This is a genomic window from Bartonella sp. AA23NXGY (assembly GCF_042197165.1).
Classification (GTDB): domain Bacteria; phylum Pseudomonadota; class Alphaproteobacteria; order Rhizobiales; family Rhizobiaceae; genus Bartonella.
Map to the genome: position 1 here is coordinate 1 of NZ_JBHIRO010000010.1, position 57,671 is coordinate 57,671.

The 57,671-nt window shown below is 37.8% G+C and carries 45 protein-coding genes, 1 tRNA gene and 1 pseudogene (1 of these 47 running past the window's edge); 35 read left to right on the forward strand and 12 right to left on the reverse strand.

The window, feature by feature from the left end:
• The 13 genes and pseudogenes from ACFINY_RS06465 to ACFINY_RS06525 form a co-directional block, all read left to right on the forward strand.
• Positions 1 to 65 (forward strand): annotated as a pseudogene (locus tag ACFINY_RS06465) (elongation factor Tu); the annotation flags it as partial.
• Between the two features lie 47 nt (positions 66 to 112).
• Positions 113 to 188: transfer RNA gene (locus ACFINY_RS06470), tRNA-Trp, on the forward strand.
• 199 nt (positions 189 to 387) lie between these two features.
• A complete protein-coding gene (gene secE / locus ACFINY_RS06475) occupies positions 388 to 600 on the forward strand; it encodes a preprotein translocase subunit SecE (protein WP_273790652.1) in 213 nt (70 codons plus the stop codon).
• Between the two features lie 20 nt (positions 601 to 620).
• Positions 621 to 1,151 (forward strand): transcription termination/antitermination protein NusG, encoded by a 531-nt coding sequence (gene nusG / locus ACFINY_RS06480; RefSeq protein ID WP_273790740.1) that lies wholly within the window; start codon positions 621 to 623, stop codon positions 1,149 to 1,151.
• A 150-nt stretch (positions 1,152 to 1,301) separates the two neighbouring features.
• Positions 1,302 to 1,730: a 50S ribosomal protein L11 gene (gene rplK / locus ACFINY_RS06485; RefSeq protein WP_273723157.1), complete on the forward strand. Its 429-nt coding sequence runs from the start codon at positions 1,302 to 1,304 to the stop codon at positions 1,728 to 1,730.
• 4 nt (positions 1,731 to 1,734) lie between these two features.
• Positions 1,735 to 2,439: a 50S ribosomal protein L1 gene (gene rplA / locus ACFINY_RS06490; protein ID WP_375613460.1), complete on the forward strand. Its 705-nt coding sequence runs from the start codon at positions 1,735 to 1,737 to the stop codon at positions 2,437 to 2,439.
• A 355-nt stretch (positions 2,440 to 2,794) separates the two neighbouring features.
• Positions 2,795 to 3,313, forward strand: coding sequence for a 50S ribosomal protein L10 (rplJ, locus tag ACFINY_RS06495; protein WP_012755027.1), 519 nt, complete (start codon positions 2,795 to 2,797; stop codon positions 3,311 to 3,313).
• Positions 3,314 to 3,414: 101 nt separating this feature from the next.
• The gene (rplL, locus tag ACFINY_RS06500; protein ID WP_375668467.1) at positions 3,415 to 3,786 is read left to right on the forward strand and encodes a 50S ribosomal protein L7/L12; all 372 of its coding nucleotides are present in this window, start codon (positions 3,415 to 3,417) and stop codon (positions 3,784 to 3,786) included.
• A gap of 289 nt (positions 3,787 to 4,075) precedes the next feature.
• Positions 4,076 to 8,224, forward strand: coding sequence for a DNA-directed RNA polymerase subunit beta (gene rpoB / locus ACFINY_RS06505; RefSeq protein ID WP_375612113.1), 4,149 nt, complete (start codon positions 4,076 to 4,078; stop codon positions 8,222 to 8,224).
• Between the two features lie 172 nt (positions 8,225 to 8,396).
• Positions 8,397 to 12,608: a DNA-directed RNA polymerase subunit beta' gene (gene rpoC, locus ACFINY_RS06510; protein WP_375612114.1), complete on the forward strand. Its 4,212-nt coding sequence runs from the start codon at positions 8,397 to 8,399 to the stop codon at positions 12,606 to 12,608.
• Between the two features lie 714 nt (positions 12,609 to 13,322).
• Positions 13,323 to 13,496: a hypothetical protein gene (locus ACFINY_RS06515; protein WP_375612115.1), complete on the forward strand. Its 174-nt coding sequence runs from the start codon at positions 13,323 to 13,325 to the stop codon at positions 13,494 to 13,496.
• 236 nt (positions 13,497 to 13,732) lie between these two features.
• Positions 13,733 to 14,422: a nitroreductase gene (locus ACFINY_RS06520; protein WP_375612167.1), complete on the forward strand. Its 690-nt coding sequence runs from the start codon at positions 13,733 to 13,735 to the stop codon at positions 14,420 to 14,422.
• Between the two features lie 340 nt (positions 14,423 to 14,762).
• Positions 14,763 to 16,154, forward strand: a complete 1,392-nt coding sequence (locus ACFINY_RS06525) for an L-serine ammonia-lyase (RefSeq protein ID WP_375612116.1) — start codon at positions 14,763 to 14,765, stop codon at positions 16,152 to 16,154.
• A 1,832-nt stretch (positions 16,155 to 17,986) separates the two neighbouring features.
• On the opposite strand, the gene ACFINY_RS06530 is transcribed toward ACFINY_RS06525, so the two are convergent.
• Both ACFINY_RS06530 and ACFINY_RS06535 read right to left on the reverse strand, forming a co-directional pair.
• The gene (locus ACFINY_RS06530) at positions 17,987 to 18,265 is read right to left on the reverse strand and encodes a hypothetical protein (protein ID WP_375612117.1); all 279 of its coding nucleotides are present in this window, start codon (positions 18,263 to 18,265) and stop codon (positions 17,987 to 17,989) included.
• A 32-nt stretch (positions 18,266 to 18,297) separates the two neighbouring features.
• Positions 18,298 to 19,647: a D-alanyl-D-alanine carboxypeptidase gene (locus tag ACFINY_RS06535; RefSeq protein WP_375612118.1), complete on the reverse strand. Its 1,350-nt coding sequence runs from the start codon at positions 19,645 to 19,647 to the stop codon at positions 18,298 to 18,300.
• A 234-nt stretch (positions 19,648 to 19,881) separates the two neighbouring features.
• Here ACFINY_RS06535 and clpS point away from each other — a divergent pair, with 234 nt between their 5' ends.
• Both clpS and clpA read left to right on the forward strand, forming a co-directional pair.
• Positions 19,882 to 20,253, forward strand: a complete 372-nt coding sequence (gene clpS / locus ACFINY_RS06540) for an ATP-dependent Clp protease adapter ClpS (RefSeq protein ID WP_375612119.1) — start codon at positions 19,882 to 19,884, stop codon at positions 20,251 to 20,253.
• A 6-nt stretch (positions 20,254 to 20,259) separates the two neighbouring features.
• On the forward strand, positions 20,260 to 22,611 hold the full coding sequence (gene clpA, locus ACFINY_RS06545; protein WP_375612120.1) for an ATP-dependent Clp protease ATP-binding subunit ClpA: 2,352 nt from the start codon (positions 20,260 to 20,262) through the stop codon (positions 22,609 to 22,611).
• 7 nt (positions 22,612 to 22,618) lie between these two features.
• Here clpA and ACFINY_RS06550 read toward each other — a convergent pair whose 3' ends face one another.
• Both ACFINY_RS06550 and ACFINY_RS06555 read right to left on the reverse strand, forming a co-directional pair.
• Positions 22,619 to 23,041: an HIT family protein gene (locus ACFINY_RS06550; protein ID WP_375607220.1), complete on the reverse strand. Its 423-nt coding sequence runs from the start codon at positions 23,039 to 23,041 to the stop codon at positions 22,619 to 22,621.
• Between the two features lie 134 nt (positions 23,042 to 23,175).
• A complete protein-coding gene (locus ACFINY_RS06555) occupies positions 23,176 to 23,637 on the reverse strand; it encodes a RidA family protein (RefSeq protein WP_375607219.1) in 462 nt (153 codons plus the stop codon).
• 145 nt (positions 23,638 to 23,782) lie between these two features.
• Between ACFINY_RS06555 and ACFINY_RS06560 the strand changes: the two genes are divergently transcribed.
• From ACFINY_RS06560 to lpxB, 13 genes are all read left to right on the forward strand, one after another.
• On the forward strand, positions 23,783 to 24,619 hold the full coding sequence (locus tag ACFINY_RS06560) for a cell envelope integrity EipB family protein (RefSeq protein WP_375612121.1): 837 nt from the start codon (positions 23,783 to 23,785) through the stop codon (positions 24,617 to 24,619).
• Between the two features lie 167 nt (positions 24,620 to 24,786).
• Positions 24,787 to 25,566 (forward strand): 30S ribosomal protein S2, encoded by a 780-nt coding sequence (gene rpsB, locus ACFINY_RS06565; protein ID WP_273788135.1) that lies wholly within the window; start codon positions 24,787 to 24,789, stop codon positions 25,564 to 25,566.
• 102 nt (positions 25,567 to 25,668) lie between these two features.
• A complete protein-coding gene (gene tsf / locus ACFINY_RS06570; RefSeq protein ID WP_375612122.1) occupies positions 25,669 to 26,592 on the forward strand; it encodes a translation elongation factor Ts in 924 nt (307 codons plus the stop codon).
• 157 nt (positions 26,593 to 26,749) lie between these two features.
• Positions 26,750 to 27,469: a UMP kinase gene (pyrH, locus tag ACFINY_RS06575; RefSeq protein ID WP_375612123.1), complete on the forward strand. Its 720-nt coding sequence runs from the start codon at positions 26,750 to 26,752 to the stop codon at positions 27,467 to 27,469.
• A gap of 37 nt (positions 27,470 to 27,506) precedes the next feature.
• Positions 27,507 to 28,067: a ribosome recycling factor gene (gene frr, locus ACFINY_RS06580; protein ID WP_273790667.1), complete on the forward strand. Its 561-nt coding sequence runs from the start codon at positions 27,507 to 27,509 to the stop codon at positions 28,065 to 28,067.
• 731 nt (positions 28,068 to 28,798) lie between these two features.
• A complete protein-coding gene (locus tag ACFINY_RS06585) occupies positions 28,799 to 29,614 on the forward strand; it encodes a phosphatidate cytidylyltransferase (RefSeq protein WP_375612124.1) in 816 nt (271 codons plus the stop codon).
• Positions 29,615 to 29,629: 15 nt separating this feature from the next.
• Positions 29,630 to 30,778: an RIP metalloprotease gene (locus tag ACFINY_RS06590; protein ID WP_375612125.1), complete on the forward strand. Its 1,149-nt coding sequence runs from the start codon at positions 29,630 to 29,632 to the stop codon at positions 30,776 to 30,778.
• Positions 30,779 to 30,980: 202 nt separating this feature from the next.
• Positions 30,981 to 33,377, forward strand: a complete 2,397-nt coding sequence (gene bamA / locus ACFINY_RS06595) for an outer membrane protein assembly factor BamA (RefSeq protein ID WP_375612126.1) — start codon at positions 30,981 to 30,983, stop codon at positions 33,375 to 33,377.
• Between the two features lie 65 nt (positions 33,378 to 33,442).
• Complete coding sequence (lpxD, locus tag ACFINY_RS06600; protein ID WP_375612127.1) at positions 33,443 to 34,489, forward strand: UDP-3-O-(3-hydroxymyristoyl)glucosamine N-acyltransferase; 1,047 nt, start codon at positions 33,443 to 33,445, stop codon at positions 34,487 to 34,489.
• Position 34,490: 1 nt separating this feature from the next.
• Positions 34,491 to 34,958 carry a 3-hydroxyacyl-ACP dehydratase FabZ gene (fabZ, locus tag ACFINY_RS06605; protein WP_375612128.1) on the forward strand — a complete coding sequence of 156 codons (468 nt, stop codon included), beginning with the start codon at positions 34,491 to 34,493 and terminating at the stop codon, positions 34,956 to 34,958.
• Positions 34,959 to 34,982: 24 nt separating this feature from the next.
• Positions 34,983 to 35,807 (forward strand): acyl-ACP--UDP-N-acetylglucosamine O-acyltransferase, encoded by an 825-nt coding sequence (gene lpxA / locus ACFINY_RS06610; protein WP_375609506.1) that lies wholly within the window; start codon positions 34,983 to 34,985, stop codon positions 35,805 to 35,807.
• A gap of 2 nt (positions 35,808 to 35,809) precedes the next feature.
• On the forward strand, positions 35,810 to 36,682 hold the full coding sequence (locus ACFINY_RS06615) for an LpxI family protein (RefSeq protein ID WP_375612129.1): 873 nt from the start codon (positions 35,810 to 35,812) through the stop codon (positions 36,680 to 36,682).
• Complete coding sequence (gene lpxB / locus ACFINY_RS06620) at positions 36,675 to 37,871, forward strand: lipid-A-disaccharide synthase (protein WP_375612130.1); 1,197 nt, start codon at positions 36,675 to 36,677, stop codon at positions 37,869 to 37,871. The genes ACFINY_RS06615 and lpxB overlap by 8 nt, the downstream gene beginning before the upstream one ends.
• A 20-nt stretch (positions 37,872 to 37,891) precedes the next feature.
• Here lpxB and ACFINY_RS06625 read toward each other — a convergent pair whose 3' ends face one another.
• The 7 genes from ACFINY_RS06625 to gltX (ACFINY_RS06655) form a co-directional block, all read right to left on the reverse strand.
• Complete coding sequence (locus ACFINY_RS06625; RefSeq protein ID WP_375612131.1) at positions 37,892 to 38,665, reverse strand: amino acid ABC transporter ATP-binding protein; 774 nt, start codon at positions 38,663 to 38,665, stop codon at positions 37,892 to 37,894.
• A 79-nt stretch (positions 38,666 to 38,744) separates the two neighbouring features.
• Positions 38,745 to 39,452, reverse strand: a complete 708-nt coding sequence (locus ACFINY_RS06630; RefSeq protein WP_375612132.1) for an ABC transporter permease — start codon at positions 39,450 to 39,452, stop codon at positions 38,745 to 38,747.
• A complete protein-coding gene (locus ACFINY_RS06635; RefSeq protein ID WP_375612133.1) occupies positions 39,449 to 40,171 on the reverse strand; it encodes an ABC transporter permease in 723 nt (240 codons plus the stop codon). Before ACFINY_RS06635 ends, ACFINY_RS06630 begins: the two co-directional genes overlap by 4 nt.
• 79 nt (positions 40,172 to 40,250) lie before the next feature.
• On the reverse strand, positions 40,251 to 41,003 hold the full coding sequence (locus ACFINY_RS06640; protein WP_375612134.1) for a transporter substrate-binding domain-containing protein: 753 nt from the start codon (positions 41,001 to 41,003) through the stop codon (positions 40,251 to 40,253).
• A gap of 464 nt (positions 41,004 to 41,467) precedes the next feature.
• On the reverse strand, positions 41,468 to 42,220 hold the full coding sequence (locus ACFINY_RS06645) for a transporter substrate-binding domain-containing protein (RefSeq protein WP_375612135.1): 753 nt from the start codon (positions 42,218 to 42,220) through the stop codon (positions 41,468 to 41,470).
• Positions 42,221 to 42,927: 707 nt separating this feature from the next.
• A complete protein-coding gene (gene gltA, locus ACFINY_RS06650) occupies positions 42,928 to 44,223 on the reverse strand; it encodes a citrate synthase (protein WP_375612136.1) in 1,296 nt (431 codons plus the stop codon).
• A 261-nt stretch (positions 44,224 to 44,484) separates the two neighbouring features.
• Positions 44,485 to 45,915 carry a glutamate--tRNA ligase gene (gltX, locus tag ACFINY_RS06655; protein ID WP_375651193.1) on the reverse strand — a complete coding sequence of 477 codons (1,431 nt, stop codon included), beginning with the start codon at positions 45,913 to 45,915 and terminating at the stop codon, positions 44,485 to 44,487.
• 111 nt (positions 45,916 to 46,026) lie between these two features.
• Here gltX (ACFINY_RS06655) and ACFINY_RS06660 point away from each other — a divergent pair, with 111 nt between their 5' ends.
• The 7 genes from ACFINY_RS06660 (at position 46,027) to gltX (ACFINY_RS06690) (ending at position 56,356) form a co-directional block, all read left to right on the forward strand.
• Positions 46,027 to 48,285 carry a ComEC/Rec2 family competence protein gene (locus tag ACFINY_RS06660; RefSeq protein ID WP_375613477.1) on the forward strand — a complete coding sequence of 753 codons (2,259 nt, stop codon included), beginning with the start codon at positions 46,027 to 46,029 and terminating at the stop codon, positions 48,283 to 48,285.
• A 482-nt stretch (positions 48,286 to 48,767) separates the two neighbouring features.
• Positions 48,768 to 49,472: a ribose-5-phosphate isomerase RpiA gene (rpiA, locus tag ACFINY_RS06665; protein ID WP_375613478.1), complete on the forward strand. Its 705-nt coding sequence runs from the start codon at positions 48,768 to 48,770 to the stop codon at positions 49,470 to 49,472.
• A gap of 106 nt (positions 49,473 to 49,578) precedes the next feature.
• A complete protein-coding gene (locus ACFINY_RS06670; protein WP_375612140.1) occupies positions 49,579 to 50,148 on the forward strand; it encodes a DUF2059 domain-containing protein in 570 nt (189 codons plus the stop codon).
• 203 nt (positions 50,149 to 50,351) lie between these two features.
• Positions 50,352 to 51,743 (forward strand): glutathione-disulfide reductase, encoded by a 1,392-nt coding sequence (gor, locus tag ACFINY_RS06675; RefSeq protein ID WP_375700937.1) that lies wholly within the window; start codon positions 50,352 to 50,354, stop codon positions 51,741 to 51,743.
• Positions 51,744 to 51,811: 68 nt separating this feature from the next.
• Complete coding sequence (locus ACFINY_RS06680; RefSeq protein ID WP_375612142.1) at positions 51,812 to 53,191, forward strand: class II 3-deoxy-7-phosphoheptulonate synthase; 1,380 nt, start codon at positions 51,812 to 51,814, stop codon at positions 53,189 to 53,191.
• Positions 53,192 to 53,310: 119 nt separating this feature from the next.
• Positions 53,311 to 54,972 carry an NAD+ synthase gene (locus ACFINY_RS06685; RefSeq protein ID WP_375651191.1) on the forward strand — a complete coding sequence of 554 codons (1,662 nt, stop codon included), beginning with the start codon at positions 53,311 to 53,313 and terminating at the stop codon, positions 54,970 to 54,972.
• Between the two features lie 10 nt (positions 54,973 to 54,982).
• Entirely contained in the window at positions 54,983 to 56,356 is a 1,374-nt protein-coding gene (gltX, locus tag ACFINY_RS06690) for a glutamate--tRNA ligase (RefSeq protein WP_375700938.1), read from the forward strand.
• 59 nt (positions 56,357 to 56,415) lie between these two features.
• Here gltX (ACFINY_RS06690) and ACFINY_RS06695 read toward each other — a convergent pair whose 3' ends face one another.
• Positions 56,416 to 57,671, reverse strand: partial view of a DEAD/DEAH box helicase gene (locus tag ACFINY_RS06695; protein ID WP_375612144.1) — the 3' portion only. Its footprint extends 148 nt past the window's final position; 1,256 of the gene's 1,404 nt are visible here — the last part of the coding sequence; its start codon lies beyond the right edge, outside the window — the gene reads right to left on this strand; the stop codon is at positions 56,416 to 56,418.

Sequence of the window (57,671 nt, forward strand, 5' to 3'; positions counted from 1 at the left end):
GTTTTGCTATTCGTGAAGGTGGTCGTACTGTTGGTGCCGGTATCGTCTCTAAGATCATTGAATAAATAATGCTTGTTAAAGGGGTGTTAAAAGTGTTTTAGTTTTGAGAGTTAGGGGTATAGCTCAGTTGGTAGAGCGGCGGTCTCCAAAACCGCAGGTCGCGGGTTCAAGTCCTGCTGCCCCTGCCAAAGAGGGATTTTACATATAAGGGAGTGGATTTTGCTGCCTTTTTCGCTTTTTTTGATATGGGGCTTGTTTTTTTGTGTGTGAAACGGTATTGAATAGAAAGTAAGGAAATTGCATAAGTCTGAAAGTTGGCTTTTGCATTTTTTCCTGTTTATTTTGTTCTATAAAACACAATAGGACTAGAGAGAGTATAGTGTGACGATGGCATCTAAAACCAATCCGATTACCTTTTTGAAGCAGGTTTATGCAGAAACAATTAAAGTGAAATGGCCTACACGTCGTGAGACGGTTATTTCTACTATTATGGTTTTGTTGGTAACTGCATTGGCTTCAGCTTTCTTTTTTATTGTGGATCAGGTTATGCATTTTGGTGTTTGGCGGGTTATTGATCTTCTGAAATATCTTTTTAGTTGAGAATGTAAGGAAGTGTGACTGTGGCAGCTCGTTGGTATATTGTTCAGGCATATTCAAATTTTGAAAAGAAAGTAGCGGAAGCTATTGATAAGGAGGCAAAGCAAAAGGGACTTGATCATCTTTTTGAAAAGATTTTTGTTCCAACAGAGCGTGTTGTAGAGGTTCGTCGTGGACGCAAAGTTGATACTGAGCGAAAATTTTTTCCTGGTTATGTTCTTGTTCGTGCTGAGTTAACAGATGAAGTTTATCATCTTATTAAGAATACGCCTAAAGTGACAGGTTTTTTAGGGTCGGATGCGCGTCCTGTTCCTATTTCTGATCGAGAGGTTGAACAAATTCTCAAACAAGTTCAGGAAAGGGTTGAGTCTCCAAAGTCCTCTGTATTGTTTGAGGTTGGAGAGCAAGTTCGCGTTGCTGATGGTCCTTTTGTTTCGTTTAATGGAATTGTTCAAGAGGTTGAAGAAGAGCGCTCTCGTCTTAAGGTTGAAGTGCTTATTTTTGGGCGTCCTACGCCTGTTGATTTGGAATTTGGTCAGGTTGAAAAACTCTGATTAAACTTAGAGTAGTTTTAATTACTTTAAGGAAGGAGTGGGAGGTGATTTATAGCTTTTGTCGGCTTAATGATCCGAACCACGTGACTGCAAGCGGGTAACGGGCAAGATGAATTGTCAGTATACCAGTGAAATTAAAGGCAGATTGTTATGGCAAAAAAAAGTATAGGTCAGCTTAAGTTGCAGGTCCCTGCAGGAGCTGCTACTCCATCTCCACCAATTGGTCCAGCTCTTGGGCAGCGTGGTATTAATATCATGGAATTTTGTAAGGCGTTTAATGCAGCGACACAAGAAATGGAAAAGGGGGCACCGATTCCAGTTGTTATTACGTATTACCAAGATAAGTCTTTCACCTTTTCTCTCAAGACGCCTCCTGTATCATTCTTTTTAAAGAAGGAAGCAAACCTGAAATCTGGCTCAAAAGAGCCTGGTAAAGTGTCTGTAGGAAGCATTTCTCGCGATAAAATTCGTTCTATTGCGGAATCAAAGATGAAAGATCTTAATGCGAATGACATTGAGGCAGCAATGCGTATGGTTGAAGGTTCTGCTCGCTCGATGGGCTTGGAAGTGGTGGGCTAATATTATGGCAAAAGTAGCAAAAAGAATAAAAAATATCCGAAAAGATATTGATTTTAATGAACTCTACGCTTTAAAAGATGCCGTTTCAATGGTTAAGGAGCGTGCCGTTGCTAAGTTTGATGAAACAATCGAAATTTCAATGAACTTGGGTGTTGATCCTCGTCATGCTGATCAAATGGTTCGAGGCGTTGCTCATTTGCCTAATGGAACAGGGAGAAATATTCGTGTTGCCGTTTTTGCTCGTGGGGATAAGGCTGAGGAAGCTAAGGCGGCAGGAGCTGATATTGTGGGTGCCGAAGATTTATTTGAAAGCGTTAATAGAGGGACTATAGATTTTGATCGTTGTATTGCAACGCCAGACATGATGCCTCTTGTTGGTCGTCTTGGTAAGATTCTTGGTCCACGGAGTTTGATGCCGAATCCGAAAGTTGGTACTGTAACACTTGATGTTGCTGGTGCTGTCAAAGCTTCTAAAGGTGGTGCTGTTGAGTTTCGTGTAGAAAAAGCTGGTATTGTGCATGCTGGTATTGGTAAGGCTTCTTTTGGTGTTGAAAAAATCGTAGAAAATATAAAAGCCTTTGCAAGTGCAGTTATTAAAGCCAAGCCGCAAGGTGCAAAAGGTGAGTATATTAAGCGCGTTGCTGTTTCGTCGACTATGGGAATTGGTGTTAAAGTTGATCCAGCAACGGTTCGTTCAGAGCTAGTATAAGCTGATTTATAATTTTGTTTTGGGGTATGGGAATATCAAAATTGTATTTAAAATGCTGATTTTCATCAGCTCGCTATCTAAGCTTTATAGGGCTTAGGTTGTACCGGGAGAAATTCCGGAATATCCTGTCCGAGATTGTAGGTGATGCTTTTAAGTATCTTAATCAAAAAAAACCTGCATGAGACTGGGGTAAAAACTGAGAGTTAAAAGACTTAAAGGGTTTGAGCCAAGGTTGCCTTTGAACGCTATGCGTGAAAAAGGGGACAGGATCCTCATCGGTGACATGAAGTATTTTATGTTATCAAAGGTAACCAACAGGTTTGTTTTAAGCAAATCTGTTAAATGGAGAGAGACAGTGAATAGAGCGGAAAAACGCGAATTTGTTACATGGCTTAACGAGGCTTTTCGGAAGTCTGGTTCTGTTGTTGTTGCACATTATTCCGGTCTGACAGTTTCACAGATGAATGATCTGCGTTCGAAAATGGGTGAAGCTGGCGGTGCCGTTAAGGTCGCCAAAAACCGTCTTGCTAAAATCGCTCTTCAGGGCACGGAATCTGAATCGATAGTGGGTTTGTTTACTGGACAAACACTTATTGCTTATTCAGAAGATCCAATCACAGCACCGAAAGTTGCTGTTGATTTTGCGAAAAGCAATGACAAATTTGTCATACTTGGCGGTTCAATGGGTGCAACAAGTTTAACTGTAGATGCTGTGAAGTCATTGGCTTCATTGCCTTCATTAAACGAGTTGCGTGCAAAACTTGTGGGTATGATTTCTACCCCTGCGACCCGTATTGCACAGGTTGTTAATGCCCCTGCTGGTCAGGTTGCACGTGTCATTGGAGCATATGCTCAGGAGGATAAGGCGGCTTAAGGCTGTTTGTATTCACGTTTATGGAAGAGCTTTAATGCTTTTCTGTTTTTTTGAATAAGATTTAATAATGGTTCAAATCTTTTAATTGAAGGAATTTAAAAATGGCTGATCTAGAGAAGATCGTAGAAGACCTTTCTAATCTAACCCTTTTGGAAGCCGCTGAGCTTTCTAAGTTACTTGAAGAAAAGTGGGGAGTTTCGGCTGCTGCTCCTGTAGCTGTAGCTGCTGTTGCTGGTTCTGCTGCTCCAGCTGCTGAAGAAAAAACAGAATTTGATGTTATTCTTGTTGAAGGTGGCGCACAAAAAATTAATGTTATTAAGGAAGTTCGTGCTCTTACTGGACTTGGTCTTAAAGAAGCTAAAGATCTGGTTGAAGGTGCACCTAAGCCTATTAAAGAGGCTGCTTCTAAAGAAGAAGCAGAAAAAATTAAATCTCAACTTGAAGCTGCCGGTGCTAAGGTGGAACTTAAGTAAATTTAATTTTATCGGCGGGCATTTATGTTCGCCGATTTTCTTTCTCTTAATACAAAGAGGGAAAATAATGAGTAAAAAACTTTTCCCAATGGTTTCGTAACAGGAATGGGATAGGTTTGGATTACTTACCCCTTCATCATAGAGTCAAAGAGATAAATGGCTTATGTTGGTGGGGAAAGTTAATGATGCTCATTATTGAGTGTCAAGTGAACTGGTCTGCATATGCAGGTTAATGGTATAAGGCTTTCAAGGTTGGTCTACCTTGAAGAGTAAAGATCAAGGAGCGACGATGGCTCAGACTCACGCAATGATGTCTCAATTCAATGGTCGTAAGCGCGTACGGAAATTTTTTGGTAAGATTCCTGAAGTAGCAGAAATGCCGAATCTTATTGAGGTTCAAAAAGCCTCATACGATCAATTTCTCATGGTTGAGGAACCGAAAGGTGGGCGACCAGATGAAGGTTTGCAAGCTGTTTTTAAATCGGTTTTTCCTATTTCAGATTTTTCCGGTACAGCTATGCTTGAGTTTGTAGGTTATGAATTTGATTTACCAAAATTTGATGTTGAAGAGTGCCGTCAACGTGATTTAACTTATGCTGCCCCATTAAAGGTCATATTGCGTTTGATTGTTTTTGATGTTGATGAGGATACTGGCTCCAAAGATATCAAAGACATTAAAGAGCAAGGCGTTTATATGGGCGATATGCCTTTAATGACGACGAATGGTACCTTTATTGTTAATGGTACGGAGCGTGTTATTGTTTCTCAGATGCATCGTTCTCCTGGTGTCTTTTTTGACCATGATAAAGGAAAGTCCCATTCATCAGGAAAGCTTCTTTTTGCTGCTCGTGTTATTCCGTATCGTGGTTCTTGGCTTGATATTGAGTTTGATGCTAAGGACATCATTTATGCGCGTATTGATCGACGGCGCAAGATTCCTGTTACTAGTCTTTTGATGGCATTAGGTATGGATGCGTCGGATATTTTATCGACGTTTTATGATAAAGTGACTTATGAGCGTGATGGAGAAGGATGGCGAGTTCCTTATTCTGTGGATCGCTTTAAAGGAATGAAGCTCATTTCTGACCTTATAGATGCAGATAGTGGTGAAGTCGTTGCGGAGGCTGGTAAAAAATTAACAGTTCGTACTGCGAAGTCTTTGGTAGAAAAAGGACTTAAAGCGGTTAAAGTTAGTGAAGATGATTTATTAGGTTGTTATCTAGCTGAAGATATCGTCAATTACGAAACAGGTGAAATCTACCTTGAAGCTGGTGATGAAATTGACGAAAAAGTATTAAAAGTTCTGCTCGATGTTAGTGCTGATCAAGTCAATATTCTTGATATTGATCACATGAATATTGGCGCTTACATCCGCAATACTTTGAAGGTGGATAAAAATGAAAGTCGGCAGGATGCGTTATTTGATATTTACCGGGTGATGCGTCCAGGTGAACCTCCAACAATCGATACAGCAGAAGCAATGTTCCATTCATTGTTTTTTGATCCAGAGCGTTATGATCTTTCAGCTGTCGGGCGTGTTAAGATGAATTTACGTATGGATCTTGATTGTCCAGACACAGTTCGCATTTTACGCCAAGAGGATATTCTTGCTGTTGTTAAGATGTTGGTTGAATTGCGTGATGGACGTGGTGAAATTGATGATATTGATAATCTTGGCAACCGTCGCGTTCGTTCCGTCGGGGAGTTGATGGAAAATCAATATCGCATTGGTCTTCTTCGTATGGAACGTGCGATAAAAGAGCGTATGTCATCGGTTGAAATTGATACAGTTATGCCACAGGATTTGATCAATGCAAAGCCTGCGGCAGCAGCAGTCCGTGAATTTTTTGGGTCTTCACAATTGTCGCAGTTTATGGATCAAACCAATCCATTGTCAGAAATTACCCATAAGCGCCGTCTTTCTGCTCTTGGTCCAGGTGGTTTGACTCGTGAACGTGCGGGTTTTGAAGTCCGTGACGTACATCCTACGCATTATGGTCGTATTTGTCCGATTGAAACACCAGAAGGCCCCAATATTGGTCTGATTAACTCCTTAGCAACATTTGCGCGAGTTAACAAATATGGCTTTATTGAAAGCCCATATCGAAAAATTATTGATGGAAAAGTCACAAAAGAAGTTATTTATCTTTCAGCGATGGAAGAAGCAAAGCATTATGTCGCTCAGGCTAATTCTTCATTAGATAACGAAGGTCGTTTTATAGAAGAGTTTGTTGTTTGCCGTCATGCTGGTGAAGTTTTAATGGCGCCGCGTGATCATGTTGATTTGATGGATGTTTCACCAAAACAGTTGGTTTCAGTTGCAGCAGCGCTTATTCCTTTTTTGGAAAATGATGATGCGAATCGTGCGCTTATGGGATCGAACATGCAGCGTCAAGCAGTTCCTCTTGTACGCGCTGAAGCGCCATTTGTTGGGACGGGAATGGAATCTATTGTTGCGCGCGATTCAGGAGCTGCTGTGAGTGCAAAACGTAGTGGTGTTGTTGATCAAGTCGATGCTACCCGTATTGTTATACGTGCAACAGAAGATTTAGATCCTTCAAAATCAGGCGTTGATATTTACCGCTTACAGAAATTTCAGCGTTCTAATCAGTCCACTTGTATTAATCAGCGTCCTCTTGTACATGTCGGTGATAGGGTAGAGAAAGGTGATATCATTGCAGATGGTCCATCCACGGATCTTGGTGATTTGGCTCTTGGGCGGAATGTTCTCGTAGCCTTTATGCCTTGGAATGGATACAATTATGAAGATTCTATTTTGTTATCCGAGCGCATTGTTGCTGATGATGTGTTTACTTCAATTCATATTGAGGAATTTGAAGTTGCGGCACGCGATACAAAACTTGGACCTGAGGAAATTACGCGCGACATTCCTAATGTTGCGGAAGAAGCGTTAAGAAATCTTGATGAAGCTGGCATTATTTATATTGGTGCTGAAGTTCAACCAGGTGATATTTTAGTTGGAAAGATTACCCCGAAAGGTGAAAGTCCCATGACGCCGGAAGAAAAGCTTCTGCGTGCAATTTTTGGGGAAAAGGCATCCGATGTTCGTGATACTTCTATGCGTATGCCTCCTGGGACTTTTGGTACTGTTGTTGAAGTTCGCGTTTTTAATCGCCATGGTGTGGAAAAAGATGAACGTGCGATGGCAATTGAGCGTGAAGAAATTGAGCGTTTAGCAAAAGACCGTGATGATGAACAGTCTATTCTTGATCGCAATGTTTATGCGCGCCTCACCGATATGTTGACAGGTAAAGTTGCTGTAGAAGGTCCGAAAGGCTTTTCGGGTAGTAAAAAGCTTGATAGTACAGTAATGGGGCATTATCCACGATCCCAGTGGTGGCAATTTGCTGTTGAGGATGAAAAGCTTCAAAATGAAATTGAAGCTTTGCGCAAGCAATATGATGAATCAAAAGAAGCATTACAACGTCGCTTTATGGATAAGGTTGAAAAGGTCCAAAGAGGTGATGAAATGCCTCCTGGTGTCATGAAAATGGTGAAAGTTTTTGTGGCTGTGAAGCGTAAAATCCAACCAGGTGACAAGATGGCGGGGCGTCACGGGAATAAGGGTGTTGTTTCACGTATTCTTCCCGTAGAAGATATGCCATTTCTTGAAGATGGGACCCATGCTGATATCGTCTTGAATCCGCTTGGTGTGCCTAGTCGTATGAATGTTGGACAAATTCTTGAAACGCATCTTGGTTGGGCATGTGCGGGGATGGGCAAGAAGATTGGTGCTTTGTTAGAGTTATATCAAGAGACCGGGGATATATTGCCGTTGCGTCAGCGTATTGAAAATCTTATGCCTGATGATAATCATAATGAACCAGTTCGTCAGTATGATAATGAAAGCCTTTACAAATTGGCATTGCAGATGAAGAAAGGGGTTTCAATTGCAACGCCTGTTTTTGATGGAGCACATGAGTCTGATATTAACATGATGCTGGAAGACGCAGGCTTAGATAGTTCAGGGCAGGTTACGCTTTATGATGGTCGTACTGGGGAGCCTTTTGATCGCCCAGTAACGGTGGGATATATTTACATGTTGAAATTGCATCACCTTGTTGATGATAAGATTCATGCACGTTCTATTGGTCCCTATTCACTCGTTACGCAGCAGCCATTAGGAGGTAAGGCACAATTTGGTGGTCAGCGTTTTGGTGAAATGGAGGTTTGGGCACTTGAAGCTTATGGTGCTGCATACACTTTGCAGGAGATGCTAACAGTAAAATCAGATGATGTGGCTGGTCGAACAAAAGTCTATGAGGCAATTGTGCGTGGTGATGATACATTTGAGGCAGGTATACCCGAAAGCTTTAATGTGTTGGTAAAAGAAATGCGCTCACTTGCTCTTAATGTGGAGCTTGATGATGCGCGTGAACTTATTGCACAGCGGGCATTGTCTGATACGGCAGAATAATAATTCAAGGAGCGCACTAGAAAAAAGCTGCGCTCTTATTACTTTAAGAGGCTCAATAACCTTATTAAGGCTATACAGGTCATTTTTAAAAGTAAATGTCTTTTAAAGAAGATCTGTTATAAAATAAATGAGATATTACAACAGGTTCTAAGAATCTTTGAAGGAGAACAGCATGAACCACGAGGTCATGAATCTTTTCAATCCTCAAGCGCCAGCGCAGACATTTGACTCTATTCGTATTTCTATTGCGAGTCCTGAGAAAATTTTGTCCTGGTCGTATGGTGAGATTAAGAAGCCTGAGACGATTAATTATCGGACTTTTAAACCAGAGCGTGATGGTCTTTTTTGTGCACGTATATTTGGCCCTATTAAGGACTATGAATGTCTATGTGGCAAATATAAACGCATGAAGTATAAGGGCATTATTTGTGAAAAATGTGGTGTAGAGGTTACTCTTTCGCGCGTACGTCGTGAGCGTATGGGGCATATTGAACTTGCGGCACCCGTTGCGCATATATGGTTTCTTAAATCATTACCAGGTCGTATTTCTACACTTTTAGATTTAACTTTAAAAGATATTGAACGGGTTCTTTATTTTGAGAATTATATTGTAACCGAACCAGGGTTAACATCTCTTAAGCTCCATCAGCTTCTTTCTGAAGAAGAATATATGCTTGCTATTGATGAATTTGGAGAAGATCAGTTTACAGCTATGATTGGCGCTGAAGCTATTTACGAGCTTTTAGCTAGTATGGAGTTAGATAAAATCGCTAATGATTTGCGTCTTGAATTAGCTGAAACAACTTCAGAGTTAAAGCAGAAAAAATTGATTAAACGACTTAAAATCGTTGAAAATTTTCTTGAATCTGGAAATAAGCCAGAGTGGATGATTATGAAAACAATTCCGGTTATTCCACCGGATTTGCGTCCATTGGTTCCGCTTGATGGTGGGCGTTTTGCGACATCAGATCTGAATGATCTTTATCGGCGTGTTATTAATCGTAATAACCGCTTGAAGCGGCTGATTGAATTGCGAGCTCCTGGAATTATCGTACGCAATGAAAAGCGTATGGTACAAGAAGCTGTTGATGCATTGTTTGATAATGGACGGCGTGGGCGTGTGATTACTGGAGCCAATAAACGTCCTCTTAAGTCTTTATCAGATATGTTGAAGGGCAAGCAAGGACGTTTTCGTCAGAACTTACTTGGGAAGCGTGTTGATTACTCGGGGCGTTCTGTTATCGTGACGGGTCCTGAATTAAAATTGCATCAATGTGGTCTTCCCAAAAAAATGGCTCTTGAATTATTTAAGCCTTTTATTTATGCGCGGCTTGATGCAAAAGGCTATTCATCAACGGTAAAGCAGGCAAAGAAGCTTGTTGAAAAAGAACATCCAGAAGTTTGGGATATCTTGGATGAGGTTATTCGTGAACACCCTGTTTTACTCAACCGCGCGCCAACATTGCACCGTTTGGGGATTCAGGCTTTTGAACCTATCTTAATTGAAGGCAAAGCTATTCAACTTCATCCACTGGTGTGTACTGCTTTTAATGCAGATTTTGATGGTGATCAGATGGCGGTTCACGTGCCGCTTTCTCTTGAAGCACAGCTTGAAGCCCGTGTTTTGATGATGTCCACCAATAATATTCTTCATCCGGCAAATGGTGCTCCCATTATTGTTCCCTCACAGGATATGGTTCTTGGTCTTTATTATCTTTCAATTGTTTCTGAAAAAGAACCAGGTGAAGGAATGGCCTTTTCTGATATAGGTGAGCTTCATTATGCCTTGGAAAATAAGGTTATAACGCTTCATACGAAGATTAAAGGCCGTGTTAAGAATATGGGGAAGGATGGAAAAGAAGTCTCTAAACTTTATGATACGACACCTGGTCGTTTGATTATCGGTGAGCTTTTGCCAAAAAGTGCGGATATCTCATTTGATATTGTCAATCAAGAGATGACGAAAAAGAACATTTCTAAAATGATTGATCATGTTTATCGGCACTGTGGACAAAAAGAGACGGTTATTTTTTGTGACCGTATTATGCAGCTTGGCTTTTCTTATGCTTGTCGTGCAGGAATTTCATTCGGTAAGGACGATATGGTTATTCCTGATAGTAAGTCGCGTTTAGTCGCAGAAACAGAAGCTTTGGCTAAGGAGTACGAACAGCAATATAATGATGGTTTGATTACACAAGGTGAAAAATACAATAAGGTTGTAGATGCTTGGGGTAAATGTACAGATCGCGTCGCAGATGAAATGATGAAACGTATTCAAGCTGTGGATTTTGATCCTAAAACAGGTCGTCAACGGCCGATGAATTCTATCTATATGATGTCGCACTCTGGTGCTCGTGGTTCTGCTAACCAGATGAGACAATTGGCCGGTATGCGTGGATTAATGGCAAAACCATCGGGTGAAATTATTGAAACACCCATTATTTCAAATTTTAAAGAAGGTCTAACTGTTAATGAATACTTCAATTCCACGCATGGTGCACGTAAAGGACTTGCTGATACTGCGTTAAAGACGGCGAACTCTGGTTATTTAACACGGCGTCTTGTTGATGTTGCACAGGATGCTATTATTTCAGCAGTTGATTGTGGTACCGCAAAAGGGCTTACCATGCAGCCGATTGTTGATGCAGGACAAATTGTTGCCTCCCTTGGGCAAAGAATTCTTGGTCGTACAGCGCTTGTTGATATTCTACATCCTGTCTCTGGAGAGGTTATCCTTGAAGGTGGAGCAATGATTGAGGAAGCTGATGTCGCGAAGATTGAAGCAGCTGGGATTCAATCTGTTCAAATTCGTTCTGCATTAACATGTGAAACACGTCTTGGTGTTTGTGCAAAATGCTATGGTCGTGATTTGGCGCGTGGAACACCTGTTAATCAGGGAGAAGCGGTTGGTGTTATTGCTGCTCAATCCATTGGTGAGCCGGGAACACAGCTTACTATGCGTACTTTTCACTTAGGAGGAACTGCGCAGGTTGTTGATTCATCGTATTTAGAGGCATCTTATGAAGGTAAGGTGGAGATTCGTAATCGTAATGTAGTTCGTAACTCTGAAGGCCATTTGGTTGTTATGGGGCGTAATATGGCTATCCTTATCAAGGATGAGTTAGGAAAAGAGCGCGTTGTACATCGTGTTAGCTATGGTGCTCATATTTTTGTTGATGATGGTGATGTGGTTAAACGTGGCCAACGTATAGCAGAATGGGATCCTTATACACGTCCAATTTTAACGGAAGTTGAAGGCTATGTGGGTTTTGAAGATATGATTGATGGTTTATCTGTCACTGAAACAGCTGATGAATCTACGGGTATTACGAAGCGTTTGGTGATTGATTGGCGCGCTAATCCACGTGGTGCGGATCTTAAACCAGCTATTATTATTCACACGGATAAAGAAGGTGAATCCATTGCTAAATTGTATAAGGGAGGTGAAGCCCGTTATATGATGTCAGTGGAAACTATTCTTTCTGTTGAGCTTGGTGCTCATGTTAAGGCTGGTGATGTTATTGCTCGTTTGCCAATGGAAAGTGCCAAGACGAAAGATATTACGGGTGGTCTTCCTCGTGTGGCTGAGCTTTTTGAAGCGCGTCGTCCAAAGGATCATGCGATTATTGCTGAAGTTAGTGGTACAATTCGATTTGGCCGTGGTTATAAGAATAAACGTCGTATCATTATTGAACCAAATGATGAAACTCTTGAGGCAGTAGAATACTTGATTCCAAAAGGTAAGTTGTTCCACTTCCAAGAAGGCGATCAAATTGAAAAGGGAGATTATATCCTTGATGGTAATCCAGCACCTCATGACATCTTGGCGATTAAGGGGGTTGAAGCTTTGGCATCTTATCTTGTTAATGAGATTCAGGAGGTTTATCGTCTGCAGGGAGTTCTTATTAATGATAAGCACATTGAAGTGATTGTTCGTCAAATGTTGCAAAAAGTTGAAATTACTGAATCTGGAGATTCTGGTTATATTCCAGGTGATAATGTTGATCGTATTGAACTTGATGAAATCAATGATAATTTGATTGCAGAAGGGAAGAAACCTGCATCTGGTAATCCCATTCTTCTTGGAATTACAAAAGCTTCTCTTCAAACACCTTCTTTCATTTCGGCGGCATCGTTTCAGGAAACAACACGTGTTCTTACTGAAGCAGCAGTTTCTGGTAAAATTGATACTTTGCAAGGACTTAAAGAGAACGTTATTGTCGGTCGTCTTATTCCAGCAGGTACGGGTGGTACAATTTCTCAAATCCGTCGTATTGCTGCAGTTCGTGATGATTTGATTGTAGATGAGCAGCGTAAGTCTAGTAATAACGAAGTGGCTAAGGCTATGTTGACAAATATGACAACCGGGGCCGTTACTGAATAATTTAAATACAACACCACATAATATAAAAACGTCTGAATAGAAAGTTCAGACGTTTTTTATTTCGAAATGCAGAAGTTGTATATTTTCTTGAAAAATATCAAAAATTATAAGGCGATAGTTATTTTAAACATCTTTAGTAGCTTATTATTTTGTAATGATGCTTATCTTTTTTGTTACTTTATTTTAAAGTTTCTTAATTTCTAAAAGCAGTATAGAATTTTTCCAAAATATGTGAAACTCAAAAATCATATTCAAGGAAAAGAGTTGATTATCTACAAATCAAATAAGATTGATTTTGAACTTTAGGAAAATTTTTGATTGATATCTTCTATAAAAATTTAAAAGGACTTATGATGAAAGATCAAGAGTCTTTTCTATAATCTAAAAAATAATTGATTCTCTACTATACAATGTTTGTGAATGTATTTTCTTCTAAATTAGAATGCAGAAAAGTAGAGATTAAGGTGCTCACTAAGTTTTATAAAAAATAGACATATTTCTTATAACAATGTGATCTATGCAGACAGAATAATAAAATGTACGAATATTATTCAATTGGAAAATTAACACGTGAGTTTTCAATAATAGCTCGAACTTTGCTATGAAGAAGAGGGACTTCTTATCCCTTTTCGGTGTGGAAGTACACGGCTTTATACATAAACGGATCGTCATAAGTTAAAACAAATCCTGTATGCTAACAGAGTAAAATTTTCGTTGTCTGAAATATCTGATATGTTGACAATGGTTGGAAAACCACCTGATGATGAGAAAAAGCTTAAGAAATTAATTGCAGGAATTCATAAAAAACAAACTGATTTAAAGCAGATGCAGCATGATGTTGATGATCTTCTACAGGATTTAGAACGAATTGAAGAGAGTTTTTTTTGAGAGCTTAGCGGAGTTGGGGGGTAGTCATTGATTATAAATTTATTTTGTCTTCTTTTAGACTAATTTCTTTCTCTTAAAAGAGATAGATTATACCGTCTCTAAGGGGAATATTTACCACTGCGTGAAATGTGTAAGTCATTTAAAGAAATAGAGTGTTTGAAAAAGCTGCAAAGGTATTTTCGCAGTATATTATTCTTGATAAGAAAAAACTATTTTTCATAAAGAAAGTAAAAACAATGACAGTTTCTCCTATGAGTGTTTTTCAATCTATATTGTCACGAAAGTCAATTCGCGCTTTTACTGATCAGCCAGTTAGTTTGGAAACAATCAAAGAAATCTTAAAACTTGCAGCACGTGCACCATCTGGAACAAATATTCAGCCATGGCAAGTAATTGTGCTTACAGGAAGTGTATTACAGAAAGTAGGGCAAGAGCTTTCACAACTTGTGCTTTCAGGTGTAAAAGGAGAGCGTGAATATAGTTATTATCCACGTCAGTGGCGTGAGCCCTATATTTCAAGGCGTCGAAAAGTTGGTTTGGATCTTTATCAGAGTCTTGGAATTCAAAAAGGTGATGAAGAAAAAATACTTCATCAAAAGGCGCGAAATTTTTTATTTTTTGATGCACCTGTAGGACTCTTATTTACAATGGATCACGACATGGAAATGGGGAGTTGGCTTGATTTGGGTATGTTTATGCAGACCATTATGTTAGCTGCACGTGGATTTGGATTAGATACCTGTCCTCAAGCTGCTTTTGCTGATTATCATAAACAGATTCGTACGCTTTTATCTATTCCTTCTGATCGCCATATTATCTGTGGTATGGCACTTGGTTATCGCGATATGAGTGCTCCAGAAAACAATTTTGAGACAGAACGAGAATCGTTAGAAAAATTTGTACGTTTCATTGAAACATACCCATAAAATATTTTATACAATTAAGCATATGTTTTGAAGAACTTAGTGCATTATGAAAAATATTTCCGATAAGATTTCTCATCCTTATTGAATTTTAATATTGCATATTAACACTTATTTTACTACGTTTGGAACATTGGGAGTGGTGACTCTAGGGGCATTGTCCGTTTTAAAGGTTGGCTAATGGAAAACACTATAGAAAGAAAGTGTTGGGTGGTAGCAAGACGAGCGACATTCGTGTTTATTGTTGTCATTTTTTTAGTTTATCTCGCAATTTGATTTTAAACGGAAGAAACGTTATGAAAAAGCATATATGCTCAAGCTGTACTATAGTTTAAGGTGATACGTGTTTCTATCTGTTTTTGAACTTTTTAAAATTGGGATTGGTCCTTCTAGCTCACATACGATGGGACCAATGACTGCTGCTAATATGTTTTTGCAAAAGATAGGAGATTTTTCTCAGTCGTCTGATGTTCAAGTTTCTCGTATACGTGTTTATCTTTATGGTTCTTTAGCTTTCACGGGTATTGGTCATGCAACAGATAGAGCTATCATATTAGGACTTTTAGGAGAAAAAGCTTCTACTGTTGATCCTGATAGCATGGGGTTTTTGTTAGAAAAAGTTATACGTGAAAAAAAAGTGCAACCAGAAGGTCATCCCGCTTATCAGTTTGATGTGCAACGTGATCTTATTTTTGAACGAAAGCAAATCCTCCCTGGACATACAAATGGACTAGCCTTTGAAGGACTTGATACTGATGGGAATGTTCTGTTGCGGCAGATTTATTATTCTATCGGTGGTGGCTTTGTTGTGACTGAGGATGAATTAAGCCATATGAATGATAATATACAACCAGAAGCATTTGAGGTACCATATCCATTCGATTCTGCTTGTACAATGTTATCAATGGCAGAAAAATCAGGACTTTCAATTGCTGAAATGAAGCGCTTAAATGAAGAAACAAAGATAGAGCGTTTTTCTCTTGATGTAGGGCTTGATGAAATTTTTTCAGCGATGACAAATTGCATTGATAGAGGTCTTTCACAAGAAGGTGAGTTGCCTGGTGGATTGCGTGTTCTAAGGCGCGCTAAAAAGCTGCATGAAACGCTTTTGGAAAAACAAAAGAAAAATTACAATTATCCACTTTGGGCAAATGATTGGCTTTCGGTATATGCTATAGCAGTCAATGAGGAAAATGCAGCGGGTGGTCGTGTTGTTACAGCACCAACAAATGGAGCAGCCGGTGTCGTCCCAGCCGTTTTGCGTTATTATCTTCAGTTTAATGATGATTCAGATCGAGAGGGAATACATAATTTTCTATTAACGGCAGCAGCTATAGGCGGTGTTATCAAACATAATGCCTCTATTTCTGGTGCAGAAGTTGGGTGTCAAGGTGAAGTTGGAACGGCATCTTCAATGGCCGCAGCAGGGTTGACCGCAGCGTTAGGTGGAACACCAGCTCAAATTGAAAATGCGGCAGAAATTGCGCTTGAACATCACTTGGGAATGACATGTGATCCTGTTGCAGGTCTTGTACAAGTGCCTTGTATTGAGCGTAATGCAATGGGAGCTGTTAAGGCGGTAACGGCTTCTTCTCTTGCATTATATGGTAATGGAGATCATTTTGTTTCTCTTGATGCTTGTATAGAAACAATGCGCCAGACTGGTCATGATATGAGTGAACGCTATAAAGAGACAAGTAAAGGTGGTCTTGCAGTCAATGCGATATCTTGTTAAGAGCTGGAACATTTTTCAATCCATAACTGGACTTTTTGGAGAGAGATCGTATTTCCTAATAAAGCTTATGTTTTTTGTTCCTTATAAATCAAAATTCCACTTTAATGCAGCAGTAGTTTGAAATAAATCTGAGATGATTCAGTGTTTTCTTAACGAATAATAGCTTTTTCATGCAAGCTTGGAGGGGAGAGTGTTGTACATCTGTTTGATTTGTCTCTAAAGTGGGGAAAAAGTGTAATTTGGAAAAAATAAGAAAGCGTAAAGTAAAATTAGTGATCAATCTGCCATTATTTTTAGCTGGGTTTTATGGCTTTAAAAAGTTTCCATAGCCATATATCTTTTAAGTAATGGAAGATTATGCCTGAGTATCCAAGGAAAATTTGTTTTAAGTCTGAATAATTATGATGAAGAAAGTAGAATTTTAAAGGTTTTAATTTTTTAAAAGTGAAGTTTTTTTCTACCTAGTATGGTAAAAAATGCCTTGAAAAAAAAACACTAATTTACAATAATTAAGAGATATATTGGAAATATCTTTTTTATTTATAAATTTTGTACCGACAAAAAAATTAAAATAAATAATAACGTATACATTAAGAAATATTTATAAAAATTCTCATGAGAATAGAATGCACACAATAGAACATTGTTGTGTTACGCGTTCGTGAGTTCGTTTTAAAAAAATATCTCTCAGGCCTCCCCCCAAGCTCATTTCGCGATGGCACCTGTGAATGATATAACGGTAAATCCATTGAGCTGTCTCTATCTTTATGCTTAATAAAAAGAAGTACGCTGGCATGGTTACACACTTTACCAGAGCCCCCCTCTGTACAGGGGGACTAAAGCACTTGGCATTTGAAACGGTTCATTATAGGCATTTTTAGTCTTTTTGGGACAGTTTCACGCTACACACTAATCTCGCTCATAACATGCAAGAGACGGTTTTGATTGATTCAACATAAACAGATTTTAAATGAGAGAATCTTACGATATTCGAGATTCTCATCTAACAAACAAAATAATTAATTATCTTTATAAATCAGTATCTTGCATATGAATAATATAATGTAAGTTTTCCATGAATGGTATAAAATCTATAGAGTATTAGCATCTTTATTTATAAAGGGAGAAAACCAGCACTATCATCCTTTTTTTCAACTTTCAATATTACAAAAGATCCTAGTACTTGAAATGATTCATAAGGGATACTTTGATTCCTTTTGTAAATGCTTTATATGTCAATTTTGCTCGTGATGAGCAAGCGAGCGATTTTGACTGATTCAATATAAGAAGTAAAATAAGAGTATTTTACGAAAATCTCTTGTTCAATATGCAAAAAATAAATTATAATTATAAATTAAAATCTTATGGAAATCGTTATCATAATATTTAATCTGATAATTTATTTACGTTTTTTCATCGATAGTATTTGTATTTTCCAATTTTCTGTGCCTGTTGACATAAATACAAGTAAGAGAAGTGAGATTGTTTTTTTTTACAGCGTTTATGTTGTATAGGGAGCGTTATTAAGAGGGATTTTCTTTATTGAACTTTTACAATAATCCCACCAAATGATAAGCTTTCATCTAATGAAGCTATTCATTTTTTCCAGAAAGATATCAAGGATAATTTTTTATATTAAATCCAAAAGTGGAAAAATATTGGGTATTTTTATGTCCTTAACAATGTTTTATTGAAAGCTTGAAGATATTGGATAGTTGGAAAAGCTGTCAGAAAATTCAACAATTTAAGAAAAAAGTATGTTTATCAAAAGGTTTTCTGAGGCTGTAGATAATGGTTAATAATAAAATAATTTTTTAGAGAGGGCTGTAGAATTAAATATTTGTTGCTCCTAAACGGATTTTAATAGGCACATTACCAGTTTGGCTCGCAACGCGTAAATGAATGCGTACAGGAGGCATTATGAGACGACGGTTGCGCATTGTTTGGCAAATGAGAAGGTTAACAAGAGACTGTGTATCTAATGCAGTCGAATTATATTTTAAACCAGTAAGTTTTGCGGCAGCATCGTGAAGAGAACGCAATGAAAGGAGGGATGATTGCTTCAATAAAACTTCTTTTTTATGGAATGAAGCAAAAGCATTATCTGTCATAATACTATCCTTAACGCAGAATTCAAAAATTTTTAGTAGGCTACAGTATAGCAGTTAAAATTTGCTTTCTTTAATGTAGAGCAAGCATCAAATGCAGCTTTTTTTGATTGAAACCCTGTAAAGCGCGCTCGGTAATAACGCTGCCCATTTTTTTCAAACAGTTGCATATGTGAAGATGCGTTCTTTAAAGTGGAAAAAGCTGTATTTTTTGCTTTTAAAAGTAGAGTTTTTGCTTGTTCTTCACTAGGAAGAGAACCAATTTGGATAGCCCATCCGGCATTTTCGGACAAAGAGACTGTTACAATTTTATGAGTCTCAGCCGGTATAGTTTTTTGAGGATTCGGTATTGGTATAATTACCTTATTGACAGCCGTTATTGCGATATTGGAGTTTTTAGGTTGTTCTGCAAATGCTGTCAACATAGTCGAAATTTCATCGTCAAAATTACTTGAATCAGCTTTAATGGTCGGTATAGGAGTATTGGCCCCAGTGGGTAAGTGATAGCGTACAGAAGCTATTAAACGTTCACCACTTTTCATTTGGCTTGCTTTGGGCAAATATTGATTCAATAAGCTAGCCATATGCTCGTCACGTGCAGTAGATGATTTACCTCCCATAACAACAGCGACAATAGAGCGCCCCTCAAGACGCATCGAAGTTGCTAAATTAGAACCTGACATTTGTGTGTAGCCTGTTTTAATTCCATCGACACCTTTCATTATTTTAATAAGTTTATTGTGGCTGTTAATTTTATGTCCACGGAAATTAAAACTTTTTGTTTTGAACAATTTATATTGTTTGGGAAAATGTTTACGTAAAGCTAATGACAAAGTCGCTATATCTCGTGCTGTAGAATAATTGCGCACATCCGGAAGTCCTGAAGCATTTGCGAAATGTGTATGTTTCATGCCAAGTTTACGAGCTTTTACTGTCATCATTTGAGCGAATTTTTTTTCACTACCTCCAAGATATTCTGCAATGGCAGCAGCAACATCATTTGCGGACCTTGTAATGAGTGCTTTAGCTGCTGATTCTGCAGAAATTGTTTGGCCTGCTTTAAATCCAATTTTTGTCGGTGGACGCATTGCTGCATAATGTGAAACAGGAATTGGTGTATTTGGTGTCACACGACGCATCTGCATAGCTTCAAAGAGTAAGTACAATGTCATCATTTTTGTTAAAGAAGCAGGATAACGTTTCAGTGTTGCATTGGCTTGAAATAAAGTTTTTCCCGTAGTAGCATCTATAACAATAGCCGCATACTTATCAGGATAGGCCCCTTGAGGTGTGGCGGATGCCCAACAGTAAGAAAAAGCTAACATAACAAAAGAAATTGCTATTGTTTTACAGTAGCGCATAATTTTTTGATAATTAATATACACTTGCAGTATCCTATTTCTCCATTTATCCTCAAAAACTTCTATAAAGCTTCCTTTTCTGTAATTTATTGATGCAGTTTAGACGAATGGTATTACTAATTTGTTTACAGAAGTTATTTTATGAGTGAGTGATTGAAGTCTAACCATAGAGGAAAATTTTTTTCTAATACAAACAGGTATTGCAATAGTTATGAAAGAATTTAAAATTAATAAAAATGTACTGCATGGAAAACGATAATGGGACAGATGCTCATAATAAACTCTATAGCTCATATTATGCATAATGAAAAGGGCAAGAATTGGGATGAAGGTAGGCATGGTGCAGTTATAATGCCTAAGGCTAGAGAAAAACTCGAAAAACCTAAATTATGTCGAGTTTTTTTGCTTAATGATGATTACACACCTATGGATTTTGTTGTTTTCGTTTTGAAGAACTTTTTTAAAAAAAGTTTCGAAGAGGCAACGCGGATAATGTTAAATGTTCATCACAATGGGATAGGAGAATGTGGGACTTACACTTATGAAGTCGCTGAAATGAAAATATTACAAGTGAGGGAATGTGCGCGTCAAAATGAACATCCGTTACAATGTGTAATGGAATGGAAGTGAGGAGCTATGCCATCTTTTACACCTAGTCTTGAAGAGGTTTTGCATCGTGCATTAACAATTGCTACTCAAGCACGGCATGAATATGCAACACTAGAGCATCTTCTACTTGCGCTGTTAGATGATGCCGATGCAAATTCCGTTATTCAGGCTTGCCAAGTAGATGTAGAGGAATTGCGAGAGCGCTTAACCAATTATCTTCGCTCAGAGTTAGATGAACAGATTAGAGCTGATGAGGATACAAAGCCTACAGCTTTTTTCCAGCGTGTTATCCAACGTGCGGTGATTCATGCACAATCAGCTGGAAAAGATGAAGTATCGGGGGCAAATGTTCTTGTTGCAATTTTTTCTGAACGTGAAAGCCATGCAGCATATTTTCTTCAAGAGATGGGAATGACACGCTACGATGCTGTACGTTTTATTTCACAGGGTGTCACGCGTGATGATGGGTTATCCATGTTACTTGAAGGACTTGAAGAGCAATTAGATCAGCAGATTTCGGATAATGGTGAAAGAGGAACAAGTGCTTTAACGAATTATTGTGTTGATCTCAATTGTAAAGCACGTAATGGAAAAGTTGATTTATTAATTGGCCGTGAAATAGAAATTTCACGCATGATTCAGATTTTATGTCGAAGGTCGAAAAACAATCCGCTTTTGGTTGGTGATCCTGGAGTGGGAAAAACCGCTATAATTGAAGGATTGGCAAAGCGCATTGTTGATGGGCAAGTGCCTGAAGTTTTATCAAATGCAACAATATTTTCTCTTGATATGGGGGGACTTGTTGCAGGTACACGTTATCGCGGTGATTTTGAAGAACGCTTAAAGCAAGTTATTAAAGAGTTTGAGCTGTATCCAGATGCTATTTTATTTATTGATGAAATTCATACCTTAATTGGAGCAGGAGCGACATTAGGGGGAAATATGGATGCAGCAAATCTTTTGAAACCTGTGTTATCTTCTGGAACTATGCGATGTATTGGTTCGACGACTTACAGAGAATATCGCAAATTCTTTGAACAAGATCGTGCTTTAGAGCGTCGTTTTCAGAAGATTGATATTAATGAACCTTCTGTTACAGATGCGATTAAGATTTTGCAGGGGATGAAGCCTTACTTTGAAGATTTTCATCAGATTAAATATACAGATCAGGCGATGAAGGCATCTGTAGAATTATCTTCACGTTATATAATTGACCGTAGGTTACCTGACAAAGCAATTGATATTATTGATGAAAGTGGCGCAGCGCAAAAGCTTTTGCCACAAAAACAACGCAAGAAGAGTATAGGTGTTAAAGAAATTGAAGCGACTGTTGCCACAATTGCAAGAATTCCATCAAAAACAGTTTCTCGGAATGATCAGAAGATACTGAGTAAGCTTGAAAGAGAACTCAAACATGTTGTTTATGGTCAAGATCAGGCAATTTCCGTCTTAGTTTCATCCATAAAATTGGCGCGAGCAGGTTTACGCGAACCGGATAAACCAATAGGAAGTTATTTATTTTCAGGACCAACAGGTGTAGGAAAAACTGAAGTTGCAAAACAGCTTGCATCATCTTTAGGCATTGAATTATTGCGTTTTGATATGTCAGAATATATGGAACGGCATACGATAGCACGTTTAATCGGAGCACCTCCAGGTTATATAGGGTTTGATCAAGGAGGTCTCCTTACAGATGCCGTTGATCAGAAACCTCACGCAGTTCTATTGCTAGATGAGATTGAGAAAGCGCATCCAGAGTTATTTAATATTTTATTGCAGGTAATGGATTATGGTAGATTAACAGACCATAATGGTAAGAAAATTGATTTCCGCAATGTTATTTTGATTATGACGACTAATGCGGGTGCTTCAGATATGGCAAAATCAGCTATTGGATTTGGGAAAGTACATCGTGATGGTGAGGATATAGAAGCAATCAATCGGTTATTTACACCAGAATTTCGTAATCGGTTAGATGCAATTATTCCGTTTGCACCTTTATCTCATTTAATCATCAATCAGATAGTGCAAAAATTTATTTTTCAGCTTGAAGCACAATTAGCTGATCGGGGAATTTGTTTTGAATTAAGCCCTTCTGCAACTTTATGGCTTTCCAATAAAGGATATGATTCTCAGATGGGAGCACGCCCATTAGGGCGTGTTATACAAGAATATATTAAAAAGCCATTAGCTGATGAAATTTTATTTGGAAAGTTACGCAATGGTGGTACCGTTCGCGTATTGACACAAAAATCAAATGGTAAAAAAGAAAGCTTACAGTTAGAAATTTCATCTTCCGATATATCTGTAAGTTCAAAGAAAAGTAAAATGGAAAACTTTACAAAAAAACGTGTAGGAAAAAAAAGCACAACAACTTAAGAGTGTGTTATAAAGCTGCACGAATTTTTTTTGCATTCTCTTCAAGTATTTCTGGAGGCGTTACCATATCATTATGAGGGGTAAGCTCTATTCCCTCCATACGTGGTATAATATGAAAATGAAGGTGATAGACGGTTTGTTGACTAGCTGCTTCATTAAATTGCATGACAGTTATGCCATCTGCTTGAAAGGCTTTTTTGACAGCATTTGCAATTTTTTGAACAGCTTTAATAACAGGAAATAATGTTTCAGGATCTGCATCAAGTAAGTTTCTAGAGCCTTTTTTAGGAATGACCAGCGTATGACCTGGTGCCTGTGGCATGATATCCATAAATCCAATAACATCATCATCTTCGTAGACCCGAACAGAAGGGATTTCATTGCGAATCAATTTAGCAAAAATATTGTTATTGTCATAAGCTTGTTTCATACAAATATTTCCTTTTATCGTAAGTTTAAGATTCTAATTTAAAAACGAAAAAATGCAAGGTTTATCAGAGTGTAAGACAAAGAAGTATTTTGACTTCAGTTATATTTAGGATAATGCACTGTCTTAATGAAGGTTTAGATTTCTATGATGGCTTCAACTTCTACAGGAACATCCATAGGAAGAGAGGCAACACCAATAGCAGAACGGGCGTGTTTTCCAATTTCACCAAGGATATTGACGAATAAATTAGAAGCTCCATTGGCAACAAAAGGAATATCGGTAAAATGAGAATCTACAGCCACAAAAACAGTAATTTTGACCACACGTTTTATTTTATTTAAGTCACCCAGAGTTGCCTTGAGTTGCGCGAGAATATTGAGAGCGCAAGCTTCAGATGCTTTTTGGGCTTGTTCGGTATTCACAGTTGCACCAACTTTACCGATGGCTATTGGTTTTCCATTAATAAGAGGGAGTTGTCCAGAAATAAAGAGTTGATTGCCACTTTGTGAAGTGGTGATGTAATTGGCAAGGGGGGAGATTACTTCAGGAAGAGTGATTCCGAATTTTTCTAAGTTTTTTTCAATCATATTGGTCATAATTTTAACTCCATAGCTGCTCTATAATATATTCATTGCATAATCTATTTTTTGATTTAAGAAAATGTGTGGTTAATTGAGAAATTAACCTTTTTTGCCTTATTGTATGATGTTATGCAACGGGGATAAAGTTCGGAAGTTGGGAATGATTAGATCATTATTTATAATAATTTTATATATTGTTTTTTTATGTACTGCGAGAGCTGAAGAGCGCATTTTTATTGTGCCTCATCGAGCAATTTATGATTTTCATCTCGATAGTGTTTCTCATGAAATGACAATTTCTGCGATGTCAGGACGAATGGTTTACGAGCTTACTGGTTCGGCATGCCAAGGCTATAGCACACGTTTTCGTTTCATTAGCCGTGTTCACATTGAAGATATGCCAGTACGTTTGACGGATCAACAGACGACGAGTTATGAAACAGGAGACAGCCGTACATTTCGTTTTAATATTACAGATCAAGAGGGAGAAGAGGTTGTGCATCGTGCCGAGGGGGTTGCGGAGCGTACGCAAGATGGTATCACAGTTACCTTAAAAAAGCCAAAGGAAAAAGAGTATAAGCTTGCAATGGCTGAATTTCCAATGATGCAACTAAAAAATATTATCCGCCATGCAAAAGCAGGAGATCATTTTTACAATGTTACTGTATTTGATGGGACAAATAAAGCAGATAAAGTTATAAAAGAAAGTATCGTCATAGGGGAAAAGAAGACGCTTTTATCTGATAGCGAAACGGAAAAAGTAAGAAAATTGGATGAAGAAGAATATTGGCCTGTTACAATTTCTTATTTTGATGATGGAGAAAATAAAGATGGTTTGCCGGTTTATCGTAGCAGTTTTCTCTTACATGAGAATGGTGTCATGCGTGATCTTCATATAGATTATGGAACTTTTTCAGTGCGTGCAAAATTGAACAGTCTCGAATTCTTGGAACTTGGAAAAGATCTTAATCAATGCGAAAATGCAAATATTAAATGATTAAAGAAAATAACTTGAAAAAGAATCAAATATTAGTATGTTTGCGCTATTCCACACGCGGAGTCTGGGTGTTTGCAAATGATCTGTGAGAAACTTCTAGCAAGCATCCGCCGGTAGCAGGTCTTCCTGCTTTTTCCGCGGAGGTTGAACCGGAAAGGATAAGATTTATGGCACTACCCGATTTTACTATGCACCAGCTTTTAGAAGCCGGTGTGCATTTTGGTCACCAGACTCATCGCTGGAATCCCAAAATGACTCCCTATATTTATGGCCAGCGTAATAATATCCATATTATTGACCTTGCTCAGACCGTTCCACTTTTACACCAAGCACTTAAACTTGTTTCAGATACTGTAGCGCGTGGTGGTCGTATTCTCTTTGTTGGTACGAAACGGCAAGCATCTGACATTATCGCAGATGCGGCGAATCGTTCCGCTCAGTATTACGTTAATGCACGTTGGCTTGGCGGCATGCTCACAAACTGGAAAACGATTTCCAATTCGATCCATCGTTTGCGGAAGCTTGACAAAATTCTTGCTGCTGAAGCGCAAGGCTTTACTAAAAAGGAACGTTTAAATCTTGAACGTGATCGTGAAAAGCTTAATCGTGCGCTTGGTGGTATTAAAGATATGGGTTCTGTTCCAGATCTTATCTTTGTTATCGATACGAATAAAGAAAATATTGCACTCCAAGAAGCAAAGCGTTTAGGTATTCCAGTGATTGCTATTATTGATACCAATTGTGATCCCGATGACGTAACACATCCAATACCAGGTAATGACGATGCTTCACGTGCAATTTCTCTTTATTGCGATCTTTTTGCCCGTGCTGCTCTTGATGGTATTGCACGCCAGCAAGGAGCAATGGGTATCGATTTAGGAGCTCAAGTTGATGCACCTGTGGAGCCTATTTTGGAAGAAAATGCAGTTTCAGAAGTTTCTGAATAATATAAAATGCCTAATTAAGGTACTTTTATTGTCTAAAGAAGAAGTTATAGGCGTGCAGAGGGATTTTGCACGCTTTCACTGTTATAAAATAAAGAGGCAAATATGAGCATTACTGCTGCACAAGTAAAAGAACTTCGAGAACTATCTGGCGCTGGTATGATGGACTGTAAAGCCGCCCTAGCAGAGACCAATGGTGATATGGAAGCTGCTGTTGATTGGCTTCGTAAAAAAGGAATAGCTAAAGCAGATAAAAAGGCTGGTCGTACAGCAGCTGAGGGATTAATCGGAGTCGTATCAAAAGATTCACATGCAGTTTTGGTTGAGATTAATTCTGAAACAGATTTTGTTGCGCGCAATGATGGATTCCAAGACATCGTGCGTAAAGTAGCAACTGCTGCCTTAGATACGCTAGGGGATGTTGAATCTGTTTCTGTTTCTCTTTATCCAGGTTCTGAGAAGACTGTAGAGCTTACGATTAAAGATGCAATTGGTACAATTGGCGAAAATATGACATTTCGTCGTTCCGCTAAATTGTCTGTTGAGAATGGTGTTGTTGCGACTTATATACACAATAGTGTGGCTGATGGGCTTGGAAAACTTGGTGTTTTGGTTGCGATTGAAACAACAGGAAATAAAGAGGCTGCTCTTGCTTTTGGTCGGCAGGTCGCGATGCATATTGCGGCAACCAATCCATTAGCACTTACAGCACAAGATGTTGATGCTGCTGCTGTTGAGCGAGAAAAAGAAATTTTTTCAGATCAAGCACGTCAGTCTGGAAAACCTGAAAATATCATTGAAAAAATGGTAGAAGGACGTATGCGTAAGTTTTTTGAAGAGGTTGTTTTGCTTTCTCAAGCTTTTGTTATGAATCCTGATATAACTGTTGAGGCCGCTTTAAAGGATGCTGAGAAATCAATTGGTGCTCCAGCAAAAATTACAGGCTTTATTCGTTTTGCATTAGGTGAAGGTGTGGAAAAAGAGGAGTCTGATTTTGCTGCAGAGGTTGCTGCTGCTGTAAAAGGCTAGTTATTGCAAACTCTTGAACAGAGATTTAAAGTCATATCGTTGGTTGTAGAATCTCTGAGGGGAACAATGTAATTGTTGAGAGGGCGTCACGTGAAAAAAGTGGTGCCCTTCGTGATGTCAAAAGCAAAAAGTAAATAGGCTTTTGGGGAGATTATTAATGGCATTAGCACTTCCGTATAAACGTATTCTTTTAAAGGCTTCTGGTGAAGCTCTTATGGGAGGGCAGAATTTTGGCATTGATGTTTCTGTTGTAGACCGTATTGCCGCTGATATTGCAGAAGTGCGCACAATGGGGATAGAAGTTGCGGTTGTTATCGGTGGGGGAAATATTTTTCGTGGCGTTGCTGTTGCTTCGCATGGTGGGGACCGAGTGACAGGTGATCATATGGGAATGCTTGCAACTGCTATTAACTCTTTAGCATTGCGAACATCTTTGACAAAAATAGGGGTTGAAACTGTTGTACTCTCTGCGATTGCTATGCCACAAATTTGTGAAAGTTTCTCGCAACGTAAAGCAATAGCTTATATGAATCAGGGAAAAGTTGTTATTTTTGCAGGTGGTACAGGAAATCCATTTTTTACCACTGATTCTGCTGCTACTTTACGTGCAGCAGAAATTGGTGCAGATGTCCTTCTTAAAGGAACACAAGTTGATGGTATTTATTCAGCAGATCCAAAAATAGACCCTACGGCTAAGCGTTTTGACCAATTAACACATGTTGAAGTTTTGCAATGGGGATTATCTGTTATGGATTCAACGGCGGTCACTTTAGCACGTGAGAACAATGTACCGATTATTGTGTACTCCATTCATGAAAAAGGCGGTTTGGCTAAGGTCTTGAATGGAACAGGACGCTTTACAATAGTATCGGAATAAGGGTAAGCTTCAAAGGACAATTGAAGGAGACAGAAATATGAATGTTACATCGATTATGGATGATCTGAAACGTCGCATGGATGGTGCCATTACGGCTTTTAAACATGAATTAGGTGGTTTACGGACTGGACGTGCATCGGCCAGCTTATTAGAGCCGTTGACCGTTGAATCTTATGGTTCTGTTGTGCATATAAATCAGGTTGCTAATATTTCTGTTCCTGAACCTCGGATGCTTTCTGTTTCTGTATGGGATAAAACGATGGTCGGAGCTGTAGAGCGCGCTATTCGCGATTCTGGTCTTGGTTTAAATCCCATAACTGATGGTACGAATCTACGTATTCCTTTGCCTGAGTTGAATGAAGAGCGCCGTAAAGAACTTGTAAAAATTGCGCATCACTATGCAGAGCAAGCGCGTGTTGCTACACGTCATGTTCGTCGGGATGGTCTGGACAATTTGAAAAAGTTAGAAAAAGATGGTGAAATTGGACAAGATGAAGCCCATAGTTTGTCTGAAAAAGTTCAAAAACTCACAGATGAAACTATTGCTGATATTGATAAAATTTTAGCCGTAAAAGAATCTGAAATTATGCACGTTTAAGACGATTTTGTCACTAGAAAAAGGATGTTTACTCCCAGCCTGTAAATTGTTTCTAGGGAAATTGTAGGGAGTGGTGTGCTCTGTGGTAGCAAGGTGTGATGCAGGAAGGTATTCTATCATTTTGATATGGGAGAGACTGATTTGAAAGGGCAGATGTTTTTATTTTTTAGTCTGCGTGGTAAATCATGCCCTTTGCTGGGAGATACTATTTAACAGCATGGTGCGGTTTTTTAGTTGAGCACGTCTTTGTTAAAATGCATAATGAAAGCATTGTTAGAAATTATTCAAATATTCTAAGATGAAGGTTGGGGAAAGAATATAATGCAAAAAAACAAGCCTAACCGTTCTCTTATTTCTCATTATAAAACATGGTAAGTATAATCGATCAAGCAGATGTTATGTGGCGTAATTCGTTTTTTAATGACGAATAGTTGATAGAAAAGTGTTTTTATACGAAACCTATATTAGTTAATTTGTGTGGGGCAGAGGTAACTGCTTTTTCATTTTATATTTGAGAAAATATTAAAAAATATTTTATAATTTTGACGAAGATTTTTGAAGCTGTTTTCATTGATTATTAGTCTCATAAGCGCTATCTTAGTAGACTGAATTATTTATGATAAATTATAAGAGAAATTATACAGGTATGAGATAAAAATACTGCGTAGGGGAGTTTTTCTTGCGTTAATTTTAGAGCTTGTATTTTCTATTTTTATTGTTTGGATGTTGTTTTGTCTAATTTGGTTTATCGTATTCTGACAGCTTTTGTTTTTGGCATTATTGCGTTGTATCTAACATGGTTGGGAGGAAACTTCTTTTTTTTATTTGTATGGTGTATTGGCGGTTTTGTTCTTTATGAGTGGATGAGTATTACTAAAGAGAAATGGTGTATTTTACAAAAAATATTAGCAAGTATCTTTTATTTAATTTTTGGCTTTTTTTTAGTATTGAGTGTATCTGCTTCATTGATTTTTTGTGTTTTAATCATTTTAGCTACAGTGTTAGCTATTATATCTATAAAAAAGAGTGGTTGGGTTTTTTCTGGTTTTTTATATGCATCTTTTCCTGTTGTTGCTTTATGCTTTCTACGGGATCATGAAATGTTGGGGTTCCAAGTTGTTATTTTCTTATTTACGATAGTGTGGGGAACAGATATTGGTGGCTATTTTATCGGACGTGCATTAGGGGGGCCTAAATTAGCACCACAATTTTCTCCTAATAAAACATGGTCAGGAGCACTTGGTGGTACATTTGTCGGAGTTTTCGGTGGTATATGGGTCGCTTTTGGATTTTTTGATATAAATTTAGCCAGTTTTTTTGTGCCACTCCTTACACTTGTTTTGTCAATTGTTTCACAATTGAGTGATTTAGGGCAATCATGGCTCAAAAGACGGTTTTCTGTTAAAGATTCTAGTTCTTTATTGCCTGGACATGGTGGTTTTATGGATCGTATAGATGGATTGGTAGGGGCAGCTTTTCTTCTTTATTTAATTGGTTCATTTATGTCTGATATGGATGCGCCTTTTAATCTTTTTAGTATGATCTAATTGGGAGAAGATAGTTTGGAACTTTTAAATCATATCGTCACTATCGGTGATTTTCTTTTAAGAAGTTTGAGTATTCTTTTCATCATTATGATTATCATTTTTGTGCACGAATTTGGGCACTATCTCATTGGTCGGTGGTGTGGTATTAAGGCGTTAATTTTTTCGCTTGGATTTGGACCAGAAATAGCGAGTTATACAGATAAGCATGGCACGAAGTGGCGTTTAGCACTTATCCCCTTAGGAGGTTATGTAAAATTTGTTGGGGATGAGGAAAAAATCGATACGGAATCATCCCAATCATCTCTGATTGTTGATGGTTCATTTGTTAGTGCGCATGCTTGGAAAAAAGCAGCAACTGTTTTTGCCGGTCCTTTCTTTAATGCCCTTTTTACTGTTGTTATTCTAACATTTTTTTTCTTTATCTATGGTCGTGTAGCCATTGAGCCCGTTGTTGGTTCTTTGGTAAAAGATAGCCCTGCTCTTCAATCCGGTTTGGAATTAGGTGATCGTTTTGTTGAAATGGATGGACGACGGGTTGAAAGCTTTGAAGATTTGATGAATTATGTAGCTTTTCACGGAAGAGAACCCATAGAGTTTAAAATAGAACGCATGGGGCGAGTCTTTACAACGATGATTACCCCGAAAGTCGTTGAGCGAGATGATGGATTTGGTAATCGAACACGAAGTGCTATGATAGGTGTAGGTGTTCCTGTTGATTTAAATAATCCTGCACGTTTAGATCCAACTTATATAAAACATATTCGCTATGGTTTTGTAACAGCTGTAAGAAAAGCGTCAGACCGTACTGTGTTTATCGCCACTCAAACCGTTCTTTTTATGAGTCGTTTAATAGGAGGCAAAGAGGATCGTTGTCGGCTAAGTGGACCTTCTAAAACCGTTAAAATTGCTTGGAAAGTGAGCGAGACAGGTTTTATCTCTTTGTTGAATTTGGCAGCTTTTCTTTCAATAAGTGTTGGGCTTATTAACCTTTTTCCGATTCTACCGCTTGACGGTGGGCATCTTTTATTGCATGTCATTGAGGTCATTACTGGGAGGAAAATATCTGCTAAAATTCAGGGAATCGTTTTTCGTTTAGGTTTTTTCATTCTTCTCCTTTTTATGATCTTTGTCTTTTTTAATGATTATTTTTGTTGGTTTAGCTAATTAAATTATGGAAAACGCTTTATAAATTAAGTAATAATAGCAAAAACAAATTGAAGGTTGTTTACCATGTCTACAAAATGTTGTGGCGTTGTACATTATAATGAGTAATTAAGGAATGAAAAGTCTCGCTGTAAAAAGGTTGTTATGGCAGTTAGCTTTTAAGGCATCATGTCCAAGGAACGAGAGTAAGGTAAAAAAGCCAATGACTACGAATTCAAAGTTTTTAAATGCAGCATCTGTATTGGTGTTAAAGATGGGGATGATTGCCCCAGCAACGGTTTTTATGTCAATTGCTGCGGTCGGAGAAATACAAGCGTCTGTAGTCCGCTCTATTGAGGTTCGTGGGAATAAGTTTGTAAGTTCTCAGGCGATTCGAGACAATATGGGGATTAAGGTTGGGCAAGGTGTTTCCAGTGGTGATGTTGATAGTGCTGTGAAGAATCTTTTCGAATTGGGTTTATTTTATGATGTTAAAATAAATCCGGTGGGTGATAAATTGGTTGTATTCGTAAAAGAATATGAGGTTGTCAATCAAATATTGTTTCAAGGAAATAAATCTTTTAAAGACCCAGATCTTAAGCGGTTTATTTCTTTAAAACCGAATGAGCCTTTTAATTCTGCTAAGCTTTCTGCTGATATAAATACAATTCGTGAGGCTTATAAAACTCTTGGTCGTAATAATATCACTGTTAACGTTCAAACGATTAACCTTGGAAAAGGGCGGGTTAATGTGGTATTTAATGTCGTTGAAGGGAAAAAAACAAAGATTGGTGATATCACTTTTAAGGGAAATAATGTCTTTGGAAGTCGTCGTTTGCGTGATGTGATTTCAACAAAAACTTCAGGAATTTTTTCGAAGTTGTTGGGAGGTGATGTTTACAGTGAAGAGCGCCTCGCTGTTGATGAAGAAGCTTTACGTCGCTTTTATTATAACCGTGGTTATGCGGATTTTCGTGTAGTCTCTTCTAAAGCAACTTTTGATGCAGCAAGCAATACGTATAAAATTTCTTTCGTTCTTGATGAGGGTGCGCTCTATAAAATTAGCGATATTCAGGTTGAAAGTGATGTTGATGGAATTGACGTTCAATCTGTGAAAAGGATGCTTAAAACCCAGCCAGGTAATGTTTATAGTGCAGAAGATATTGAACAGTCTGTTGCAACTATTAATAACAAAGTTGCTGATTCGGGATATGCTTTTGCTAAAGTTGAACCGCGGGGAAATCGTAATTTAGCAAATCATACAATTTCAATTTTATATAATATTGAACGGGGTACACGTGCTTATATTCAACGTATTGATATACGTGGCAATGAGAAAACGCGTGATTACGTCATTCGCCGTGAGATTGATTTAAACGAAGGAGATGCTTACAATCAAACTTTATTACAGCGGGCAAAACGTCGTCTAGAAAGTTTAGGTTTCTTCAAAGCCGTTAATATTTCAATGGTTCCTACAGATCAATCTGACCAAGTTGTTTTGGTAATAGATGTCGTTGAAGCTTCAACAGGAGATCTCTCTCTTTCTGGAGGGTATACAACAGGGGGAACAAGTCCTGGTATGTCACTTGAAGTTTCTGTTACTGAACGTAATCTTGGGGGACGTGGTCAATATGTTCGTTTAGGATTAGGTGCGGGGCAAGAAAAATCTCGTAATTATAATTTATCATTTGTTGATCCTTATTTCTTAGGGTATCGTTTATCTGCTGGTGTTGATGTTTTTCGTAGTACTTATCGTGCTGATAAAGCCTATGATGTACGGCAGACAGGTGGATCGCTGCGGTTTTCGTTACCTATTAATAATCAATTATCTGCTAATGTAGCTTATTCTTATGTGCAGGAAGAATATGATTTTGGCGGAGAGTATGATTTTGACAAAGAGAGTGACATAATAGAATTATATGGGAAATATTCTGGTGCGATTGTTCAAGCTGCAAAACACAGCCCTTGGAAACGTTCATCAATTAGTTATGGTTTCACCTATAATACGATTGATGATATGAGATCCCCCCATGATGGGTGGTACGTGCATCTGCTTCAGGAATATGCAGGGCTTGGTGGGAGTGCAAAGTTCTTGAAGACCACGGGTAAGGCGATGATGTACAAGACTCTTTCTGACCAGAAGGATATCGTTGGTTTGCTTTCCTTTGGGGGTGGTTATATCCACGGAATGGGCCGAGATGGTGTTCGTATTTTCGATATGTTTAAAGTAAATTCTGATATGATTCGAGGGTTCAAATATAATGGAATAGGTCCGCGTCAGGTTTCCAGTAAGGGTGAGGTTTATTTCTTGGGGGGAACGACATATATGAATGCGACTGCTGAAGTACAGTTCCCTATCCCTGTCGTGCCTGAGGGATTTGGGTTGCGCGGTGCTTTATTTGCGGATATTGCCACGCTTTATGGCAATAATTATAAAGCCGTTTTTAAGGGTGAACCGTCTGTTACCAATACCAAAAGTGCTTGGCGTTCATCTGCAGGTGTGAGTTTGATGTGGGATTCTCCGTTTGGTCCTTTGCGTTTTGATTATGCTTGGCCAATAACGAAACAGGAAGGTGATCGTGTGCAACAATTGAACTTTGGTATTTCTACGAAGTTCTGATTTGAGCGATTTTAAGAAGGAAAAACTTGAAGAGAATAGCTTAAGCTGGGAGAGAAAGTGTTTTGATGGCGGATACATTTTTTTTTACGCCGTCCCGACGATTGACAGTTGCAAATGCTGCTGAGTTGACGGGTGCAAAGCTTCTTAATCCAGAGTTTTCTCATAAAGTTATCAATACTCTTTCTTCACTTGAGAGTGCTGTGGAAGGTTCGCTTGTTTTTGTAGAGCATCGGAAGTTTTCTGATGCTTTACTGGACAGTTCTGCTGTTGCTGTTTTGTGTACGAATGAGATTGTTTTTAAAGTTCCCGAAACTATGGCAATTTTGGTGACATCCACACCACAGCGTGACTTTGCTCAGATTGGTCGTATTTTGTTTCCAGATTCTGTCAAGCCAATGCCTTGGTTGGGGCAGAAGGGGATTTCATCGCATGCGCATATTCATCCAACGGCTAAGTTGGCACATGATGTGTGTATTGAAGCGGGAGCTGTTATTGGTAAAAATGTTGAGATTGGTGCAGGAACTCTTATTTCATCCACAGCTGTTATCGGTGAAAATTGCCGTATTGGATGTGACTGCTATATTGCTCCTAAGGTAACAGTTCAGTGTTCTATAATAGGTGATAAGGTTCAGCTTTATCCTGGTGTTTGCATTGGGCAAGATGGTTTTGGTTATGTTGGGGGCGTTTCTGGAATCGAGAAAATTCCACAGCTTGGTCGCGTTATTATTGAGGATGGTGTAGAAGTTGGTGCGAACACGACAATTGATCGTGGAACATTTCAAGATACTGTTATTGGTGAAGGAAGCAAGATTGATAATCTTGTACAAATTGCCCACAATGTCAAAATTGGACGCTATTGTCTTATTGCCGCTCAATGTGGCATTGCGGGAAGTACATCTATAGGGGATATGTCTCAGCTTGGCGGAAGTGTGGGAGTAGCGGATCACATCATAATAGGTAAATCTGTTCAGATTGCTGCTCGTAGTGGTGTTATGAATGACATTCCGGATGGCGAAAAATGGGGAGGTAGTCCAGCGCGACCATTTAAACAATGGTTTCGTGAAGTAGCGGCATTGCGCAGTATGGGAAAAGTTAAAAAGGAGAAACGCTGATATGATCAGCAGTGAAAAAACTAAAAACTTAGAGGCTGTCGATATTGAAAAACTATTATCAATATTACCGCACCGTTATCCATTTTTATTAATTGATCGTATCGTTGATATTGATGGTGAACAAGAAGCGATTGGTATTAAAAATATAACGATTAACGAGCCACATTTTATGGGACATTTTCCCTCAAAGCCTGTTATGCCTGGAGTTTTGATTTTAGAAGCTATGGCACAAACGGCAGGAGCAATAGCACTTTTAAATTTAGGCAATAAGCAAACAAATTTAGTTTACCTTATGACGGTTGATAATGCGAAATTTCGTAAGCCGGTTATGCCTGGTGATCAGCTAAAAATCCATGTTCAGCTTTTGAAAAAAAGATCTGGTATGAGACGTTTTTCATGTGTTGCAAAAGTAGAAGATGTTCGCGTCGCTGAAGCAGAAATTGCTGCGATGATTGTCGAAGAAGCATAAACGATATTTGATGGGAATTAAAAAATGTCCGGTACGAAAATCCATCCAACTGCTCTTGTGGAGAAGGGAGCGCAGCTTGGTGAGAATGTACGCGTTGGACCATTTTGCCATATTAGTTCAGAGGCTGTTATTGGTGATGAATGTAGTTTGACAAGTCATGTTGTAATAATGGGAAAGACAACGTTAGGAGCCAAGAGTAAAGTATTTTCTCATGCCGTTTTGGGGGCAGATCCGCAAAATAATAAACATAAAGGAGGGGCTACAACTCTTTTTATTGGTAAGAATTGTACGATTCGTGAAGGTGTAACAATGCATAGGGGTTCCGATTCGAGTGTAGGAATGACAGTTGTTGGTGATAATTGCCAATTTTTTTGTTATGCGCATATCGCTCACGATTGTTATGTAGGCAATCATGTAACATTTGCCAATAACGCAATGATTGCTGGTCATGTTACTATTGGTGATTATGTGATTATTGGTGGTGGTGCTGCTGTTCATCAATTTGTTCGTGTTGGACATCATGCATTTATCGGCGGCGTATCTGCACTGGTTGGTGATCTGATACCTTATGGAACAGCTGTTGGTGTGCAGGCAAAACTTGCTGGACTCAATATTATTGGCATGAAGCGTGCAGGACTTGAGCGTCAAGATATTCATGCACTCCGTCATGCGGTTGCTATGCTTTTTGATCATAGCAAACCATTTAAAGAGCGTGTCAGTGATGTTGCTTCTTTCTATTCTTCTTCTCAGTCTGTTTCTGAAGTTGTTAATTTTATTAAAGAAGAAGGAAAGCGTTTTTATTGTACACCAAAATTTGAAGGTGTTAGAATAAAAGAACATAAGGATTAAAAATGCCTATTTGGGGAGCCAGAAGTTTTCTTTCCGGCCGTACTGCTATTATAGCAGGAAATGGTGTTCTACCGATTACTGTTGCGCAGACTCTTGAGAAGAATGGAGAAAATCCTTTTCTTGTGCTTTTGCATGGTGAGGCAGATTCTGTTCTTTATCGCTATGAGCATTGCGAGCTATCAATTGTAGAGTTAGCACGACTCGTTAAAATTTTAAAAGAGGCTGGTGTATATAATGTTGTTTTGGCAGGTGGTGTAAAAAAGCGTCCACTTCTTAAACAATTGCGACTGGACTGGACAACATTTTTAGCTCTTCCTAAGTTAATCGGAGCTTTGAAGAGGGGAGACGATGCGTTATTAAAAGCTTTTATACGGGTTATTGAAGCACACGGTTTTTGTGTTATCGGTGCTCACGAAATAGTCCCAGATCTTTTAGCTCCCATAGAATTTAATTTAACAGTACGGCGCGCTACTCCAAAAGAGAAAAAAGATATTTTTTTAGCAGTAGAAGCAGCAAAGCTTTTAGGTCAATTAGATATCGGGCAAGCCGTTGTCGTTGTCCAAGGAAGGGTGGTTGCTCTAGAGGGCGCTGAGGGAACTGATAATATGTTGTGGCGTATTTGTGAAATGCGAGAAAGAGGGCAAATTCCCCTTAAAGGTGGCATTCTTGTAAAATGCGCAAAACCACAACAGGATAATCGCGTTGATTTGCCATCAATTGGGCCCGCGACAATAATGAATATTGCAAAGAGTGGTTTATCTGGTGTTGCGGTGGAGGCAAATAGAAGTCTAATATTATCAGTGAAAACAACAATAGAAAAAGCCAACAAATATTCTTTATTTATAGAGACATTTGAAAAGTTTGGTCATGAATAATTGTTTCTTAAAGATTGCAGTGGTTTCAGGTGAGGAATCTGGTGATTTACTTGGGGCCGATCTAATTTCTTGTTTATCACAACAGATAGGATGCAATATTCATTTGATTGGTGTTGGGGGGAGCCATTTAAAGGCATTAGGCTTAAAAAGCTTTTTTGATTCCCATGATATTGCTTTAATAGGTTTAAAGGAGGTGTTGAAAAAACTACCATTGTTGTTGCTACATATTCGCAATTTATCCAAATTTATTGCACAAGAACAACCTGATTGTTTAATTATTATTGATAGTCCTGATTTCACGCATCGTATTGCAAAAAAGGTACGTGCTTTAGCGCCTTCTATTCCTATCATTAAATATATTGCACCGACTGTTTGGGCATGGAGGCCAGAGCGTGCAAAAGCTATGTGTGGATTTGTTGATCATGTTTTAGCGGTTTTTCCTTTTGAAGAAAAGATTATGCAAGATTTGGGAGGCCCTGCCACGACTTATGTTGGACATCGTCTTTTGACATATCCTCCCCTTTTGAGAGTTCAGTCAGAAAAAAAAAGCCAATTAGAACAAAGAAATTTGATCGATACACAAACATTATCGCCTACATTAGTTATTTTGCCAGGATCACGCAATTCAGAAATTCGTTCCTTAATGCCTATTTTTCGAGAAACAGTAGAGATTCTTGTACAACGTATTCCTCATTTACGTATTATTTTACCAACCTTACCTCATTTGGTAGATAGAATCCGGGACTTTGTGCAGGGCTGGAAAAGCAAGATAGAAATTGTAGTTGGTGAAGATGAAAAATGGCGTGCTTTTGCACAAGCAAATGTTGCTCTTGCTGCACATGGAACTGTTTCACTTGAATTAGCCTTAGCAAAAGTTCCTATGGTTCTTTGCTATAAACTTGATTTCTTTTCTAAATTATTTATTTTTCCTAAAATGATGTTATGGAGTGCTGCTCTTCCAAATATTATTGCTGATAAGCCTATTGTTTCGGAATATTTGAATGAATTAATCCGTCCTGGCATGTTAGCAAGACAGGTAGAACAACTTTTGGCTAATCCTTTATTGCGACAGGCACAACTTGATTCCTTTGAGATGGTAGAACAGAAAATGAAAACTGAAGTACCATCGGGGGTTGTTGGCGCACAAACAATTATCACTCTTTTAAAAAGCAGGAATAAAATTGTATAAATAAAGCAATATTTTAATGATTAATATTTAATTTTAGCAAGAAAATTACAAGCACGTTGGCTTTTAGGATTGGTAAAAAATTCTTCAGAGGCTGCATCTTCAACAATTTTTCCATTTTCTAGAAAGAGTATTCTTTCTGAGACTTTACGTGCGAAGCCCATTTCATGGGTAACACAAAGCATTGTGATCCCTGTATCGGCTAATCGAGCCATCACTTCCAAAACTTCTCCCACACTTTCTGGATCAAGAGCAGAGGTTGGTTCATCAAAAAGCATGACTTCGGGTTCCATACAAAGTGCACGGGCAATCGCAACACGTTGTTGTTGCCCACCAGAAAGTTGTAAAGGATATTTTTCACAGTGTTTTTCAATACCAACATGCGTTAAGTAACGAATTGCCCGTTCTTGTGCTTGTTGTTTGGAAAGCCCTTGAACGGTCATAGGTGCTAAAATACAATTTTGTATAACGCTCATGTGGGGAAATAAATTAAAGTTCTGAAAGACCATTCCTATCTTACGAAGAACATTTTTTTGCTGTTGTATAGGTGCAGTATGGATATCAACGTTATGGATACAGATTGAACCTTTTTGTGCTTGTTCTAATTGATTAATACAACGAATTAACGTTGATTTTCCTGATCCGGATGGTCCACAAATAACGATATGTTCACCAGCTTGAACATTAAAGTTGATATCATGTAGGACCTGAAAGTTTCCATACCATTTATTTAGATTTTGGATAGAGATCACAGGGTTTTTACTGGGAGAGATCGATTTATTATTTTTCAAATTCATCTTATTTTATTCTTTCATTGATGAAGAACTTGATTAATTCAACATTTTGATTTGATACTGTTTTTTATGATCATTTTATTTACCGTAAATATCGAGTGAGGCGCTGCTCGATAAAAACAATAAAACGATGAATGAGTTCAACGATAAAGAGATAGATAAGAGCAGCCCAAACGTAAACTTGAAAATCGAAAGTCCGTGAATAAGCGAGTTTAGCAACCCCCATTAAATCATAAACAGTAATAAGTGAGGCAACAGCACTGGATTTAATCATTAAAATCAACTCATTTCCTAAGGGGCGTAATGCTACAATCATTGCTTGTGGAAGAATAACTCTAAAAAATGTGACAGAGTTGCTTAAACCTAAAGCTTTTGATGCTTCGCGTTGTCCAGTTGTTACGGATAGAAAACTTCCTTTAAAGATCTCAGATTGATAGGCAGCAGAATTGAGTGTAAAAATAAAAAGACAACAATACCACGCGTTTTGAAAAAACCACCATAGCCCCACTTGTTGCCAAAAACTGTTCATTGAACCAAGCCCATAATAAAAAAGAAAGAGTTGAGCTAATAAAGGAGAGCCACGGAAAAAATAGACATAAGCATTTGCAAAATATTGTAAAAATGTATTCTCTGATAGACGTGCAAAAGCGATAATCATACCAAGAAAAAGGCCTAGAGAACAAGAAATAGAAACAAGTTCAACAGTAACAATAAAGCCATTAATAAATTTGGGTCCATAATGACTTAAAAGATCAGGATTAAAAAGAAAATAAAGCCACTCAGGAATCATTGACTTAGCACCTTTTTATAGCCTATTTGAGTGTATGTTTCCAAATGGCGTAAGATTGCAGTAAAAACCGCTGAAAATAACAAATAGAGTAAGCATGCTACAAAATAAAATAGCATGGGTTTATTGGTAGCAGCGACAGCTAGATTCGTTTGTCTCATGAGGTCAACAAGCGCGATGGTAGAAACAAGGGATGTATCTTTCAGTAAAGTAAGCCAATTATTAGAAAGTCCTGGCAAGGCATTTCGGATGAGCTGAGGGAAGACAATACGAAAAAATGTGGTTGACCGTGAAAGTCCTAAAGCTTTAGCTGCTTCATATTGACCTTTATCAAAAATATTAAATGCTCCAAGCCAAACTTCACAAGAAAAAGCTGCAAGAACCATACTAAGGGCAAGAACACCAGCAACAAAAGCATTGATACTGAACATGATTTCAAAACTAAAATAGTCAAATAAATTTTGAATAAGGCTTTGTAATCCGTAGTAAACTAAAAACAAAGTTAAAAGCTCTGGTAGCCCACGAAATATCGTTGAAAAGAGGCGTGCCATAGCTTTGGCCATCTTAATATTGGATCGAATCATCACTGCATTGAGAAGCCCTAGAGGAAATCCTAGAAGTCCACAACATAATGCCAATGACAAAGTCATTCCTGCACTGGAAAGTATAACTGCTCCCCATCCACCATTGCTAAATGATAGCAATGCTAAATTTTCAATCATTCTTATATTCCTCATGAAAGAGTTAGATAATATTTTTTAGCAATAACCAACGGGTTTCATTAAAATATCATATTGATATTTAATAAACATCACTTGTAAAATATTTTCTCATAATCTTTTCATAAGTTCCATCCAAACGGATTTCTTTTATAGCTTCATTGAACTTATTTTTAAGATCATTATTATTTTGACGGACTGCAATTGCAACAGGAAATCTTGTTTCTTCTAGAGTTCCCAAGAGGAGACAACAATCTTTTCCTTCATTTTTAAGCCAATTTAATGCTTGTAATTTATCAACAATGATCACATCAAGTCGATGATTTAAAAGATCACGATTCACTTCTATTGTGGAAGGATAGAGTTTTATTTTCACCTCTTCAGAGGCAAAATGATCTTCTGCATAGAAAGCTTGTGTTGTATTTGATTGCACACCAAGATTTTTACCTCTAAAGTCTTTTGTCGAGATTTCTTTAATTCCCGAAGCTTTGGTAACAATAACAGCCAGTGCTGTATCGTAGTAAGGATCTGTAAAGTCAATTTTTTGTAAACGCTCTTGTGTGAGAGAGAGGGAAGCAATGATAGCATCATATTTTTTTGCAATAAGTCCAGGGATCATTCCCTCGAAGTCTTGTGTAACAATAGTACACTCAACATTCATTTTTTTACAAAGTGCATAAGATATATCAATATCAAGTCCCTGCAATTTATTATTTGAGTCAATATAACTGAAGGGAGGATAGGTGCCTTCACTCGCAATTTTTAATGTTTTCGCATCAGCCAATTGGGTGAATAGTGCGGCGCTTATTATAAGAGCTCCTGCTAATAGTTTCATGATGTTCTCCTATTGGATAAGCGGGCAATATGAAATCATTATGTTTTTATAATCTGTAAGCTTTTTGGGAGCAATTCAAAAATTTATTGATGTTTATTTTAGATCATTATGTTGGGCATTATTGATAAAAAAAGAATAAATATCTTATTGCTTGTATGATAGCTTAATTTTCACGAAATGATTGATTTGAATCATTTCATGAGTAAAAACTGAGGATTTTTCTTGAAAATAAGGCTATTAAATTTGAACATAAAAAAATTAGATTTTGATACGGTAAAAATACAACCTTATTGTTGTCATTAGATTCTACAAAATATTTAGATCTCAAGGAGCAATTAAAAGTTATTTTGATAAATGTAAATTTTCTTATAAAAATGCCGAATTTCCAATTATACCTGCATGTTCAATAAAGAGTTAAAGATACCCCTTAAATATACAGATTGAGTTTTAATTCATAGTACTATCTAATTGATATCGAAAGTAAAATATTTTCTCATAATTTTCTCATAGGTTCCATCGGCGCGGATTTCTTCTATTGCTTTATTAAAACTGTTTTTAAGATCATTATTATTTTGACGGAGTGCAATTGCAATAGGAAAATTTGTTTCTTCTAGAGTTCCCAAGAGGAGACAGCAGTCTTTTCCTTCATTTTCAAGCCAATTTAATGCTTTTAATTTATCAAAGATGATGATATCAAGCCGATGGCTTAAAAGATCACGATTAACTTCTGTTGCTGTAGGATAAAGTTTGATATTAACTCCTTCAGAGGCATAATGATCTTCCGCATATGCAGCTTGTGTTGTATTTGATTGTACACCAAGGTTTTTACCTCTAAAGGCTTGTGTTGAGATTTCTTTAATTTCCGAATTTTTGGTAACGATAACAGCGAGTGCTGTGTTGTAGTAAGGATCTGTAAAATCAATTTTTTGTAAGCGCTCTTTTGTAGGAGAAAGGGAAGAAACGATAGCATCATATTTTTTGGCAAGAAGACCGGGAATCATCCCCTCAAAGTCTTGTGTGACAATAGTACATTCAACATTCATTTTTTTACAAAGCGCATAAGATATATCAATATCAAACCCTTGCAGTTTGTTATTTGAGTCAATATAACTAAATGGCGGATAAGAAGCATCGCTTGCAATTTTCAGCGTTTGAGAATTGGCCGATAGGGTAAACAGTGTCGCGCTTATTATAAGAGCTCCTGCTAATAATTTCATTATGTTCTCCTATTAGATAAGCTGGCAAATATGAAACCATCATGAATTTTTATAATCTGTAAGCTCTTTTGGAGCAATGTAAAAAATTTATCTGTGTTCATTTTGCTATCATTATGCTGAATATCATTATCAAAAAAATAATTTCTTTTTATAAAGTATGGGAATAAAAAATATAGGAAAGAAAGTCACCTCTTATTGGTTATAGGGTGATTTTTAATAATTTTATTTAAAAATCAATAATTTATCTTTAAAAGAAAAACTATCAACTTAAATACAAAGAAAATTTCAGCTTTTAACAGGACAAAATGTAAAAGTGTTTTTATTCTAATTAGAGAAGCACTTAATGTAAGCTTTTTGCAATTTTATCTGAAGAAGATAGAAAGAAAAATTCTGACATTGCTAGATTTTAATATGTAATAAGGCTTTTAAACATGGGGGAATGATAGGGAATACATTTCCATTAAAGATAATGAGGATTATAAGGTAAAATTTTCAATTTCTTTTTGCTAAATGTTTGGCTAATTTGCAGAAGAGTATTCTCAATTTCTTTACAGAGCTAAAACTTAGAATTTTTTAGTAAATTTTTATGATGATGTTATCTCTGTAGAAAGAGTTTTAAAATCACGTTTTATAAAAATTTTTAAAGGATGTTTTTTGATTACTCTCAATAAAGCTTCAGTAAATTGAAGCTTTATTGATTTCTTTTTTTAATTTGCACGTTCATCTATAGGAACATAGTCACGCATAGCATAGCCTGTGTAGAGTTGTCGAGGACGACCAATTTTTTGTGCAGGGTCTTCAATCATTTCTTTCCATTGTGCCACCCACCCGACACTGCGCGCCAATGCAAAAAGGACAGTAAACATTTCAGTTGGAAAACCTAGAGCTTTTAATGTAATGCCGGAATAGAAATCAACATTGGGATAAAGCTTTTTCTCAATAAAATATTCATCACTTAAGGCAATTCTTTCAAGCTCTATTGCAATATCAAGAAGAGGGTCATCTTGAATGTTGAGTTCTTTTAAAACTTTATGACAGGTTTTTTGCATGATTTTTGCACGTGGATCATAATTTTTATAGACACGGTGCCCAAAGCCCATAAGGCGGAAAGGATCATTTTTATCTTTTGCACGTGCAATAAATTCAGGAATTCTTTTAATAGAACCTATTTCTTGTAGCATTTTTAGGCATGCTTCATTGGCACCACCATGTGCTGGTCCCCAAAGGCATGCAACACCTGCTGCAATACAGGCAAACGGATTAGCACCTGAGGATCCAGCAAGACGTACCGTAGATGTAGAAGCATTTTGTTCATGATCTGCATGAAGGGTAAATATTTGATCCATCGCCCGAGCAAGCACAGGGTTTGTTTTATATTCTTCACAAGGAACAGCAAAACACATATGGAGGAAATTTGCAGCATAACTAAGATCATTACGTGGATAAACAAATGCTTGTCCAATACTGTATTTATAGGCCATAGCAGCAAGCGTTGGAACTTTTGAGATAAGACGAACAGAAGCAATCATTCTCTGGTGAGGATCTGTAATATCAATAGAGTCGTGATAGAACGCAGACATAGCGCCAAGGCAGGCAACCATGACGGCCATAGGATGAGAATCACGACGGAAGCCATGGAAGAAGCGTGCAAATTGTTCGTGGACCATGGTATGCTGCATAATACATCGATCAAATTCATTTTTTTCTTGCTGTGTTGGGAGTTCACCATAAAGTAAAAGATAACAACTTTCGAGAAAGTCTCCTTTTTCAGCCAATTGATCAATAGGATAACCACGATAAAGCAATATGCCTTTATCACCATCGATATAAGTAATTTTTGATTCACAAGAAGCTGTTGAAGTAAAACCAGGATCATAAGTAAAAATATCGGTTTTTTTATAGAGAGAAGCAATTTCAATGACTTCAGGTCCACTCGTGCCTTTACGCAAGGGAAGCTCTACTTTTTTATCATTCACAATAATATATGCGTTATTCTCAGACATTCGGTATTCCTTTCAGATCCTTCACTTCTAAAAATTAAGACTCTGCTTCATCAGAGTGGGGGATGTATAACTGAAGCTTTTCTTACTTATTTAAGGGTAGATTGCCTCTAAAAGTGAGTACATGCAATCTAAAAATATTTCCTTATTGATCATTATTACTCAATAAGAAATGTATTTCAATGATATAACATAAAAAACTCTTTTAGGGCGCGTTGAGATATCTGTATAGATCCTTATTTGAGGAAATATACTCAGTGCACATCATGGGCATATTGTTGTGATAAGTTGGTCCTTGATGCGATGAAGGGATTCATTGCGTCCTAATAAAATAAGAATATCCAAAACACCTGGTGATGTTGCACATCCTGTAAGAGCTGCGCGAAGTGGTTGGGCGATAGATCCAAATTTGAGATTCTGTGTTTGGACAAAAGAGCGAAGTGTTTCATCTAGAGTTTTTGTATCCCAAGAGGGGCACGCTTTCAGAGCAAGATAAAGATCGTTTAAAATGGTTCGTCCATTTTTATCTAAGAGCTTTTGAGCTTTTTCATCAAGTTGTAAAGGTCGTTGCGTAAAAATGAAGGAGGCATTGTCAATCAGTTCGCACAGTGTTTTTGAACGTTCTTTCAAATGCGGGATTGCTTTTAAAAATTGAACACGGCGTTTTTCATCAAGTCTTTCAATAATTTGTGCTCCCCTATCGGTTTCTGGTAGAATATTAAGAGCGGCATCAAAAAGTTCTTGATCATTACTCATACGCATATAGTGTCCGTTGATGGAATCGAGCTTTTTGAGATCAAAACGAGCAGCACCTTTGTTAATATCCTCAATATCAAACCAAGAAATCATATCTTTAAGTGACATCAGTTCGTCATCACCATGACTCCAACCTAAACGGACAAGGTAATTGCGCAAAGCAGCAGGAAGATATCCCATTGTTCGGTAGGCATCAACACCGAGCGCACCATGTCGCTTTGATAATTTTGCACCGTTTTCACCATGGATAAGAGGAATATGGGCCATAACAGGAATGTCCCATCCCATTGCTTTAAAGATAATCGTTTGTCGGGCTGCGTTGGTAAGATGATCGTCACCACGTATAATATGTGTGATGCCCATATCATGATCATCAACGACAACAGCATGCATATAGGTAGGCGAACCATCAGAACGCAAAATAATGAAGTCATCGAGATCTTTATTAGGAAAACGGACATCACCTTGAACACGATCATGTACAATCGTTTCTCCATCTTGAGGGGCTTTGATGCGAATAACAGGCTTAACACCTTTAGGAGCTTCAGAACTATCACGGTCACGCCAACGTCCATCATAACGTGGTGGGCGCCCTTCTGAACGGGCTTTTTCACGCATTTCAGCTAACTCCTCAGGTGAAGCATAACAATAATATGCTTTGCCATTCTTGACCAACTGTTCAGCGATTTGGCGGTGACGTTCTGCTCGTTCGAATTGCGAAATAGGGGCGCCATCATAACTAAGACCCATCCAGTGCAAGCCATCTATAATGGCTTTTACAGCTGCTTCGGTTGAACGCTCTCGGTCTGTATCTTCAATTCGTAAAAGCATTTTTCCACCGGTATGTTTTGCATAAAGCCAATTAAAAAGAGCAGTACGAGCACCACCAATGTGAAGGAAGCCAGTGGGTGAAGGGGCAAAACGAGTAATAACAGACACGAATATTTTCCTTTAAACTAAGATATTACTTATGGAATTTTATAGAAAAGTCATGTTAGCATAAGTGATGGGGCGTGCAATAGCCGTATTGCGAGTTAAAGTGGGGGACTGATGTTTTATAAAAGTAAAGAGGGTTTATCCGAAAAATCTGTTACAGAAAGAAAAAAGCCATGTCAGATAGGGCAGAGTGTTTTTTCTAGGTATGATGATGCAAAGAACAGTAGCTATAATCAACAAAAACTTTTTTTATTGACACTCTTAAAAGAAGTAATCATTTTTTTTCGCAAATGGTTAGAAGATTGTATTAATAAAGAAGTTTCTTTTGGTATCCTTTTTTCGCTGATTTTAGTCTTTTTTGCCCTAGGAATCATTTTCTATTTTCATTTAGAGTGGGAACCAAGTTGGGGACAATTGGGGGCGTTGGTCAGTATTTTTCTGGGAATATTCTATGTAGCACGTTTTTATCGAAAAATATCGATTCCCGTGGGGTTTCTGTTTTGTATTATATTGGGTGCTTTAGCGGCAAAAATAGAAACGTGGCGTATTGCAACACCCATGCTAAGCAGTGACATTGTCACTACATTGACGGGAAGAATTGTTTCTATTGAGTCAGGTGCCAAAGGAGGATTTCGTTTAGTTTTGGATATTTTGAATACAGAAAATCCCGTATTACGCCATAGTCTTCATCGTGTTCGTTTATCGGCAAGATATTTGCCATCTGGCTTAGCGATTGGTGATGGATTGCATGGAAAAGTTAAGATTCGTGCATTCTCTGGGCCGGTGCGTCCAGGAGGCTACGATTTTAGTTTTCATAATTATTTTAAAAGAATTGGAGCACAAGGCGTTTATTTAGGAAAACCAAGAAAAATATCCGTTTCGCAGCCTGATGGAATATTCGCTATCATTCTACAGAAAATTGAAAATTTACGCACGAAGATGACACAAAGAATCCGTATAGCCCTTGAAGGAGAAAAGGGGAGTGTTGCAGCTGCCCTCATAACAGGGCAGCGTGCTGGTATTTCAAATGAGACAAATGAAGCATTACGTACAGCTGGATTAGCTCATATTTTATCAATATCAGGTTTACATATGGCGTTGTTAAGCGGCATAGTTCTTTTGAGTATCCGTAGTTTTTTAGCATTTTTTCCAGTTTTTTCTTCCTATTATTCCAGTAAAAAATTTGCTGCTATCGTTGCTTTTATGATAACAGCTTTTTATTTGTTATTGTCGGGCTTAGCAATATCAGCGCAAAGAAGTTTTGTGATGATTGCTGTTATGTTGGTTGCTATATTGTGTAATCGCTCTGCTATAACAATGCGTAATTTTTCCATTGCAGGGTTGATAACTCTGGCGATGACACCCCATGAAATATTAGGTCCTAGCTTTCAAATGTCCTTTTCTGCGACTGCTGCTTTGATCGCTTTTTTTGATTGGTGGAGTGGAAGATCATTTTTTCGTAAAAGAAAAACAACTCCCTCTTATGTTGGAGGGGGAGTGATAAATTTTGTTTTCTTATCGATTCTTTCAACATGTGCTTCTTCCTTTGTTGCAGGGAGTGCAAGTGGAATTTATGCTGCTTATCATTTTTCTAATATGGCATCTTTGAGCATTATCAGTAATGCCTTTGCTTTGCCTGTCATCTCAATTTTTGTCATTCCCTTTGGATTAATCGCAGTTCTTGCAATGTTAGGAGGATTCGAATGGCTTCCTCTTCAAATTATGGGTTTTGGAGTTGATCTTGTAATAAAGATTGCACATGCTATCAAGGCTATTTCTCCTGATTTGAATCCTGGTTTTATGCCGTTATCAGCGTTAGTTTTATTGAGCATAGGCTTGGTTGGACTGACTTTTTGCAAAACACCCATCCGGCTCTTTTTTAGTTTGTTTATTTTGGCAGGTGTTTCTATTTGTGTATTGCATTCACCTGTACAACTGATTATAGCAGATAATATGCGCCTCGTGGGCGTTATTCATGATAAAAAATTATATATTGATCGTTACCATATTTCTAAGTTCACGACATCCATATGGAAAAAGTCATTTCGTGTGAATGAAACGATTAAACCAACAAAATATGGTCCTTCGTTACACGGACAATTTATTTGTGATTATCATGTATGTACATCTTTATTGGATAATGGATTAAAAGTGATCGTTTTACAGAGAGAAACAGATCAATGTGTAGAGGCAGATATTCTCATTCAGACATTTGTGATGCATAATCCAACTTGTTACAAGAAGGCAAAAATAGTATTTATACCTCAACAATTGTTATCACGAGGAAGCGTTATGATGACCAAAGGTGGAGATATTATTTGGTCTTCGCTAGGGTTTCATAGACCATGGAATATGCACAGACAGCATTCATAAAAACATATAATCAGTCATATTTTGCTTCACATTTGGATAATGACAAAACAAAAAATAACAGAAGACTTTTCTCATAATATTTTACGGTATTTAAATTCGTAAGTTTATCAACGTCATTGAAACGAGATAATAATCTACAGTTTTCTAGAAATAGATGATTTTTTATATCTGATCATTTTAATTTTTTCAAAAAAATTGATATGTGCATCTTTGTGCATCCTATTGATAGCACAAAATAAATCAAAAATTCTTATTGAATGAGAAAAATGCTAACAAATATTCTCAAAGAAATAAAAAAGATAATTGTTGATTATTCTATTTTATTCTTATCATATATTTCTATAACGAGTAACATCTCTTCAAGCAAGAGATGATGGTCAATTTAAATAGATTGCGTCAAGAGGTTATCTTTTATTATCATTATTATCTGTGGTAATAGGGGTGATAAATGCTGCTTATACGGATAGAAGGCAAAGTCATTCATGAATGTTCAGCAGTTAAAAAAAATGGCAGCTATTAAAGCGCTTGAGTTTGTTGAAGATGGTATGCGGCTTGGTATCGGATCTGGTTCGACAGTCAATGAATTTATTCATCTTCTAGGTGAGCGTGTTGCGGATGGTTTGCGGGTGACTGGTGTTGCTACTTCAAAATATTCTGAACAACTCTGTCATAAGTTTGGAGTGCCTGTTAGCACTTTAGAACAAATACCTGAGCTGGATCTTGATATTGACGGAGCAGATGAAATTGGTCCTGAGATGATGCTCATTAAAGGGGGAGGGGGAGCATTGTTGTATGAAAAAATTGTAGCGTCGGCATCTCGTGCAATGCTTGTCATTGCGGATGAAACAAAGGTGGTAAAAAGACTTGGTGCTTTTGCACTACCAATTGAAGTTAATCCATTTGGTATCCACACAACATGCAGAGCCATTGAAAAAGTCGCTGATGATTTAGGGCTTTCTGGAAAAATTGCATTGCGAATGAATGGAAAAAATCCTTTTGAAACAGATGGTGGCCATTTTATTCTTGATGCATTTTGGGGCTGCATTTTGCAACCAAAACCATTATCAGATGCACTTCTTGCTATTCCTGGTGTTGTTGAGCATGGCCTTTTTTTGGGGTTGGCTTCACGTGCAATTGTCGCTATGGCTGATGGTCAAATAAAAGTTTTAGAACCGTTTGATTTTTAGAAAAGGCATTTACATGATGATATGTTAGCACAGTAAAAAAGGGTCTTAAAGATTTTAGGTAGAATAACGAATTAAAATTATAATTAGCGATCGGGGTAATCATTAAATGAAAATAATATTTTCTTTTCAGCGTTTTGTCGTATATTTTAGTGCAATTGCTATTTTTGTTGTGAATGTTGGCATGGCTTATGCACAAGGTGTGAGTGATCAACATTTAGATTCAGCGCGAAAGGCAATCAGAGCTATTCATGCAACGGATCAATTTGATAGCTTTTTACCAAATGCGGTCCATGATTTCAAAAATGAACTGATTAGCGATGATCCGAATTTGGCAACAGCTATTTCTGATATTGTTGATAAGCAGGCGCTTGCTTTAATTAAAAGGCGCTCTGATCTAGAAAAAGAGATTGCTCATGTATATGCAAAATATTTTACTCAAAAAGAGCTTGATGCGATAACAACATTTTATAATTCTGATACCGGTAAAAAGTTTTTGACAGAAGTCCCCAATATTGCACGTGATTCTTATTCAGCATTTGATATATGGCGTACTGCTCTTATGCGGGATCTTGTAGAAAATGTGAAAAAAGAGATGTCTGAAACACTTAATTTGAATAATTCTACTATGCCTACAAATATGCCTATAAAATCAGAATCTTCAGAAAATAAAAAATAGCTTGATCGATATCATGACAACAATGGGCAATTTCTGATTTTTTTAATAGCGGCGGTTTTCCCGCCGTTTTAAATATTTTAATGAGAATAAGTCTTTTTAGAATACTGCTTTATAAAAAAGGCTTCTTCAAAAGAAAAAAAGACTTTCATTTGATAATAAAAGATCTTAGCCTACTCTTGCAGATGTATAAGAAGGAATAATTCGTGGGCTCTTTTGACTTTGATTTATTTGTTATTGGAAGTGGTTCTGGTGGAGTGCGTGCAGCACGGCTTGCTGGAGGTCTTGGCAAGCGGGTCGCTATAGCAGAGGAATATCGTATAGGGGGCACTTGTGTTATTCGTGGTTGCGTTCCCAAAAAACTTTATGTTTATGCATCACAATATGTAAAAGAATTTAAGAAAAGTGTTGGTTTTGGGTGGGAATATGCGGATCCAATTTTTAGCTGGGAAAAGTTGGTTGCAGCTAAAAATAAAGAAATATCAAGGTTAGAAGGGTTGTATCGTAAGGGATTAGAAAATAACAATGTGCATATTTATGAAAGTCGTGCTACTTTTATAGATGATCACACATTAGAGCTTTCTGCCACGGGTGAGCGGGTAAGTGCAGAAAAAATTTTGATTGCAACAGGGGCAAAATTTGCACCAAATACGTCCATAGAAGGCGGTGAATTTTGCCTTACTTCTAATGAGATTTTTGACCTTAATCAACTCCCAAAATCAATAGTGATTGTTGGTGGAGGGTATATTGGTGTTGAATTTGCTAATATTTTTCATGAATTAGGTGTAAAAACAACACTCCTTCATCGTGGTGATTTAATCCTTCGTAATTTTGATCATGATTTGCGGCAATTGCTCAGCGATGCAATGATTGAAAAAGGGATTTCTATTCTCTATGGCATAACAATTTCTAAAGTGCAGGCTGCAGAAAATTGTTATGAAGTTGTTTTATCAAATGGGAAAATAATCAGAGCCGATCAGATTATGTTGGCTACGGGGCGTGTACCAAATACAACGGGTTTAAGACTTGAGCGGGCAGGTGTTAAGGTGAATGAATTTGGTGCAGTTGTTGTTGATGAGAAAATGACAACAAATATCCCCCATATTTGGGCTGTTGGTGATGTAACAGGTCATATTCAATTAACACCCGTTGCGATTCATGATGCAATGTGTTTTGTTAAGACAGCATTTGAAAATATTCCAACAACACCTGATTATGATTTAATTACAACAGCAGTTTTTTCACAGCCAGAGATTGGAACGGTTGGTCTTTCAGAAGAGGAGGCGGTAAAGCGTTATAAGCGTCTTGAAATTTATCGTACAGTTTTTCGTCCTATGCGTAATATTCTTTCTGGTAGTTCAGAGAAAATGCTTATGAAACTCATTGTTGATGGTGAAAGCCGTATTGTTGTGGGCGCTCATATTTTAGGGGAAAATGCTGGTGAGATGGCTCAGCTTATAGGGATATCTCTCAAGGGTAAGCTGACGAAGGATATCTTTGATGAGACGATGGCAGTGCATCCAACGATGGCAGAAGAATTAGTAACGATGTATAAACCAAGTTATATATATGAAAATGGGAAGAAAATAGAAAGTTAAACAGCATATATTGCGGTAAAAAGCTTTTGATATGCTAATCTGTAAGATTAATCTTTAGAGAGAGTGTAATGATAAAAGAATGGGCGCCTGACACTTGGAGAACAAGGCCAATTAAACAAGTTCCGACTTATCCGGATAAGTCTATGTTAGAAGATGTTGAGCGAAAACTGAGAAGGTATCCTCCTTTAGTTTTTGCCGGTGAAGCACGTGATTTAAAAAATGAATTAGCAGCCGTTGCGAAAGGCCAAGCTTTTTTATTGCAAGGTGGTGATTGTGCCGAAAGCTTTGCAGAACATGAAGCTGATAATATTCGTGATTTTTTTCGTGTATTTTTGCAAATGGCGATTGTTTTGACCTTTGGTAGTTCTAAACCGGTTGTTAAAATTGGTCGTATTGCTGGTCAATTTGCAAAGCCTCGCTCTTCTGATATTGAAAGAAAAGAGGGAGTTGAATTTCCTGCTTATCGTGGGGATATTATTAATGGCATTGAATTTGAAGCCGGTTCTCGTATTCCAGATCCGCAACGGATGTCTATGGCTTATCGCCAATCTGCGGCAACACTTAATCTATTGCGTGCTTTTTCACAAGGTGGCTATGCTAATTTAGAAAATGTTCACACATGGATGTTGAGTTTTGTTTCTAACAGTCCGCAGGGAGAACGTTATGAATTATTGGCAGAGCGTATTTCTGAAGCAATTGATTTTATGCGTTCTATAGGGATTACATCCAAAACACATTCTTCATTGCGTGAAACATCTTTTTATACCAGTCATGAAGCACTGTTGCTTGGTTATGAAGAGGCTTTGACTCGGATTGATTCAACTTCAGGAAATTGGTATGCAACATCTGGTCATATGTTATGGATTGGTGACCGTACGCGTCAGATTGACCATGCTCACGTTGAATATTGTCGCGGCATTAAGAATCCTATAGGATTAAAATGTGGTCCTTCCATTGAACCTGATGAGCTTTTAAAATTAATTGATATTTTAAATCCTGAAAACGAGTTGGGGCGGCTTACTCTCATTACGCGCTTTGGTTATGATAAAGTTGAAAGTTATCTGCCTAAACTCATCCGTGCTGTTGAACGCGAGAAGCGTGCGGTTATATGGTCATGTGATCCAATGCATGGCAATACAATTACTGCCAATGGTTATAAGACGCGTCCTTTTGATTATGTTTTAAAAGAAGTAGAGAATTTTTTTGCAGTGCATCGTGGAGAAGGAACTTATCCAGGAGGCATTCATATTGAGATGACAGGTCGTGATGTTACTGAATGTACAGGAGGGGCGCACGCCATTTCTGTGGACGATTTATCTGATCGTTATCATACGCAATGTGATCCACGGTTAAATGCAGATCAAGCGTTAGAATTGGCTTTTCTTGTTGCTGAACTCCTTAAAAAAAATCGCGTGACTGAATCGTTAGCAATTGCTGCTGGGGGGTAGGCAAAAATTTGCCTAATATTTTTAGGTCATTATGGCAGAAAAGAATTTTAAAAAATGATGTTTCCGATGATGAAGAATAAAGTTGTGGTTGCTAAACTGATGAAATGATACAAAGGCTTATGAAAAATGATTTTCGGGTATCAATTGCCCAATTAAATCCTATTGTCGGTGATATTGAGGGGAATTTTTCTTTAGCTGTCATGGCGCATCAAAAGGCCAAAGAAGAGGGGGCTGATCTTGTTTTATTCACGGAACTTTTTATAAGTGCTTATCCGCCGGAAGATCTTGTTCTAAAACCTGCTTTTACAAAAACATGTGAAGAGACTGTTGAGAAATTAGCAAAGATAACCGTAGGCGGACCAGGAATTGTCATTGGTCTTCCATTAAGGCGCAATGGTAATATTTACAACGCTGTCATGGTTCTTGATGAAGGGAGAGTCATTGCCGAATGTTTGAAGTTTGATTTACCTAATTATGCTGAATTTGATGAAAAGCGTTTATTTTCTTCAGGTCCACGTCCTCAGCCTATTGTCTATCATGGAATTAAATTAGGAATAGTCATTTGTGAGGATCTTTGGAATGATTCCTCTCTTAGTACAGAGCTTAAAGATAAAGGAGCGGAAATTATTCTTGTCCTTAACGGATCTCCTTATTATCGTAATAAAACATTAAAACGTATAGACGTTGTTCATACACAGGCTCTACAATCTGGAGTGCCAATTATCTACGCTAATCAAGTAGGTGGTCAAGATGAGCTCGTTTTTGATGGTGGGTCTTTTGCCTTGAATGGACAAGGCAAAAAGATATTTCAAATGAAACACTTTGATAGCCATATTGCTTTAAGCCATTGGCAAAAAACAACGACGGGATGGCACTGTATTTCAGGTCCTAATGAAAGTCTTCTCAATGGATTAGCGGCTGATTATCAAGCTTGTGTTTTGGGGTTGAAAGATTACGTTAATAAAAACGGCTTTAAGGATGTTATTCTTGGTCTTTCAGGAGGAATTGATTCAGCCCTGTGTACGGCAATGGCGGTGGATGCTCTTGGTGCTGAGAGGGTTCGCACCATTATGATGCCCTATCATTATACTTCGCAAGAATCATTAAAAGATGCCAAAGAATGTGCTGATCTTTTGGGATGTCGTTATGAAATCATACCGATTGCACAACCTGTTGAGGCTTTTTTAAAGACAATGGCATCTGTTTTTTCAGGGTTACCCTCTGACGTCACAGAGGAAAATCTTCAAAGTCGTATACGCGGTACACTTTTAATGGCGCTTTCAAATAAATTCGGCTCAATGGTGGTAACGACAGGCAATAAGTCAGAAATGGCTGTGGGATATGCAACACTGTATGGGGATATGAATGGCGGGTTTAATCCTCTTAAAGATATTTATAAAATGCAGGTTTATGCATTAGCGGAGTGGCGCAATAAAAATCACTTGCACAATTTGAGAGGACCAGAAGGAATGATCATTCCATCCAATATTATAGAAAAAGCACCCTCTGCAGAGCTGCGGGAAAATCAAAAAGATGAAGATTCTCTTCCGCCTTATCCTATTTTAGATGATATATTACAATATCTTGTAGAAAATGACATGAGTATTTGTGATATTGTTAAACGTGGACATTCACGAGAAACTGTTGCGAAAGTTGAACAGCTTCTTTATGGTGCCGAATATAAAAGGCGTCAATCTGCGCTTGGTGTAAAAATCAGTTACAAAAATTTCGGACGCGATCGTCGCTATCCTATAGTCAATCATTTTCGCGATAAAAATTGAGTATTATTTTATGGTTAAAGTTCGTTTTGCTCCCTCTCCAACAGGTTATATTCATATTGGCAATATCCGTATTGCGCTTTTCAACTGGCTTTATGCGCAAGCGTATAAGGGAGAATTTATTTTACGCTATGATGATACAGATATTGAACGTTCTAAACAAGAATATATCGATGCTATTGCTGTTGACCTTGAATGGCTTGGTATTCAACCAGATGCAATTTATTACCAATCCAAGCGATTTAATCGATATGATGAAGTGGCAGAAATTCTCAAACAACGTGGCCTTCTTTATCCTTGTTATGAGACAACAGAGGAATTAGAGCGGCATCGTAAAATCCAGCTTTCACGCAAATTGCCTCCTGTTTATGACCGTGCAGCATTGAAGTTGACAACAGAAGAGAGAAAAAACTTTGAATCACAAGGTCGTAAACCCCATTGGCGTTTTCTTCTTCCTAATTTTGAAAGTGATCCTTTACACACAAAGCGAACAGAAGTTTGCTGGAATGATGCAATAAAGGGAAAGCAGACGATTGATTTAGCTTCTCTTTCAGATCCTGTTCTTATTCGTGAAGATGGAACCTATCTTTATACATTGCCGTCTATTGTTGATGATGTAGATATGGCTATTACGCATATTATTCGTGGGGATGATCATATTACAAATACAGGCGCTCAAATTGCTCTTTTTAAAGCTCTTAATGCAGAATTACCGGTTTTTGCTCATACCAATTTATTGGCGACAGTTTTAGGAAAAGGATTTTCAAAACGTAATAATGATCTTTCTATTCGTTCTCTACGGGAAGAAGGATTTGAATCTATAGCTGTTCAATGCCTTGCCGTTTTGATTGGGACATCGCAAAATGTGCATCCCTATCCCAATCAAGCTGCGCTTTTAGAGCATTTTAATCTCCAAGATACGTCAAGATCCGTTGCAAAATTTGATATTGCTGATCTTCTTGCTTTGAATAGTCATCTTGTCCATGAGTTAACCTATGAGGAAGTAAAAATGCGCCTTAAAAAACTTTCTATTGAGGGAGATAAGGCGGAATATTTCTGGAACGCGATAAGAAGCAATATTAATAAAGTCAATGATGCTGTTTTTTGGTGGAAAATCATTCATGATGAACAGAATTTTGATACAGTAGCACTAGAGGATCGTGCTTTTGTGCACCAATCACTCGATTTCTTACCTGAAGGTGCTTTGAATGAGGAAAGTTGGAAAATTTGGACAACAGCATTAAAAGAAAAAACAGGTCGAAAAGGAAAAGCTTTATTTATGCCATTACGTCAGGCACTTACGGGCATGGATCATGGACCTGAAATGGGAAAAATTTTGCAGCTTTTAGGGCGTGAAAAGGTAACGGAAAGGCTCTCTAGGAAATAAGAGCGGATTTTTTAAAAGTATTTCGTTCATTTCACTCTAAAAGAGAGTAGAGAACGGGTTTATTTACACGTTTTTATAAGCATGAAAGCAGGAATATCATCACCAAATCCAATAGGTGTGTAATTCTTATTTTTTCGTGAGCGTTGTTGCTCAGATGGCTTCTCCTTATTATTTGCATTTTTGATATATTCTGTTTTATTCTCTTCTACAGATTTTTTAGTGTGAGCAACAGTCTCTTTTGGAGTAGTTTTCTTTGATGGTTTTGAAGATTTTTTCTTTACAACAATATCTTCTGTTTGATCATCGGCTATTAAAGTTGAGAGATCTCCATTGAGCCATTCAATTTTTTCATTACTCATTTCCTCGATGGCATTGATATATTTTTGATCAGCTTTTGTAACGATTGTAAAGGCTTTTCCGCTACGATTTGCACGCCCTGTACGACCAATTCGATGGATATAGTCTTCAGCATGTGTAGGAACATCATAGTTAAATACATGACTTACAGCTGGAATATCGAGTCCACGGGCAGCAACATCAGAAGCAACAAGAAGTGTAAGTTTATTATTTTTAAAATCAGCTAGGGTGTTCATGCGCGAATATTGGTCCATATCTCCATGAAGTGCCCCTACATTAAAGTTATGTTTGATGAGCGATCTAAAAAGTTCAGAAATATCTCTCTTTCGATTACAGAAAATGATTGCATTTTGAAGCTCTGCACCTTCATTTTGGATAAGCTCTCGTAAAACCGCTCTTTTATCCCATGATTTATTTCCAGATTTGACAAGCCGTTGTGTAATTGTGGTAGCTGTTGAGGAAGCTTTTGTAACTTCAACAGATACGGGAGAATGTAAAAATTGTTTCGTTAGTTTTGTAATTTCTGGCGCCATTGTTGCAGAAAAGAACAAAGTTTGACGCGTAAAAGGGGTTAGCTTACAGATACGTTCAATATCAGGAATAAAGCCCATATCCAACATGCGATCAGCTTCATCAATCACAAGGATTTCAACGCCCATCAGGAGCAGTTTACCGCGCTCGCAATGATCAAGAAGGCGCCCTGGTGTTGCTATAAGAACATCAGCTCCCCGTTCAAGTTTGCGATCTTGGAGTTCAAAAGAAACTCCACCAATCAAAAGAGCAACATTTAAACGATGATTTATTCCGTATTTATCAAAATTTTCTTCAACTTGAGCTGCAATTTCTCTTGTTGGTTCTAAGATGAGTGTACGGGGCATTCGTGCTCTTGCACGACCTTTTTCAAGGAGAGTGAGCATAGGCAATACGAAAGAGGCGGTTTTACCTGTTCCCGTTTGGG

Excerpts from the sequence above, each read along its gene's own strand:
- pyrH (WP_375612123.1), top strand. The coding sequence starts at position 26,750 with ATGGCATTAGCACTTCCGTATAAACGTATTCTTTTAAAGGCTTCTGGT.
- ACFINY_RS06640 (WP_375612134.1), bottom strand. The coding sequence starts at position 41,003 with ATGAAACTATTAGCAGGAGCTCTTATAATAAGCGCCGCACTATTCACC.
- bamA (WP_375612126.1), top strand. The coding sequence starts at position 30,981 with ATGACTACGAATTCAAAGTTTTTAAATGCAGCATCTGTATTGGTGTTA.
- ACFINY_RS06630 (WP_375612132.1), bottom strand. The coding sequence starts at position 39,452 with ATGATTCCTGAGTGGCTTTATTTTCTTTTTAATCCTGATCTTTTAAGT.
- rpoB (WP_375612113.1), top strand. The coding sequence starts at position 4,076 with ATGGCTCAGACTCACGCAATGATGTCTCAATTCAATGGTCGTAAGCGC.
- lpxA (WP_375609506.1), top strand. The coding sequence starts at position 34,983 with ATGTCCGGTACGAAAATCCATCCAACTGCTCTTGTGGAGAAGGGAGCG.
- ACFINY_RS06645 (WP_375612135.1), bottom strand. The coding sequence starts at position 42,220 with ATGAAATTATTAGCAGGAGCTCTTATAATAAGCGCGACACTGTTTACC.
- ACFINY_RS06660 (WP_375613477.1), top strand. The coding sequence starts at position 46,027 with ATGTTTTATAAAAGTAAAGAGGGTTTATCCGAAAAATCTGTTACAGAA.
- rpiA (WP_375613478.1), top strand. The coding sequence starts at position 48,768 with ATGAATGTTCAGCAGTTAAAAAAAATGGCAGCTATTAAAGCGCTTGAG.
- clpA (WP_375612120.1), top strand. The coding sequence starts at position 20,260 with ATGCCATCTTTTACACCTAGTCTTGAAGAGGTTTTGCATCGTGCATTA.
- ACFINY_RS06625 (WP_375612131.1), bottom strand. The coding sequence starts at position 38,665 with ATGAATTTGAAAAATAATAAATCGATCTCTCCCAGTAAAAACCCTGTG.
- ACFINY_RS06670 (WP_375612140.1), top strand. The coding sequence starts at position 49,579 with ATGAAAATAATATTTTCTTTTCAGCGTTTTGTCGTATATTTTAGTGCA.
- rplA (WP_375613460.1), top strand. The coding sequence starts at position 1,735 with ATGGCAAAAGTAGCAAAAAGAATAAAAAATATCCGAAAAGATATTGAT.
- ACFINY_RS06685 (WP_375651191.1), top strand. The coding sequence starts at position 53,311 with ATGAAAAATGATTTTCGGGTATCAATTGCCCAATTAAATCCTATTGTC.
- ACFINY_RS06550 (WP_375607220.1), bottom strand. The coding sequence starts at position 23,041 with ATGAAACAAGCTTATGACAATAACAATATTTTTGCTAAATTGATTCGC.
- fabZ (WP_375612128.1), top strand. The coding sequence starts at position 34,491 with ATGATCAGCAGTGAAAAAACTAAAAACTTAGAGGCTGTCGATATTGAA.
- ACFINY_RS06520 (WP_375612167.1), top strand. The coding sequence starts at position 13,733 with ATGACAGTTTCTCCTATGAGTGTTTTTCAATCTATATTGTCACGAAAG.
- gltA (WP_375612136.1), bottom strand. The coding sequence starts at position 44,223 with ATGTCTGAGAATAACGCATATATTATTGTGAATGATAAAAAAGTAGAG.
- ACFINY_RS06555 (WP_375607219.1), bottom strand. The coding sequence starts at position 23,637 with ATGACCAATATGATTGAAAAAAACTTAGAAAAATTCGGAATCACTCTT.
- rpsB (WP_273788135.1), top strand. The coding sequence starts at position 24,787 with ATGGCACTACCCGATTTTACTATGCACCAGCTTTTAGAAGCCGGTGTG.
- ACFINY_RS06530 (WP_375612117.1), bottom strand. The coding sequence starts at position 18,265 with ATGACAGATAATGCTTTTGCTTCATTCCATAAAAAAGAAGTTTTATTG.
- rplK (WP_273723157.1), top strand. The coding sequence starts at position 1,302 with ATGGCAAAAAAAAGTATAGGTCAGCTTAAGTTGCAGGTCCCTGCAGGA.
- ACFINY_RS06680 (WP_375612142.1), top strand. The coding sequence starts at position 51,812 with ATGATAAAAGAATGGGCGCCTGACACTTGGAGAACAAGGCCAATTAAA.
- lpxD (WP_375612127.1), top strand. The coding sequence starts at position 33,443 with ATGGCGGATACATTTTTTTTTACGCCGTCCCGACGATTGACAGTTGCA.
- ACFINY_RS06615 (WP_375612129.1), top strand. The coding sequence starts at position 35,810 with ATGCCTATTTGGGGAGCCAGAAGTTTTCTTTCCGGCCGTACTGCTATT.
- gltX (WP_375700938.1), top strand. The coding sequence starts at position 54,983 with ATGGTTAAAGTTCGTTTTGCTCCCTCTCCAACAGGTTATATTCATATT.
- secE (WP_273790652.1), top strand. The coding sequence starts at position 388 with ATGGCATCTAAAACCAATCCGATTACCTTTTTGAAGCAGGTTTATGCA.
- ACFINY_RS06560 (WP_375612121.1), top strand. The coding sequence starts at position 23,783 with ATGATTAGATCATTATTTATAATAATTTTATATATTGTTTTTTTATGT.
- clpS (WP_375612119.1), top strand. The coding sequence starts at position 19,882 with ATGGGACAGATGCTCATAATAAACTCTATAGCTCATATTATGCATAAT.
- tsf (WP_375612122.1), top strand. The coding sequence starts at position 25,669 with ATGAGCATTACTGCTGCACAAGTAAAAGAACTTCGAGAACTATCTGGC.
- lpxB (WP_375612130.1), top strand. The coding sequence starts at position 36,675 with ATGAATAATTGTTTCTTAAAGATTGCAGTGGTTTCAGGTGAGGAATCT.
- frr (WP_273790667.1), top strand. The coding sequence starts at position 27,507 with ATGAATGTTACATCGATTATGGATGATCTGAAACGTCGCATGGATGGT.
- ACFINY_RS06635 (WP_375612133.1), bottom strand. The coding sequence starts at position 40,171 with ATGATTGAAAATTTAGCATTGCTATCATTTAGCAATGGTGGATGGGGA.
- rplL (WP_375668467.1), top strand. The coding sequence starts at position 3,415 with ATGGCTGATCTAGAGAAGATCGTAGAAGACCTTTCTAATCTAACCCTT.
- rpoC (WP_375612114.1), top strand. The coding sequence starts at position 8,397 with ATGAACCACGAGGTCATGAATCTTTTCAATCCTCAAGCGCCAGCGCAG.